Here is a 57671-nt window from a genome sequence, read left to right as displayed (position 1 = left end):
TCAATATCCGTCAGGGTCAGTTCTCCCTTGATAATACCGCAACCTTTGTCTGTCTCACCTGCGATCAGACTGCGTACGGCGAAATCTCCCAGACGACTGGCAAGGTTACGGTCAAACGGAGTTGGTGTACCTCCACGCTGAATGTGACCCAAGACAGTTACACGCGGCTCATACGTTGGGCAGCGTTCCATCAGTTCTTTTGCTACATCCTCACCCTTGCCCACGCCTTCAGCAACGATGATGATACTGTGGCGTTTGCCATGTGCAAAATTGGCTTTCATGCGATCTGCCACTTCGTCCATGTCAAACGGAACTTCCGGTACAAGAATAGTTTCTGCACCCGATGCGAGTCCTGCATGTAAAGCGATATCGCCACAGTGACGACCCATTACTTCCACGATGGAAGAACGTTCGTGTGAAGACATGGTATCGCGCAATTTGTTAACTGCATCTACTACTACGCTTACTGCTGTATCGAATCCGATCGTGTAATCGGTGAAAGAAACGTCATTATCAATCGTTCCCGGAAGACCCATCGTGTTGATGCCCAGCTTGCTCAGTTTGTTGGCACCGTTATATGAACCGTCTCCACCAATAACAACCAGGCCGTCAATGCCGCGTGCACGCAGAATGTCTGCACCTTTTTGCTGACCTTCAGCGGTATAGAATTCCTTACAGCGTGCCGATTGCAGAACCGTTCCCCCACGCTGGATGATATCCCCTACACTCCGCAAATCCATCGGGAAAATATCGTTATTCAAAAGACCCTGGTATCCACGTTGAACCCCGTACACTTCGAGACCGTGAAACAGTCCGCTGCGAACAACCGCACGAACAGCCGCGTTCATCCCTTGTGAATCACCACCGCTCGTTAAAACTGCGATTTTCTTTACTGCTGTCATGATGTTTCTTCCTCCTCTAGTTTCACTTCAGGCTCCCACCAATACGCCTGACTTACATATGCTTACGAATCCAGCGGCTAAAGATAAAGAAAAATACTCTTGTCATCGGACTATTCTTCATCAAACGCTTGGAAACGACGCGAACTTCCTGTTGTTCGCTGACTTTGGGATCAGACAGGTAAATGGCAAGCAGTCCTTCGATAATCATCCGGTGGAACGAACTTCCCGGAATCTTCTGCACATCACTGCGGGCCATCTCCACAATAAAAGCAATTCGGTCCAGCATTGTCTCCACATTCTCATAATAATTGCAGAAGTTGAGATCTCCTCCGATACGATCTTCATCCTGATCGATTAAATAATCGAGCATTATATGCAGTGCGCATACATGAGGAAAATAGGCAGTGTGGATCGAAGCCGCCTGCTCCTCTGTCAGCTGATCATCACTCGCAGCCAGAAACAGCATGAATACGCCCAGCGTAGAGCCGGTAGCGGCGGCAAATTCGTTCCAACGGAACTGAGGTGTACGGTGGCGATGTTCCGACCACCATTCCAGCAATGCCGTTTCTCTCAGTTCCGGCTTGATGTGCTTATATACCTGCAGGTCCGTGTATAGGCCTGCCAGATCCTGAATTTGAGGCTTGGCGGATGCATAGCCTGGCAACTGACGAGTCAGTTCCTGACATGAGGTCACCAGATTCCTTAGGTATCCACCATCATCCTGCTCCTCACGGAGCGCGTAATAATTGACAGGGGTTGCTTCGGGATCTACCGCATCAAGCATAGATTGATGGAGAAGCCGAAAGTCATTCGGGTCCATCGATGTACTGCGATCACACAAATTGTCCAAATAATCACTAATAGTCTGATATGAAACGATCAGTGGAATCAGAATGTGCCTGTTCGGCAAATCAGGTAAAGCATAAACGGTCCCGCCTTCACAGTGGAACTGCTTGTCCCTGAGACTGGCCAGTGCCTGATTGCGCAATTCCTCATTCGGAATTTTCTCAGCTTGGGCACGCCATCCATCCAATTCCTTCCGCGTTTCCGGAATGGTGTATTTGTACACCCCTCTCATCAATGCCAACGGTCCACGCGGATATTGATGACGATTTCGATTTGATTGGCTCAAAATAAATGTGCCTCCACTTGGTTGAATACGTATTAGAGCGATTTTTAACCAATCCTATTATAATATGATCCCCTTAATTGTACAAATGATCTCCCGCATATTCCGCACAAAAAATCGCATCCGCTTTCAAGGCTTTGTGATATACTAGGCATATTTCATCCATCAAAGGAGTCGTTGACATGACGTCAAGTGAACCACTTTCGTGGAGACGGTTATTTGCATTTTTTGTGCCGCTGGGCATATCCGCCTCTCTCGTTACCATCTCGCACGTGATCATTAACAGCACACTCGCACGTTCCGCTCATCCCGAGACGGTCATTGCCAGCTACGCTATCGCCGGTAGCCTGCTGACCCTCACCGAGCGCCCTTCAACCCTGCTGCGTCAAACCTGTTCGGCGCTGGTTCGGGACCGCCTTTCCTTTCAGGCCCTCACGTTTGTGACCAAAATATTTCTCGCTTGTGTGCTTCTGATCGGATTTCTCATCGTATATTCTCCCATTGGTACAGGTGTATTCAAATATCTGTTTGGCGTAAGCCCGGATCTGTTATCCAAAGTGATAGACGTCTACGAGATTCTCATGTATGTCAGCATCTTTTCGGTCATCCGCAACATCTATCAGGGCATCATTATTACGAATAACCGTACGAAATGGCTGACGATCGGCATGTTATTCCGCCTTGCCGGCATGTATGGCCTGTCCTTGTATTTCATATATACAGACAGCATTGACAGTGGACGTGTAGGCGCTATCATTTTTGCCGCAGGTATGATGATTGAGGCTTTGGTCAGTTTTCTTGAAGGTAACAGCATCAAACGCAAGATGCCAGCCAAGCTGGAAGATCATCCTGTTGAAAACAAGGCAGACGTCTTTCGCTTTTACAAACCGCTGTTATTATCCAGTTTTGTGGCCCTGTTTATCGGACCCGTCATTAATATCGTACTTGGCAAAACGACCGGGATTGCTCTGGCCATCTCTTCCTTTGCCGTTGCGAGTAGTCTGATGCAGCTGATGCTAAGCTTTTTTACATACATCCACCAAATCGTGCTGAATTTCTATCTTGTTGATGCCAAACTTGTGAAGAAGTTCGCACTGGTCACCGGATTTGTTCCTTTTGCCATGACCGTAACGATTGCCTACACCCCGCTTGGACCGTGGGTATTGGAAAATGTAATGAGCGTTCAGGGCAATTTGCTACAGCAAAGTTTGTGGACACTGCGTGCGTTTGTACTCTTTCCGCTGATTTCACCTTTTCTCGACTTCAGTAATGGTTTGATTTTGTTGCGCGGACAGACCAAAACGATGTTTCGCTCCCAGACGGCCAATGCCATATGTACGGTGATTGTCCTCCTCATTCTAGTTAGCATATTCCCTGCGTGGAACGGCATGATCGGTGCAGTGGCTCAATCCCTTGGCCTGCTTGCCGAACTTGTCATTGTCTGGCTTGTCATCCGGCGTACGCAGAAGGAACCTAGCATGTCTGTACACTCATCTGGGAAATCATCTTCCCTCAAGGGATAATAAATTTGAACTGTAATCAAGAATGGAGCCTTTCATCATGAAATCAAGTCATACCGCCCGGCCAGATCAAAACTGGCTGCGGGCACTCATGTTCACCATCTTCGGTTCCACCGTTCTGGTGGTATCGTATTTCCAGCTTTATTTCAGTCATCTGGGGTTCAGTCGGGCCGAAATCGGTTACCTGTACGGAATCGGTCCTCTCGTCTCCGTATTCTCCAACATGTTCTGGAGTATGGCCAGTGACCGTTACAATACCGTACGCAAAGTGATGATCATCCTGCTTGCCGGGCAACTGATCACAGGTGTCATGCTTGCCAATGCCACAACCTTTGGTCAGGTGTTTGTACTGGTGACCCTGTTTTACTTTTTCTACTACCCGGTTTATCCTCTTTCGGATACGATGGCGATTACAACCGCAAGCAAGTATGGGCGAAATTTCACTTCCATTCGTGTATTTGGCTCGATCGGATATGCGTTCTTTGCGTTAAGCATTGGATATTTTCTCGGATCTTTCGGACCGAGATGGACGATGTGGGTATGTATCGCGCTGGCCGCGACTACTCTCCTGATCGGTTTTCGATTAAAAGATCAGCCTTCGGGCAGCAGCACTAAAATGGATCTTTCGGGACTGTGGTCCATCTTGAAAAGAAGGGATGTTCTCACCTTTTTCGGCTGCGTTTTTCTGCTCGCTCTGGGTCACCGGATGAATGAAGCTTTTCTCACCATTACACTGAAAGATCTAGGCGCCAGTGAAGGGCTCATCGGCTGGTCCCTGTTGATCTCTTCGGTCAGTGAGATTCCGGTGTTTTTGCTGCTAAGCAGATACGGCAATCGCTACAAAGAACTTCCTTTGCTGACGATCGCTGCGCTGATGTATACAATTCGCTTATTTCTGATGTCCATCTCGGATACACCCGCGGCGGTCGTTGCTATTCAGACGATGCACAGCGTGACCTTTGGCATCTTCTACGTGACGGCAGTCCGTTATATTACCCGCCTTGTCCCGGATGGCTATCGCGCCACTGGTATGGCCCTGTTCACCATTGTGTGGTCCAGCGCTTCCGGTCTGCTCAGCGGAACACTGGGAGGATTGCTGCTGGAGCATACCAACAGAAACACCTTCTATCTCACTGCGATGGCGTTTTCCCTGGCCGCACTTGTTGGATTTTGTATGAAGCTTTGGTCAAGCATGAATAGCCGCACATAAACATCCAAAAAGGATTTCCCATATGGAACTCCACTTCTCAAATATATCAAAAAAAGCACAGTCTCCCATGGGGGGACTGTGCTTGGGTTCGTATATTCAGCTAGAAGCCAATCATTTATAAGAAATCCGTATGACCGGAAATATTCTTACAATTTGTTTACGTTAGCTGCTTGAGGACCACGGTTTCCATCAGTGATTTCGAATTCTACCGCTTGACCTTCTTCCAATGTTTTAAAGCCGTCGCCTTGGATTGCGGAGAAATGTACGAATACGTCCTCGCCGCCTTCAACTGAAATAAAGCCATAGCCTTTTTCTGCGTTAAACCATTTAACTGTACCTTTCAAATGAACAACCTCCTAAAAATATCGCCATCTATGGCGAATACCCTCATTATACTGTATGACCTTCTACATTGCAATTTATCTTTTCCATAAAAGTCGAAAAAATTTGCTTTGAATCCAAGGGTACGGTATCATTTTACCAAAACCGTTAGTTTGGAGACTACCTATGATAAAAAAACATGAAATATACAAAACAGACAAGTGGAATATGATGACCGTAGAAGTTCAAGGCAAATATCTGGTGCTTCGTGAAATCTCGGAAGAATGGGGCGAAGAATGCCATACCTTCCTCAGCCGTCCTGCGTTGATGCACTGGGCTGAACGCCGCTTCCCGAAAGAAGATTTCGAGAACCGCGAGGACGAATGGCGTCAACTGATGGCTGCCTTCAAAGGGGTCTAGCCCATGCAGCTTGACTCAAGCAATGTTGTCATCTTTATTATTCTTGCTTTTTCCTTAGGAATCGTGCTGATTCTGGGACGCAACTCCATCCCAGATCGTCTAAGACGGGGCATGGCTCTGATTGCCACCCTGCTGATCTGTTTCGCATTTTTCCTGATCGTTTACTTTTTGGTCAATATGGGAGCCTAGCTTCTTCAAATATTTCAATGCCCCTCAGGTCATACTATACGGGATTATTCGTATAGTGAGGAGGAAGGCCGTTGAAATACCGCAAATTGCTGTTCATTCTGCTGGTACTTAGTCTGATTCCTTCGTCTCTCTCCGCACAAGCGAGTGGGACGAAGGCAGCTTCGTCTATATATTCATCACTTCATCAAAGGAGGATTCCCATGAGTCAACTATTGAAACGTTCCGAGGTACCTACTGAACAAACCTGGAAACTGGAAGATCTATTCGCCGATCAGAAAGCTTGGGATCAGGAATATGAAGAAGTATCGTCTTTGACTAAGAAAGCCTCCGAATTCCAAGGCAAACTGAACAAACCTGAGACTCTCAAAAGCTGTTTTGAACTCGAAGATGAGATCAGTCTCAAAACCGAACGCCTCTTTGTGTATGCACGGATGCATCAAGATGAAGACACAGCTAACCCTACATATCAAAACCTGTCCCAAAAAGCACAAAAGTTAAGCGTGCAGGTTGGTGAAGCCCTATCTTATGTTACACCCGAAATTTTGTCCCTTCCGGATGATCAGTTGGATGCCCTCATCTCCAACGAGAAACTCTCTGCCTATAAGTTCACATTGGAAGAGATGAAACGTGAAAAGGCTCATGTACTGAGCCAAGCCGAGGAAGCTTTGCTCGCACAGGTGGGTAACCTATCCCAGGCACCACAGACCATCTTTAGCATGTTGAACAACGCCGATCTCAAGTTCCCAAAAATCAAGGATGAGCATGGAAACGAAGTGGAACTGACTCATGGCAGCTATATTCAGTTCTTGGAAAATCCGAATCGGGAAGTTCGCGAACGTGCCTTCAAAGCGGTGTATGAAACCTACGGCAAGCAAAAGAACACCATCGCTGCAGCTCTGAACGCTAACGTAACTAAAAACATGTTTTATGCCGATGTTCGGAAATACCCTTCCGTCATGGATATGTCCCTTTATGGCGACAACATCCCGAAGGATGTCTATACCAATCTTGTGGATACGATTCATGAGAGTCTTCCGCTGTTACACCGTTATATGGACCTGCGCAAAAAATTGCTCGGCGTAGATAAGTTGCATATGTATGACCTTTTCGCCCCACTGGTGGATGAATACAAAATGGACATTACCTACGAGGAAGCAAAACAAACGGTTAAAGACGGCTTGAAGCCGCTTGGCAAGGATTATGCAGACGCATTGCAGGCCGGCTATGATGATCGCTGGATTGATGTATACGAAAATGAGAATAAACGTTCAGGCGCATATAGTTGGGGAGCCTACGGCACCCACCCTTACGTATTGTTGAATCACAAAGATAACCTGAATAGCATGTTTACACTGGCACATGAAATGGGCCACGCACTGCATTCCCACTATTCAGACACTACGCTTCCATATCGTGATGCACAGTACACCATTTTCCTGGCTGAGGTTGCATCTACAACGAATGAAGCTTTGTTGATGGATTATCTGCTCAATAAATCGACAGATCCGAAGGAAAAGCTATACTTGCTGACGTATTATGCAGATCAGTTCCGTACCACGGTATTCCGTCAAACCATGTTTGCAGAATTCGAAAAAATCATTCACGAGCGTGCTGAACAGGGTGAAGCTCTCACACCTCAGCTGCTTTCCGAGATTTATTATGACCTTAATGTCAAATACCATGGAGATAGCATGGTGGTGGACAAAGATATTGAAATGGAATGGGCGCGTATTCCCCACTTCTATAACAGCTTCTACGTGTACAAATATGCGACCGGCTTCTCAGCAGCGACCAGTTTTTCCAAGCAAATTTTGGAAGAAGGGCAACCTGCTGTGGACCGTTATCTTGGATTCCTTAAGAGCGGTGGCAGTGACTATTCCATCAACATCCTGAAAAAAGCAGGAGTGGATATGTCAACGCCAGAGCCGATTCGCGAAGCAATGAGTGTGTTCAAGGAATTGATTGAGCAAATGGAACAACTAACGAAATAAGGTTGCTTTCTCGTCCATGTGACCTGTGTCCCTTGCCCATTCGGGCAAGGGATTTTATAATCAAGCAAGATGCAAGCTCCATGAATTAGGGTAATTGCATACATAGTCCTGAATTGTTCAACAAGGAGGCACCACCATGAAAATGCAATGGGCACTCATCGCAGGTCTCGTTTTTGCATTACTTACCGGAATTTTTGCGGTCATTAATGTGGATTCCGTACAAGTCAACCTGCTATTTAACACGGTTCAAATCCCGCTGATTCTGCTCATTCTTGGCTGCACCCTAATCGGTGGAATCATTGTAGGGTCTTATGGCATCTTCCGCCAATATCGACTGCAACGCGAGAACAAGCAATTGAAGCTGCGTGTATCTGAGTTGGAAAGCTCCGCAGCAAGTAGCTCTACCTCTTCTCTGGATTCGTTTAAATCGATGGATACATTCGGAACGATCGATTCGGACAACGCTTCTGTGGAGTCCGATTCCATTCAGAGTCAACGAAAAGGAAATCCTTCGGGTACGCTGTAACACATTAGAGGCAGCCTGCTGGCTATCAAGAATGGGATTGTACATTCTGCCAGACAGGCTGTATTCTGTTTTAAGAACAACTTTCTGCACAATTATTAACGAGGAGGAAATTTCCATATGAGTTTTACCATTGACGAATCCTATGTCCTATCTTTTCTGAAAAAGTTACTCGATACTCCCAGCCCTAGTGGCTATACCCACGATATTATTGAGATGATCCGCAAGGAAGCTGAATCACTTCATGTTGCTTTTGAATTGAACAACAAAGGCGGAGCTGTGCTCACATTGCCTGGGCAGGATTCTTCCAGAACGATCGGACTGAGTGCACATGTGGATACATTGGGAGCCATGGTGCGTTCCATCACATCTTACGGCACACTTAAGCTTACCTCTGTCGGTGGATTTACCATGAACAGTATCGAGAATGAGTATTGCTCCATCCACACACGCGATGGAAAGACCTACACAGGCACCATCCTTTCCCTGCATCCTTCTGTACACGTCTATCCGGATGCACGTACGTTTGAGCGAAGCGAGAGCCATATGGAAGTACGTATTGATGAAGTGGTCTCTTCCAAGGAAGATGTTCTGGCATTGGGTATCTCTGTAGGGGACTTTATTTCCTTCGATGCCCGTGCGGTCATTACACCCAGCGGATATATCAAATCGCGTCACCTTGATGATAAAGCCAGCGTAGCTGCCTTGTTCGGTATCCTGGAATCTGCACATCGGGAAAACTGGAAACCACTACATAACGTTTCGCTGCTCATCTCGAACTACGAAGAAGTTGGACACGGCGCATCTTATATTCCTGCGGAAATCAGCGAATTGATTGCTGTAGACATGGGCGCAATGGGTGACGACCTTAGCTGCAAGGAGACGGATGTATCCATCTGTGCCAAGGATTCGTCCGGACCATATGACTACGATATGACCTCGCGACTGATCGAACTGGCCAAACAAGCAAGCCTTGATTATGTCGTTGATATTTATCCACAATACGGCTCCGATGGCAGTGCAGCATTACGTGGAGGAAATAACATTCGTGCTGCATTGATCGGTCCGGGCGTTCATGCTTCCCACTCCATGGAACGCACGCATAAAGACGCTGTCCTCAATACAGCGAGACTGCTCGCCGCATATATTACGACCAAGTAAATTGTGATATGGTCATGCACAAGTCGAATGGAAATACAGCATTTGAATAAATGATCAGAGTTGTGATCTCGATCTGATCGGGCATGCCGACTTGGATATCTATCATTCACTTTTATCATGTAAAAAAGGACACTTCAGCTGCGCCGTTTAGGCGCAAGCCGGAAGTGTCCTTCTTCTTTGAAATGTCTCAATTCGCTCGTTCAATATATTCGCAATACCTACGTCCCAGAAGCTCCAGCTTCACTTTGTGATCACGGATCTCATCCTTCAGCACACGTAACGTGCTTCGCACTGCACTCAGTCCATCCTTCACCTGAGTTTCAGCTTTGCGAATTTTGTCTTGTACCATCCAATCCACAAAGAGATTATCGAAGAAATAGTCTGCGAATGAAAGCAGGCCTCCAAGGTGTAATTCCGTGTTTACAGCCATCTTCACATCCTCCAGTTCCTTCTGAAATCGGCGAAGACGTCTTCCGGCATCGACAATAGCAACCTGAGCATCATCCATTCTGCTGCGCTTAATATGGGTCGATATCATACCCCCACCCATCATGTCGTATACTCCCCAATTTCCCGCAGAGGACAAAGCCTTTTCAGCACGTTCAAGTGCATCGAGCAGATACTGACCTTCTCGATCCGCTTCATTTAGCTCCTGAAGCTCTCCCGAGAGATGTTCCCGATCCTCAGCCATCTGCTGCAATTCTGCATCTTTATCGAGCAAATCGTTTTCCTTCTTGCCCAATAACACCTTGTAATCACTTTGCCAGAATTGATATTGCCGCTGTCCGTCCAGTTGCTGTTGGGCTTGCGAGCGCTGCTTCTGGATATCCGTTAACATCTGGCATGCTGTATCGTACTCTGCCTTACTTTCCATCAACTCCAGTTCTTCTTTTTCCAGTCGATCCTCTTTTTTGCCGATTAAATGATAAAAGAATGCTGATAACGTCATGTTGTTGAGGCGATCCACATCGTTTTGTTCCTTCTGTAGATGCTCCAGACGCTGCTGTACTTTCCTTTTCCATTCCGCTTCCTCCTGATTCAGCTTCTCCAGCCGATCATTCCATTTCTCGTACATTCTTCCCTTTTCCTTGATCACTGCCAATTGTTCATTCAGTTCTCTGTACATGGATGTGGAGTTCTCCCCCTTCTATGGAATTCTTTATTTAATAAACGGTTTGAATATGGTTAACGTTTCATATAAATTCATTTTCATCAATGCAAAAAAAATCGCCCTCCCCCAAAAGACGACTACAAGTCGCTTTTGAAGAGAAGACGATTCACTGAAAATATGCTTTAAGACTTGCTGTTTTCAATCTGTTCCGCAAGCTCATTCAGAACGGTCCACCGTTCCATCAGTTCGTCCAGATGACGCTCCGCCTCCGCCTGCTCTGCCATTAACTCCTGTAGACGGGCTGAATCGCTGAACGATTCTTCCATCTCTTTATTAATGCGGGCGATATTGGCTTCAGCTTTCTCGATATTCTCATCAATCTGGTCATATTCACGCTGTTCCTTGAAGCTGAACTTCAACTTAGGTTTAGCGGCCGAGGCAGTAGGTTTACTTTCTTCCGTTGCTGCCGATTTCAATTTAGCAGCTGTTCCCGTCGCACTATCCTGAGAAGATGCAGGGGCATTTTTCAACATCCATTCTGCATATTCACTGTAGTCCCCAACATGCACACGTACAGCACCATCACCTTCAAAAGACAGTACTTTATCCACCGTCCGATCCAGGAAGTACCGGTCATGGGATACGACAAATACAACACCCGGGAAATCATCGAGGTAATCTTCGAGTACTGCAAGTGTCTGAATGTCCAGGTCGTTCGTCGGCTCATCCAGCAGCAGGACATTCGGTGCAGCCATCAGCACACGCAGCAGGTACAGACGACGCTTTTCTCCGCCAGACAGACGGGAGATTGGTGTCCACTGTGACGCAGGTGTGAAGAGGAAACGTTCCAGCATCTGAGCTGCTGTAATAAGAGATCCATCAGCCGTTTTTATATTCTCGGCCACTTCCTTGATGTACTCAATAACCCGCAGAGATTCATTCATCTCCTGATGCTCCTGAGTGAAGTAGCCCAGATTAACCGTCGGGCCCACAACAACCTCACCGGCATCGGGTTCCAGCTTACCAGAAATCATTTGCAGCAAGGTTGATTTACCGCTACCGTTCGGTCCAACAATACCTACCCGGTCACCTGGTACCGCAATGTAACTGAGATCGTCAATCAATTTGCGGCCATCTGCCGATTTGGACAGATGCTCAATCTCCAGTATTTTTTTACCCAAACGTGTGGAACCCACGGATACCTCTAGTGAGCCTGAACGATTGGGCCCCTGTTGATCCTTCAACTGTTCAAAGCGATCAATTCTCGCTTTTTGTTTCGTGGTCCGTGCTTTTGCACCGCGACGAATCCAGGCTAGCTCCGTACGCAGCAGATTTTGCCGCTTTTGTTCGGAAGCAGATTCACGCTCTTCACGCTCAGCCTTCAATTCCAGGAAGCGGGTATAGTTAGCCTCATACCGGAATAAACGCCCATGATCCAGCTCCAGCATCACATTTGCTACTCGATCCAGGAAATAACGATCATGCGTAATCATGAGCAGGGCGCCGCGCCGTTTTTGCAAATACTGTTCCAGCCAAACTACAGAATCATTATCAATATGGTTCGTAGGCTCATCCAGAATGAGCAATTCGCAGGGATGAATCAACGCAGAAGCAAGCGCCACCCGTTTGCGCTGTCCACCAGACAATGTGCCCATCAACGCATCGAACTGACGAATGCCCAGTTTGGACAGAATGCTCTTCGCTTCACTTTCCATCTGCCAAACCTGGAGCTGCTCCATTTGCTGGTTCAAGCGCAACAAACGCTCTTGCAGTGCCTGATCGGAAGGATTAAGCTCCAGTAGCTCCATTGTTTCTGTATACTCACGTACCGTTTTCATCTCCGGGCTGTCGCCCTCGAATACTTGTTGCAAGACTGTATTATCAGGGTTAAACTGCGGATTTTGTGCCAGGAACTGTATACGCACGTCATTCCCAATCGAGATCTGGCCCTCATCCGCTGGCTCCATACCTGCAATGACACGCAAAAACGTGGACTTTCCGGTTCCATTGACACCAACGACACCAATCTTGTCCTGATCGCCCATACCGAATGAGGCGTCTTTAAACAATATTTTCTCACCATAGCTTTTCGCAACTTGCTCTACCGTCATTATGTTCATTGCTCGTAACCTACTTCTCTGTAAAATGTATTCAATATGAGGCTGCACATAAGATGCAACTACGCTCACTCACGCTATACTTGCAGAAAGGAACGACATCCGTCCAGAAACAGAGCTGCTGCAAAGGCAATTCGTTTGTTCAGGTGCTCCTCATTAAATTCCGGATTCAACATGATATCCATCTTTAGCCGATCGAGAATTCCGATATAAGCTTCTGCTAGCAGCACAGGCTCAGGCACACCAGCATTCTCTAACACCTCACGCACCATGCTCATATATTCATTCATGAACGCCTTCATGAATTTCATCAGATCCGGATCATTATTGGGTGCCATAAAAAACAGCTTGGTATGATTTCGACGCTCATAATAATACGTAAGGTGAGTCTTGGCGATCGCACCCAGCTTATCCCCCGTACTCTCATGTGATTTCAATGCATAATCCAGGCGACTGATAAAACTGTCGCAATCCCGCTTGGATACGGCGATAAATAATTGTTCCTTATTTTTGAAATATAAATAAATGGTGCCTTTCGCGATGCCTGCTTCGTCCGCAATATCGGACATTTTCGTCTCATAGAATCCTTTTGAACCGAAAATACCATAAGCTGCATCCAGAATTGCCTCCGATTTGTCTCCTTGCACAGTGCTCAAACGCACTCCCTCCCTACGACGCCAAAATGATACCCAAACCGATCGCTAAACATCCGCCGATCACCGAACTGAGCACGTTCACCAGATCATTACTCATCCAAGACCAGCCACGCGCTCGAACGGTTTTGTGTCCACAATGTTCACTAACCTCGACCTCACGGCCGCACACAGTACAACGATACATATACTGAACCGTTGCGCCCAGATAAGAATCGGCAAAAGCTCCTGCCAATCCGCCTACAAGGCCGACACACGTCCAGCTGAGCAGACTCAATCCTCCGATCCCGGCAATCCAGGAAAAGAAAAACGCACCCACGCCGATCAAAGCTCCACCTATGGCAGCAGCCAGCGTCCCTAGTAATGAAACACCTCCAGAGGTACCTGGAGTCAGCACCTTCCATGTCACGACAGAGCGCGGTGGCTTACGGCTGAGACTTCCCCACTCGGTTGCCCATGTATCTGAAGTAACTGTAGCCATGACACCGATAAAAGCATACATCCAGGCCGGGTGTGGAAGGATCCAGTTCCCCAGAACAAGAAACATGCCGATTCCACCATTAGCCATGACCTGTCCAGCATCACGATTGCCCGTCTTGGCATAGGATTTCTCAAGCTCCTGCTTGCGATCCTTGCGAAATTTGGAGAACAGTGTTGAGGTAATGAAAAACAACAGCAGTGTTCCAAACCAGAACAGGTTGCCCGCTCCGTAATATATCGTACCCATGATCACAGCCGCCAGGCAGCCGGACAGGGTTAGCGACTTCTTCGCGTAGGCAGCACCCGCCACAATAAAAGCGCATACGGCGCCAATAATCCAGTCCATAAGTTCTCCTGCATGTGGCAGCATCTATGGCCCACATGACGTTTTATATTTTTGAAATTTAATTATACCACGGTTTGAACCCAATGCCGAAACTCCCTGGCCCCGCATACAAAAAACCTGATTCGGCAACTTTGAAAGCTGCCAAATCAGGTCTATGATATTGCGATAAAACTGAGACGAATGATCCTGCTTCCGTTTGAGCAAGGATTCGAGGATGCCATCACCTCAAGTGCCAGTTCAGACCCGCTTCGTTCCACCAATTACACCATAACGGTAGAGCACGCTGCGACCAAACCAATTGAATAACCGATCGGTGAGAAAGCCCATAAAGCCCAGAGAAATCAGGCCGACAAAGATCCAATCTGTGCGAAAGAATAATCGAGAATTCCAGATCAGATAACCCACGCCTTCATTCGCAGCAATCATCTCTGCGCCGATAATAGCCATATAGGAAGTGCCCATTGCCAGTCGTACCCCCGTGAAAATATACGGAGTCGTCGCCGGAACAACGACATGTTGCAAAATCTGCCATTCGTTTGCTCCCATGCTGCGGGCTGACCGGATCTTGTCTTCTTCAATGGAAAGTACACCTGTCAGCGTGTTTAACACAACGATGAAGAACGTTGCATACATGATGAGTGCAATCTTCGATTGCTCCCCGATCCCGAACCAGACCAGGAATAGGGTAATGAATGCAATCGGCGGAATAAAGCGGATAAAATTAAGGAAAGGTTCGGCAAACAGCCGGATCATATGAACCTTGCCGATGATAAGCCCTACCGGGATCGCTATCACACTGCCAAGCACCCAACCCGCAAGCACACGTGTAAAACTAATTCCGATATACTGCATCAGTGTACCGTCAGCAAGCAGTTCACGGGCACCGAGAATGGTATCCCACGGACCGGGAATCACTTCAGGACCATAGAGCATGGCCCCTAGCTGCCAAATCAGAATTACCGTCACCCACAATAGAGGGATAGACACCCACTTTTTCTCCAACCATCTCATATTACTATCACCTCAATTATTCTTCAAAATGGCTTTGAATCTGGTCATATAGGGTGTTGAACTCGGACGAGGCAATATTCCTCGGATAAGACAGAGCATTGTCGTATATATCCGTTATCTTGGATGAAGGCCCTACTGACATAATTCCTATGCGCTGACCCAGCAAGAGCGCCTCCTGAATATCATGAGTGACAAAAATAACGGTCTTGTTGGTTTCCTGCCAAATATTGACCAGCTCTTTCTGCATCGTACGCCGAGTCATTGCATCCAACGCCCCAAAGGGTTCATCCATCAACAGGATAGCCGAATCGTTGGCTAACACCCGGGCCAATTGCACGCGCTGTTTCATGCCACCTGACAGTTCCTTTGGAAATTTAGCTTCATGACTACCCAGTCCAACAAGCTCGATGTATCGGTCTGATATTGTACGCCGCTGAGACTTGGGCACCTTGGCCATCCGAAGTCCAAACTCCACATTCTCCCTTACGGTAAGCCAGGGAAAGAGAGAAGAATCCGCCTGCTGGAATACCATGGCCCGATCTTTGCCTGGTCTATCGATCTCCTTATTATCCACCTTGAGCTGACCGCCCGACTTGGAGATAAAGCCTGCAATCATATTTAGAAGCGTGGACTTGCCACATCCGCTGGGACCAAGCAGGACAAAGAATTCCCCTCCCTTGATGACGAGATCGACATCCTTGATAATATAGTGTACATCTCCATGAGTGGGGGCATTGTATGTTTTGCGAAGCTGCTCGATACGAATCGTATGCTGATCTGCAGGTAAGGACATGAGAACACCTCCAATTCAATTTGCGAGTTATTTACTATAAGTCACTTTATCTGGCAGTGTCTGCTTCAGGGGCTCTAGGTTCAGTTTGCTATCGAGATCAAAATCGTGTTCGATGATCCCGTTATCCACCATATACTGCTTCTGCCCTGCCAGACTGTCATAAGCTGCCTGGGTAAATCCAACTTCCCATGGATTGATTGGAAGATCCTTCAAGGTGGCCTCCTTAGGCTGCTTGGTTTCCTTATACATCAGGTCTGCAACCTCTTCAGGATGTGCCTGGGCATATACGGAGGCTTCATTCAGCGCTGCGAGAAAACCACTCACCGTTTCAGGGTTCGCCTGGATAAACTCATTGCTTGCTACGAGTCCCATTCCTAGACGTACAGGAGTTTGGGACATATCGGTGAGCTGATGCACGCCTTCAAGCGCATCGAACTTATCAGTCAAGGCGGAACCAATGACCCAGGTTGCATCTAAATCGCCTTGCTTTAGTGCAATGTACGCTTCGTCAAATGCTCCCTGACCCACCTGAGTTACTGCACCTAACTCCAATCCCTGGTCCTTCAAATATTCATCCCACAGGTAAGGAATAAATGTACCGCGGATGAAACTTACTTTTTTACCCTTCAGATCTGTACCACTCTGTATATCGTTCTTGGCATACAACTTCCATGCAGCTGCTGCTTCATTCGTAGCCTGACCTGCGGAAGCAATGACGGAGTAATCCCCTTTTGCCAAAGCGTTCAATACAGGAAAGTCAGCTCCGTACGCAATATCCACCTGCTTAATAAATAGTGCATTTACACCTTCTGCTGGCGAACCAAACGTAATGCTCTCTGCATCAATACCGTGGCTTGCAAAGAAACCTTTGGCAATAGCTACCCTGAACGTTGGGTTTGTACTTGTATCTGCGATCCGGATTTTCACTTTTTTGGCCTCTGTGCCGGAGGCACCCTTTGCTTCGGATACCGATTCGTTTGCAGAACATCCCGATAATATCAATAACATGGATAAGAGCATTAATAACGCACCAGTTAAGGTGGATGGTTTTCTCACAATATGCACCCCATTCGTTCTAATCATTGTTCGTCGCTCTGCGCCACCTTACTTGCCTTCATCTGACGTTGCCACACAGGCTGCACCTTCAACAAACGGCAGTGTTACTTCAACACTTACAACGGATGAAGAACCTTTGGGCGCTGCTCCCGGCACTCTGTAGGCGGAAACATCAATGGCTTCAATAGCAACCTCTTGGGGCTTCTCCAACTGTGGTACCCAGTGATAAGGCACGCGATACGAACGATAGACCATATTGGTGTTCCGTCCATCCTTATAAGGGGAAATATATTCCCAAACCAGCTCATACTCGGATGTAACCTCGAACAATCTACCATTGGAGCCTTCCGTAATTAGCGTGTTACCATTAGGCAGGCGCTGAGCGGAGCTGATATACGGACTATAAAATTTATAGGAATCTGTCGGAACGGAAAATCCGGCTTCTGCGGATGTATATTGCCAAACGATCTCCAGCGTCACCGGATTGATCTCCAGTATGCGTGAATGATCGCGAACAGCATGTTTCAAGCCGTATGGAGAAGCCGGATTGGGCAGGCCATAACCGGCCCAGCCACCATTGTCGAATACCAGCAGATTCCCCTCTCCAGGCAAACCTTTGGGAATGATATGTGCATGGTGCTGTCCAATAATGGTGCCAATATGCTTTACTTCAGGCAAAGAGTAATCCGGCCCTAGTCTCCATACGATCTTTCCACTCTGTCTGTCGGTTATTGCGATAATATTTGCTTCTCTGGCATCCCAGATAATATTGTCGGGATGGAACCGCTCGTCTCCATTTTCATAGAAATGGTTTGGACCAACATAAGAAGCTGAATTAATATGTAGCCAATCGCCCACACCACCACCGAGATGTCCGAATGAGCGTGTGTTCGGGTCACGGTACAGAACATTACGGGCGGCCTCATCAAATCCAAGTTCCTCAAAGTGCTCGTTCGGCAGCCACTCCCATAATACATTCCCTTCCCAATCGACTTCTATAATCGCATCATCAAGCAGAGGTTTATCCGAAATGGACGGGTTATTCACATTTTTATGAGCAAGAATCAGTGTCTTCCCGCTCTGGGTCTTAGGTGCAAGCCCAGGGGCGTAATAGCCGACCGGATTGCCTTCACGCTGAAAATCATGGTGCTGACGAGCGTACCACAGCGGTTCATATCCCGGATCTTCAATGTGTTCGTAGCTGTTGTACTTCCATACAATATTGCCTTCCCAATCCACCTGAACCAAATCGACGTTGTCCTGGATACCGAACTTCGGATCTCTTCGCCCTGTGCTGCCCAATACGAAGCCACCGGGGAAAACTTTGGCCGGAAAACCCAGCAGCCCTTTCCACAGGTGAACCTCCTTACCATTCATATCAATCAGTACAACCCCTTCCTCACCTGCCTGATAGACGGTATAACCGCCCCAAGCCTTATCAGGGTTATATACGGTTGCCCCGGTTGGATAAATTGTTGAATGCCCCATTGATCATCTCTCCCTTGGATTGTTTGTTTTCACATCAGATCAAACTTTAATAACTGAGATAGTTGCTCTTTCCGGTATTCTCCCTCTGCTTCTGTTCAGGGTCACTTTCGGTGGATGGATCGTGTTCCTGCCTCCCGTTGTTCTCTGCCAATTCCAGCAGCGTATCCGAGAATCCCTCCAGATTCGCTATCACCCGCTCATAAAATTGGCTTTGCTGCTCCAGTTCCTCCGTCGTAAAGCCCTCAAACAGAAGCGTGATACATCGGGCACCGATATTGCTGTTACGTGCAAACATCTCCCGTCCACTGGCAGTAATGTCGAGCAAAACCGTCCGACGGTCATCTTCCTTGCGCCTGCGGATCGTGAGTCCCTTTTTCTCCAACTTGTCTGTTAACGCTGTAATGGCACCTGAAGTGAAGTCCAGTTGTTCAGCCAAATCCCCCAATCGCTGTTCCCCTTCACGAATGATTTTGTGCAGGATGAGCATGCCAGGTAAACTGACCCCCTCTACCGATATACGATCTCGTTCTTTCACGAATCGTCTGACCATTTTACGAAACAACCAATCTGTCTTCTCAAACGCTTCCCAGTCGTTATTGCTCATTTCATCCTCCCTGTCTAACTGAAAACGGCAGTAAATACGAAAAAAGGCTCCCGCGGACATTCCATAGTGGAGTAGTCCCGGGAGCCTTTGGTGGTCCAATCAGCTCGCTTCAGTTCAATTTATTTCACTGTTCATTTAATTAGTGTTAAAATAATTGAGTTTATCATATAACCCACTAACCCAACCTGTCAAGTGTGAATTTAGATTTATTTTTTCGTAGCTCGATTTCACTCAAATTTAGATTACTTATCCGGTTTTAAGTTTCACTTCAGCTTTCCCGGTTACACTATCCTCAGAGCGTTACATCAAACCAGCTACGATTCAGTTCGTACTTAACCATAGAAATGAGGATGACACATATGAATATGAAGCGCGTAATCATTGTCGGAACAATGATTGTCACCATGTCTTTCGCCGGAACAGCCTGGGGCAGATCAGCGATAACCCCTATACCTTTAACGAAATGGTCCATCGTTAACATAGATATCAAAGACAATAGCGAGGATGAGTTGCTGAGTGCTCTGAATCAACATTCTGAAGATGACTTGGTTCAGGATCTGTACGCGGGTAAATCGCTGAGGATGATTGCAGATGAGAACGCTGGTGACTTCAACGAGGTTGTCGCATTGCAAATAAGGCAGCTCAAGGAGCAGTTAGATCAACGACTCGCAAGTGGGAGTATTAGCGCGGAGCAGCACGCAGTGCAAAGCAGTGAACTGGAAGAGTTGGTCACGGAGAGTGCCAATACAGCATACAGCTTCGCGTAAATGAATAGTCTCCCGTGTGCTATGGCAGAGAATGAGGGCACGCCAAAAAGGAGCGTCGAAACGCCCCTTTATCTGTTTCATATTTACTCTAAGTAAACAGACTGATGATGCATGACACTTACTGAACTGCTGCTGAAATCGTGCATTTGCCCAAGCATTCGCCGCCCCAGGACAGTTCAAGCACATCTCCTGCTGCCGTTGGTCCAACCCCTTCTGGTGTACCTGTAAAGATGACATCTCCAGGTCCCAGTCCGTAATGATGACCTACATAATCCACAATATCCTGTAGACTGAAGATCATGTTACGAATATTGCCACGTTGGACCTCGGCACCGTTCTTGGTGAGTGTAAAGTCTTTCTCAAGAAGAGCCTGGGCCCCCGGAAATGGCTGGAATGCAGTAACCGGAGCCGAGTTCTTGAACCCTTTGGCTGCCGTCCACGGATGGCCCTTTTTCTTAATGACCGTCTGTACGTCACGTAATGTAAAATCAATGCCAAACGCATACGCGTCAACCAATACATCCACAGCCATACCCGGCTCATAATCCCGCCCGATTTGAATGACCAGTTCAGCCTCATAATGAACTTCGCCCTTTGTCGCAGGCAATTGCAGCGTTTCACTATTCAAGGCCACAACCGCATGGGAAGGTTTCATAAAGATCATCGGTTCATCCGGAACCGCGTTACCCAGTTCTTCTGCATGAAGTTTATAATTTCGTCCTACACAGTATACATTGCGAATGTTTGTCAGCATGGATTTTACGACCACCTTTATCGGATTCATTAGCGTATATGGAGCATGTTCATCTTTTTATTATATAAGTACATATCATATTTTCGCTATTCAAAAAATTGGAGTTTATGGTCTGAAAAATCGGCTGCTCGTTTCCTGAAAAGCCTGTTCCCACACATCAGGCCGGTTTGTGCATAACATCAGCTCCGGATCAATCGCCGCAAGACGCTTCATGATGATTTTGTCATCCACTGTCCAGGCCATGACCTGAATGCCTTCATTTCGCATCTCGCGCATCAGCGATTTGTCCACATTGGTGTAACCGATGGAAAGAAAACTGCAATTCATCTGCCGCAGCACTGCTGCCAGATCCCCTGGCCGTGCATCAATAATCAAACCTGTTTTGAACTCCGGGGCCAGTTTCTTCACTTCAACCAGCGCCGCAGGTTCAAACGAAGTGATGACCACATCATGCTGCATATGTCTCTTCCTCACCTCATGAATAACCGCTGCCGGCAGACCGGGATACATATTGCCTTGCGTTTTCAGTTCGATATTCAATCTCACTTTGCCACAGGTGCGGTCCAACACTTCACTAAGCGCAGGGACACGTTCCCCTTTATAGGCTTTTCCTTTCCATGATCCCGCATCCAGCTGCTGTATATCTGCCCAGTCCTTTTCTCGAACAAATCCTTTTCCATTCGTAGTCCGATCAAAAGTAAAATCATGAATAACCACCGGAACACCATCACGTGATAACTGTACATCCAGCTCCATCCACTGAACTTCCGGCTGTTCCATGGCAAGCAGAAATGCAGCCATCGTATTTTCTGGTGCAATGGACGAAAATCCACGGTGCGCTACACAAAGGTTGTTCATTTCATCCCCTCCTAAATAAATAAATTGAACCTTAATTTACCGATGCGAATCCGTTCGCATCAAAACGAATACCTGGCGAGAGCTGGGTCATCTGCTCCAGCAGAAGTTTGTTGGCTTGGTCCACCATGGGAATGGCCTGACCCAACCCTGCTTCATAAGGGATAACCTTCATGCTGCATTTGGCATCCTTACTACAACTCGCCTGAAAAACCGCTGTTTTCCACGTTTCCTCTGTTGTTGATTTCGAGAAAATAAAGTTGCCTGTACTATATGCAATCCATTTGCCTTTGTAGTACTCCACCCCTTGCAAGACATGGGGATGCCCACCTATGACCAGGTCGGCTCCTGCATCTACAAATTCATGAGCCAGTCGGGTCTGATCATTATTCGGAGTGCTGACCCGTTCTTCTCCCCAGTGTGCAACAACAATGACCAGATCAGCCTTTTGGCGGGCTTCCTGAATTGCTTTTACCGCTCCAGTAGAATCGTAGGTCTCGGCAACACCTGCCCGATTCCCTTCCGCTTTCCAGCTTGTTTCAGGCACAACCCGACTGAATCCAAGCAGTGCAATCTTCATGCCTTTGCGCTCCAGATAAGCTGGTGCATAAGCCTCATCCCTGTTCATACCCGCTCCTGTGTGCGCTATACCGTATTGCTCAAGGTAAGTTAACGTATCAACCAGACCTTCTACACCTTGATCCAGAATATGATTGTTGGCGAGATTCACGGCGTCAAAACCTGCTGAAGCCATCGCTTCGAGCGCTTTTGGCGAAGACTTGTATACATAGGTTTTGTTTGCTGCACCAGTTCCACCAAGGGTTACGGGGGTTTCGAGGTTTCCAATGGTCAGATCATCTTCCTTGAACAAGTTGCCGAGCTTTGCAAAGGGATAGTCATAACCATTCTTATCCAACAATTCAGCCACTTTGCCCGAAAACTGGATATCCCCAACAAAGTTAATGGTTACATCGTTTGCCGAAGTAGATGGCTGTGTCGTCTCAGTTCCTGTACCTTCACTCCCCTTGGAGCCAGAAGAAGCAGAAGTATCCGTCGTTTTTTTCGTTCCCGTATCTGTCTTTCCATTTGCCTTGGAGTCTGCAGCATCAGGCTTTTTCTCACCAGACTTACCGCCGGAATTTTCAGTTGCCTGTTCAGTAGAACCCTCCGACACATCATCCGAAGTATTACCTGCCTCCGTGTCAGTATCAGGTAAATTTACCTGCTCACCACCTTGAGGGCTCTCTTCATTCACAGATTTCTGATTCACAACCGTTTCTTTTACTTCCGGGTCCGCCTGCTGTTCCTTCATTCCAACTGCATAATAGAGGCAGACAAGTCCGATAGCCACAATCAATACCAAATTAATGATCCAGACCATACGTTTGCGGGCACGTTTTACTTTTTTCTTTTGTACACTTCGTTTTGATCTTGGGGGATACATAGGCAACTCCTCTTCTTGTTCACAGCAATCCTTATCATATTATATCAGGCATATTCTGGATTTCCATCATTCCTTGGAAGTGCGAACATTGAAAGAATTCATCTCTCTCCCCTTTTCGCTTTATGGTGCAAAAAAAAGGCCGTCTCCCCTGTAGAAAAACTCTACGATCGAGACAGCCATGTACGTTAATTATTTTGCAGCAATGAGTTGCGTAGCTTGCACTGACATTTCCTTCGCCTGTCTGATACAGTCAGGCAAGCCTACCCCTTCATAACCAGCACCCGCAATGTATACCCCCGGCAATTTGCTGCCAAGTTCCTCCCGGAGTGCTGCAATCTGTTGCAGGTGACCTACTGGATACTGCGGCATGGATTTGCGAAGCCGAGTAATTTCCGAGAAGATCGGAACGGCCTCTACGCCCATTGTTTCGCGCAAGTCCTTGAGTACTAGATCTGTCAGTGCATCATCCGGAAGTTCCACATTCTGTTCGTCTCCGGAACGGCCAACATAACAACGAAGCAGTACTTTGTCATCCGGGCTGGTGTGCAGCCACTTAGTTGATGTCCAAGTACATGCTGTAATATTGCGGCCTTCCTTACGCGGAACGAGGAAACCAGACCCATCAAATACATGTTCAATATCCTTTTTCTCAAAAGCCAGCACCACATTCGCTACCGATACGTAATTGATTGCATCCAGAGCCGCTGTATCCACATGTGGTTGCAGCAGTTCAGATGCAACATACGTAGGCACGGTAATGACTACATCATCTGCTTCAAGACGCTCTCCGTTATCCAGTTGAATGCTATACCTGGCCGAATCTCCAGTCTGAACCTCCAGAGATTTCACGGAAGTGTTCAGCCGTTGATCCACGTCCTGCAACTCATGTACAAGCGCATGAACCAGGCTCTGCAAGCCCTGACGGAAGTTCAGAAAAGCACTTTTCTTCGTTCCCGTATGGGTCTCTGTCGGTTTGCGGCCAGTCATCATTCCTCGGATCAAACTACCATAATCCCGCTCCACTTCACCGAATTGCGGAAAGGTTGCCTGAAGACTCAATCGCCGCATATCACCTGCATAGATGCCTGCGAGCAACGGTTCAGTCAGGTTTTCCAGCACTTCCGCTCCAAGGCGGCGCTCAATCATATAACCAAGCGATTCATCCTCCGTTGTACGACGGGGAGGGATGACAAAATCCATTAATGCGCGCAGCTTGCCTGCCGGAGATACAAGACCACTTCTCAGAAAAGGTCTCAACTCCGTCGGAATACCGAGAATGAGTCCTGCCGGCATAGGATGCAGCTTGCCACGCTGCATGATGTACGTTTTTTTGGATTCCGGATTTTGGCTGACCAGTTCATGGTCAATTTCCAGCTCTTTAGCCAAATCAATCATCGCCGTTTTGCGCGCAAGGAAAGAATCTGGTCCCTTCTCAATGACGAACCCATCCCGGTGTAGCGTTTCAATCATGCCACCCATGGAAGAACTCTTCTCAACCAAGGTAATGACAGGTTCAACCCCTGCTTCCCGGTAATGCTTCCGAATATAAAATGCCGCGCTTAGGCCGGTCAGACCTCCGCCGACAACAACGACACGACGTTTATGGTCTTCCATTACTCATCCGTTCCTTGCTGCCACTGGTTAATAATGACGTCACTTAACGTTTCCATGTAAAGTGGGTCACTATTGAGAGAATCGATACGCATAAGGCGCATGTCGATCTCTTTGGCAATCGCTTTAGCTTCAATATCAAGATCATAGAGCACTTCCAGATGGTCCGATACGAATCCAATCGGTGCTACAAGCACATCTTCCACCTGTTCACGAGCAAGATCCTGAAGCGTGTCCAGAATATCAGGGCCCAGCCACGGCTCCGCCGTCCGCCCCGCACTTTGCCACGTGAACTGCCAGTTCGTAATTCCTAAACGGGAAGCAATGACTTCCGAAGTCTCCAGCAGTTGCTGCGGATATGGATCACCGATATCTACAATTCGTGCAGGCAGACTGTGTGCACTGAACAGCACTCGCACATCCCCGCGTTTGGCTCCCGCTTCCTCGAAAGCATCCAATTTGGCGCTAACACGTGTGGAGAGAGCCTGAATCAATTTCGGATGCAGGTGATAACTCTCAATGAAGGACATCTGGATACCCAGTTCTTCCGCTTTCTCACGAGCACGCTTAATGTAGCTCCCTACACTCATCGTGGAGAAATGTGGTGCCAGCACGATGCCTATTGCAGTCTGAATTCCATCCTTCGCCATCTGTTCCACGCCATCCTCAATGAACGGATACGCATGCTTCAACCCTTGATAACAACGGAATTCAACCTCATTGGAACGGTCATCGTTGTTTAACGTCTCCTGGAGGGCCTTCACCTGATTATCCGTGTTTTCCCGAAGTGGGAATACACCCCCAACGATCGCTTCATAACGGTCGGTCAATTCTTTCAGTTGTTCCGGTTCAGGCGGACGTCCTCTCCGGATATGTGTGTAATACGCTTCAATACTTTCCATATTCTCAGGTGTGCCATACGACATCACCAGTACACCTACTGTATTAGTCATTAGTAACCGTCACCCCAGTCTTCAGTGCTTCAGCTGAATATTCATGAATATACGCCGTGAGTTCTCTTAATTTATCCAAAGATGCTTCAGGAAATAGTCCGTGCCCCAGATTGAAAATATACCCCGGCTCCTTGATACCTTCGTCAATAATCAATTTGGCATGCTGCTTGATCAGATCCATCGGTGCTGTCAGCACATAAGGGTCCAGGTTACCTTGCACAGCAAATTTTCCGCCTAGTCGTTTACGTCCCTCGGAGATTGATATTCTCCAATCCAGCCCAATCACATCAGCTTGCAGATCATGCAGAGTTGGCAGCAATTCACCAGAAGCCACACCCGGGAAATAAATTTTCGGTACATTCAAATCCGATAATTCGGTAAAGATACGAGTAATCGTCGGCAACACATACGTTCTAAAGTCGTTTGGCGAAAGCGCGCCAACCCAGCTGTCGAACAGTTGGAATGCCTTACCGCCGTTCGCAATGTGTGCACGGACATATGTAATCACCATATCGCCCAGTTTTTGCATTAATTTATGCCACACTTCAGGTTCACTGTACATCATCGTTTTGGTCCGTATGTACCCTTTGGAAGGTCGGCCTTCAATCAAATAGCTGGCAATGGTAAACGGTGCACCGGCAAACGTAATCAGAGGTACATCCAGTTCCTTGTCCAGAATTTGAATCGTCTCCAGAATATGAGACAGATCTCCTTCAACATCAATGGGACGCAAACGATCCACATCAGCCGCCGTGCGGATTGGATTGTCTATGACAGGTCCAATATTTTTAACAATATCAAAATCTATACCGAGGGAAGCAACCGGATTCATAATATCGGAATACAAAATAGCCGCATCCACACCAAGTTTACGTACCGGCATGAGTGTAACTTCAGCTGCTAGCTCAGGTTGACGGCAAATTTCGAGCAAAGAATACTTTTCCTTAATCTTGCGATATTCGGGATCATAACGCCCAGCCTGACGCATGTACCACACGGGAACACGGTCCACCTGCTGTTTGAAGCTGGCCTGAATCAGACGATCATTATAGCTCATGTAAGAAGCCTCCAATAGTTTTTGGACTCATAAATAACATTATGCCCTTTTTAAAGAGCGGTAACAACCACGTGTCGATCTGTTCCGATGACAATACTATGACATTCCTTACATCCCCTCATCCATATGCAAATTATGTTATAATGAAAGAATCGTGTTTTTTTGAAACGTTGCAGAAACGATCGGAAAGGAAGTGAAAGCACTTTGAAAACGTGGAAAGTAAACCTCATTGTGCTTTGGTTTGGACAATTTCTGGTCAACTCGGGAATGACCATGATTACCCCGTTTTTGTCCCTTTATCTCGCCAGGGATCTTGGCGTGGTTGGTGAGCATGAAATTGGCATATGGGCGGGATTTATATTTGCTGCCAACTTCCTCACCTCATTTTTGTTCCAGCCCTTGTGGGGCAAATTGTCTGACAAGTACGGACGGAAAATTATGTTGCTGCGTTCCGGATTCGGGATGGCGATTGTTATTGCCTTGATGGGTTTTGCACAGAACCCATGGCAGCTCCTTTTATTACGACTGCTCAACGGTACGATCTCGGGCTTCAACCCGGCAGCAGTTGCATTGATCTCGGGTACAACGCCGAAAGATCGCATGGGTTTTGCCATGGGCATCAGCCAATCCGGCCAAGTGGCCGGTACGATTCTGGGTCCGCTGATCGGCGGTTTGCTTGCTGATGCAGTGGGCTTCCGCCCTATCTTCTATATTACTGGCGGACTGATCTTTGCGGCTTCAATGCTCGCCATGTTCCTGGTCAGAGAGAAGTTTGACCGCAAGGAAGCGGCCAAACTGCCGGAACAATCCGTATTGTCCGGTCTGAAGGAACTGAACAAGTCTCCCCAGTTACCTGCGCTATTTGCTGTAACATTCCTATTGCAATTTGCCATGATCAGCCCGATGTCACTCTTGCCGCTATATGTACAGAAGTTACACGGTTCGGATGTCAACGTCGCCTTCTGGGCAGGGCTTGTCGGCGCAGTCACGGGACTATCCAACATGGCCATGTCCCCGATTCTCGGGAAGCTCAGTGACAGGGTAGGTTCACATAAGGTACTTACATTCTCTCTTATAGGAACAGGGCTCATGCTTATACCTCAGGCTTTCGTGCAGACGGTATGGCAGCTCATCATCGTCCGTTTCATGATGGGTGTGTTCATGGGTGGCCTGCTTCCAAGTGTCAACGCGCTCATTCGCTCCTATACGCCAGATAGCATGATTAGCCGGGCGTTCAGCTTTAATACGAGCACACTCGCATTGGGTAACATGCTTGGAGCCGTTATTGGCGGCTTTATGGCAGGGTTCATCGGCATCGAAGGACTGTTCATCGTCTCTGGTGGGCTGCTGCTGCTCAACATGGTATGGGTAAGACTCAAGCTGTACAAAAAGCCCCCTCTGATCAGAGAATCGTGACGCTTGGATTCAAAAGTTATTTATTCTTAAGAAAAAGCCGCTTTCAGCGCCTATTAGGCATGAAAGCGGCTTTTGGCATTCATTTGTTCCAACCTCAACATGGATTCATTGTGTCAGATGGCTTGTAAATTGAACTTGTGAATTGAATCGGATATTCTTTAACTCCAAATACAAAAGCACTTTGAATCGGCTGCAAAACCGTTTCCGGCACAAGCTGAATGTCTTCCATTTGGCGAAGCATCGTCTGAAGTACAACCCTCGCCTCAAGTCGTGCAAGCGGCGCACCGAGACAGAAGTGAATACCAAATCCAAAACCCATATGTCTGTTCGGCTTGCGGTCAGGCACGAATTTCTCTGCCTGATCGAATTGAGCGCTGTCCCGGTTGGCCGATCCTACCCAGGATATCACCTGTTCCCCCGCCTGAATCGTTTGCCCGTTCAATTCTACGTTTTCTTTGGCAATACGCCCAATAGCCACAATTGGCGGATAATATCGCAACGTTTCTTCTACCGCAGTCGGGATAAGTTCAGGGTGTTCTCGCAGCTGCTGCTGAAGCTCAGGCTGCTCTGACAGAATACGAACGGCATTGGTAATTAGATTGGTTGTCGTTTCATTACCGGCAGCAAGTAACAAGATGCAAAATCCGACCACTTCCTCTGCCGTTAGCTTCTCCCCTTCAATCTCCGCAGCAAGCAGTAAAGAGATCAGATCCTCCTCTGGTCTCTGACGTCTTTCTTCCATAATGGTCGTGAAGTAGCTCGCCAGTTCCTGCTGGTTCCGTTTCTTTTCTTCCATCAATTCCTGGAAAGCTTCATCACTGTCATCCCGCGCACCCTTCACAAGTGCATCAGACCAGTCTTTAAACTTTTGGCGATCTGAAGCAGGGACGCCAATCAATTCGGCAATCACGATAACCGGAAGTGGAGTAGCAAGATCATCGATAAGACGCATACGGCCTTCTGAAAAGTGCGTAGTCAATAATTCATCAGCGATTTCCTGAATACGCGGAGATAATGCTTCGATCGCTCTAGGTGTGAACGCCTGATTAACCAGATCCCGCAGTTGTTTGTGCTTCGGCGGATCTGTAGTAAGCATGCTGGCGTTGGCACGATCACGTTCAGAAGAGAACAGTTTAGGGTTTTTCAACACATATTGCACATCTTCATATCGGAAAACATCCCAGCATTCTCGATGGTTGTCATAGCGGACTGGAGTATTTTCACGAAGTTCAGCGTACACCTGGAAGGGAAGTAATTGCTGCTCCACCGCCTCCAGCTCCCGGATCGGAATGTAATTGGCATACTTTCTGGGTGCTCGGTTCATCGTTTCTCCTCCAATCATTAATATATATTTATTTACATATTGAAATCACCATATATTATAGACTCAACATTGCGGGCATACAAATATTTGGCAATAATTGTGCCTCTTTTCCTAGATCGTATTACAAAAATCGCCAAGACTTGCTAACTTACACCCCTACTATTCGTTTTGGATAAGATCACTTCTGCTATGGACGATCCTGCAACACTTTCCCCAAAATTTCCTTCTAAATCTATCAGGCCAAAAGACTCATATGTAATAAAATATTACACGAAAATTTATTTATCATGATTTCATATTCCTTTTCTCTTTTTTAATCTTCTCATATTTATCCATAAAACCTTATAAATACGCTATATACTCTATATTTCTATCAATGTAACCGATTACTCTACCTTTATCTTCAATTGTCATATTACATAACATGAAATACAATAAATTTGAATTCATATACATATCATCCTCAACAAACATCACACGAAACTAACCTGAAGGAGAGTGCTATTCATGAAAAAAACTTCAAATCTTCGTCCTTGGGCTGTATGGAGCACAGCCGCTTTGACAGCTCTGACCATTTCCCTGTCCCCCATCGGGACCTATGCGGCTCAGGCGGCTACGGTTGAAGTGAGCGGTACAACCAGTGCGGTTCAGACCGCATCATCCACGCCGGCTCGCAATACGACCATCCCTGCTCTATCAGATTCGTTCAAACAATCCGCACTGCCTAATGTTCTGGTCATTGGAACGGGTGGTACGATTGCAGGTCAATCCGAGGATGCAACCAGCTTCCAGAACTATAAAGCTGGTACACTCCCGATTGGAGAAATGGTCGACGCCTTACCGGACAAACAGAAGATTGCAGATGTTAGCACACTCCAATTCGGAAATTCAGGTTCAGGTTCTTATACCATGTCTGATCTCTATGACTTGTCTCAGACGGTAGATAAGGCTCTGGCTCAGTATGACAGCGTTGTAGTTACCACCGGTACAGATACCATGGAGGAAATAGCCTACTTCCTTGACATGACCGTACAAAGTGACAAACCCGTCGTCATTACAGGGTCCATGCGCCCTTGGACAGTTATCGGCTCAGATGCACAAGCGAATCTGTACAACGCCATCAAACTCGCAGGCAGCGGGCGCACCACTTCATTTGGGACCGTGCTGATGTTGAACGACACGATTCAATTGGCACGTGGCGTGACCAAAACGAATGATTATCGAACAGACACGTTCGAAACCCCGATGCTTGGTGCAGTAGGTTATATTGATGAAGAAAACATCCGAATTTACCGTGCTCCTGCACGTGCCTTGAAGCCTGAAGGTACATTGAAACCGGCTTTCGACCTGAGCAAAATCACGAAGGCAGATCTCGCCAAGGTGGAAATTGCGATTTCCTATCAGGAAGCTGGCGGCGAAGCCATTGAAGGATTTGTGAAGGGGGGCGCCAAGGGAATCGTAACGTCCGGCACAGGAGCAGGCGGTATCTCCAAAGCGATGGGGCAAGCACGTACCAAAGCGGTGGAGGATGGCGTAATCTTCGTAACGACCACTCGGACAGGTTCAGGCAGTGTATATGGCGGAGGGAAAGGCGTTATCGCCGGTGACAACCTCAGTCCTCAGCAAGCACGCATTTTGTTGATGCTTGGGCTGTCCTTCAGCGATGATTTTGACACGATTAAAAAATGGTTCGAGACTAACGGAACGCCGGAAGTTTAATAAGGCTCTCATCACTTTCTTTAAAGAAAACAAGAGACGATTCACTCCCTGTCTCAGGGTTGTGATCGTCTCTTGTTTTTTTGTGTAATTGCCCCTCATCTCCTGCATTTAAGATTTAGGTGCAACACGGATTTCATTTCATTTATATACTCACTTATTTATTTCATTGGATGATCGCAGAAACAGAAATAACCGCTTGAATGTCGATCCATCCGAAGTTTTCTCCTGTAAGCTGATACGCTTACTTCACCCAGGCCAGAGCCAAACCATCATAATCCGGCAGCATCGTCGTTATGAGCCGCGGGTCACTGGCCATCTGCTCGTTGAAGCGCCGAACCGCGAGGACAGCCGGACCCTGCTTGTCCGGATTCAGCGTACGACCGCGCAGGAAACAGTTATCTCCCACAATGACCGCCCCAGGCCGCGCAAGCTTAATGGCGTAATCGAGGTATACGGGATAATTCTCTTTGTCTGCATCAATGAAGAAAAAATCGAAGGTACGTCCTTCCTGTGCCAGCTGCTCCAGACTGTCAGCTGCGGGGCCAATTCGATATTCGACTTTATCCCCAAAGCCTCCTTCCTCCAGATGACCACGAGCCATCGCTGCGTATTCCTCTTTCAGTTCCAGCGAAGTCAGGGTTCCCCCGTCACTTAAACCGCGAGCAAGACAGATACCGCTGTATCCGCCCAGCACGCCGATTTCGAGTACAGCCTCCGCTTTCGATGTCTTCGCGAGAAAAGTGAGCAAACGGCCATAGGCCGCTGCCACCGAAACTTCCGGCATGCCGTTTGATCGGATGGCTTCTTTTACCTTTAACAAGAGATCATCCTCTTGAAATAATTGATTTACATATTCGTCAGGGGTCAGATTCACCGCTAAAATCCTCCTTGGACACTTGGACTGCTTTCCATATGGATGCCAATGTTCTATAATAAATGTTTGTTGTCAAACACAGGCGGTTGAACTGCTGCATCGGCTCGAAAGATGAATGCATTAGCTCACCGCATTTCTCATTGTAAGTTTTTTCACGGAAAGCGGCAAGGTCGCACCGTCACTATACAGCTGAGAGAAGGATATTCCTTCTCCAGCTTGAAATGGAGTTGAAATGAATCACATGGCTCAATTGCAATTGATTGCGACCTCGGCGATGGGACTCGAGGCTGTTGTTGCCCGGGAACTGAAGCAGCTGGGGTATGAGGATGTTACGATCGACAATGGCCGGGTTTTCTTCACTGGAGATTATATTGATATTTGCCGGTGTAATCTGTGGCTGAGAAGTTCCGATCGGGTGTTGGTCAAAATGGGTGAATTCCCGGCGACAACATTTGATGAATTATTTGAAGGTACCAAAGCATTACCTTGGGAGGAATGGATTCCAGCCGATGGCGAATTTCCGGTTGAAGGTCGCTCCCAAAAATCTCAGTTGAGCAGTGTGCCTGCATCACAAGGGATCGTGAAGAAAGCAATCGTAGAGAAACTGAAGCTGACTTATGACACGGAGTGGTTCCCAGAGGATGGGTCTCGTTATGTGATTGAGGTCATTCTGCTGAACGATCGCGCCCTGCTTACTTTAGATACGACGGGACCTGGTCTGCATAAACGGGGTTATCGTAAACTCGTAACCGAAGCACCACTTAAAGAAACGCTTGCTGCGGCACTTATTCAGCTCAGCCGCTGGAATGTATCCCGTCCATTCTATGATCCATGCTGTGGATCAGGCACAATGCTGATTGAAGCCGCCATGATCGGCTGGAACATTGCACCAGGACTTCGTCGGACCTTCAACTCCGAGAACTGGGCTGTCATTCCTGAAGAATTGTGGGAACAGGCTCGCGAAGAAGCATTTGACGCGGTTCGCGACGATATTCCATTGCAAATTTCGGGCAGCGACATCGATCCGGAAGCCATTGAAGTTGCACAGGCAGCAATCAAGAGTGCCGGCTTCGCCAAAGACATTGAAGTCAGCGTACTACCTGCTCATCGTGCAAGACCACAGGGCGAATATGGTGTCATTATTACCAACCCTCCATATGGTGAACGTTTGAGTGAAGAGAAAGAAGTGCAGAAGCTGCTGCGTTCTTTAGGGCGCAGTTACCTCGATTTGCCGACATGGTCCTTTTTTGCCATCACGTCGACCAAATCTTTCGAGGAAGACTTTGGCCACAAGGCAGACAAGCGTCGTAAGTTGTTCAATGGACGCATTGAAACCCAATATTATCAGTATTTGGGCCCACTGCCTCCACGCAATAAAACACCACAACAATAATAATATTGGAATGATCAAGCGCTCCTGCCTTCTACGGCTGGGGCGTTTTTTTGTATGTATTCCGGGAGAAAAATGATTGATCTTAATGACATTGCTTCCGCATAAAGTTTTTCTCCCCTGGGCATAGTTGAAAAGCCATGACACCACGCTATAATGGATAAAGTCCTATTTTACATTCCGTTAACAAATCCATTCATCAGGGGGGAGACATATATGTTTGTCACTAAGCCAACACGCAGCCTTACGCCGCGTGGGCTTCTGAATCATCCACTTACGTTATATCTTATTTTTCTTGTACTCATGCTGCTCAAATTAATGTGGCTCCACCACAATCTGCACGCTTACAACATTACGATGGGGCTTCTGGACAAAGTGATTGCCATCGGTTCGCTGCTGCTTCTGTCCTTCTGGACCTGGTGGCTGCCTCGCCGGGGCATGATTATATCACTCGTTATACTCAATCTGCTGCTCACTGCTCTAATCTATGCCGATATGGTTTATTATCGCTACTTTCAGGATTTTTTAACGATTCCTGTGCTGATGCAAGCCAGACAGGTCGACGCTTTGGGAGACAGCATCGCTACGCTTATCTATGCCAGTGATCTGTGGTTCTTCGTCGATTGGCTGGTGGTTATCCCCTATGCGGCGATCCTGCTGTTCAGCAAACGTAACCGTCGTGGACGTTCCAGCGCATATTCGAACGGGTTGAACTCTTACTCATCAAACTCCCGCAAAACAACCATGCGTCGTCGACTCACCGCAGGCAGCATTGCCCTGGTGTTGGGTCTGGGGCTCGCGGTTGGTCCGATTTATTTTTATAGTAAAACCTGGGCAAAAGGGTTGTTCGATAACAACTGGTGGAACGTGTCCATGTACAACGTTACCGGACTTCTTGCTTTTCATGGCTATGATCTGTACAACTATGCCAAAGACCAGCTGGGCTCCGGACCGGAGGTCGATCCTGCCGATCTTGAACAGGCGGAAGCTTATTTCGCCAGCAGACAACAGGCTGACCCACCGAAGGATGCGATGTTTGGCAAGTACAAAGACAGCAATGTGATCATTGTCCAAGGTGAAGCCTTCATGAATTTCATGATTGGTCAGAGCATTGGCGGACAGGAAATTACGCCTCATTTTAACGAGCTGATGAAGGAAAGCCAGTACTACAGTCATTTTTATCATCAGACAGGTCAGGGGCGGACATCGGATGCTGACTTTGGGGCCAATATTTCATTACATCCACTGTCGGTTGGATCCGCGTTTGTCCGTTACGCAGACCACAGTTATGATTCCCTGCCTTCTATCTTGAAAGATCATGGTTATAGTACGAATGTATTTCATGCCTATGAGAGTGGATTTTGGAATCGCTATACAATGTATCAGAATATGAAGTATGACAAATTTTACAGTAAAAATGATTTTGAACAGGATGACCCGCTTGGCTGGTCACTGTCGGATGAGTCCTTTTTCCGCCAATCGGTTGAAAAAATGAGCAGTGAGGTTACAGAGCCATTCTATTCTTTCCTGATTACTCTCAGCAGTCATCATCCATACGCGTTACCCCAAGATAAACAGCAGCTGGATGTGGGCGAATTCAAAGGAACGATGTTTGGCAACTATCTGCAATCTGTTCATTACGTGGATTCTGCGCTCGGCAACATGGTGGAAGACCTGAAAAATCGGGGATTATGGGACAAAACGATCTTCATGTTTTATGGGGATCACGATAATTCTATCAAGGAACAGCCACAATACGAGAAATTTCTCGGGCGTTCACTAACTGATCTGGATATGGAGCAGATTATGAACGAAGTGCCTTTGCTGGTGCATCTGCCTGACGGAGCCGCAGCGGGAACGATTGACGAGCCTGCCGGACAACTGGATGTTACACCTTCAGTACTGCATCTGCTGGGTATTTCAGATCAATCCTACTACCACATGGGCAACGATGTGTACGACGGTTCCTCCCGCATGGTGGTATTGCGCAGTGGTGCATTTACAGATGGCTCCCTGTTCTATATTCCTTCGGATGATTACATCTATGACAGCGGCTCCTGTTACGATCTGTCTACAGGAAACAAAACGGATATTAATGCTTGCCGAGCTAGTCATGATGAAGCAACAAAGCGACTGCATGTGTCAGATACGGTTAATACGTTTGACTTGATCTCGCGTTTTCGTGAGGAGCAAGCGTCTGATTCCGAATCCTAACAGATATGAAACGGTACGCTGAGGGAACGGTATAAATCAATTATTAAAGCTAACCCGACACTACAATGAAATGGAGCTAGTGCATTACCATGACGTCACATCCAGATCAATTCAATATCGAGCAAAAACTGTTCGATGAAGCTGCAAACTTTGTAAAACATCGCTACCCCCAAGGGTGGGGTGGCGCAGCTGCCGTTTATACTGTAGCTGGCTCGCTGTTAATCAGCGTAGCTCCAGAAGTGATTAATGACGCCACGCACTTATGTATGGAAACAGGAGCCTATCTGGAAGCCCACAAATTAAATGAGCGGGTCACCCACTCGATCTGTGTAGCACGGGACGATGAGCATTCGGAATTCAAGGTCCTCACCCCTTGTGGTGTGTGCCAGGAACGACTGTTTTTCTGGGGAGAAGACGTGAAGGCTGCCGTGTACGATCCAGATGGAGCTTTAATTTACAAGAGGTTGGACGAAATTCAGCCTTACCATTGGACCAAAGCATACCGGGATAAGTAAGAAGTTAAACTATAAGTGTTGAGGCTGCAATCCGTTGCATGCTTCAGCACTTCTTTTTTCGAGTCTGGTAATAACCACAACCTTGCGAATGATGGAAAGTCGCTATATAATTGTAACTGTATTGGTTTCATTTATAGATGATGGAGGTTTTAATGAATGAATATTGAAATATGGTCCGACTTTATGTGTCCTTTCTGTTATATTGGCAAACGTCGTTTGGAGAATGTACTGGCACAATTCCCACACCGCGATGAAGTGCAATTACAGTTCAAAAGTTTTGAGCTCGATCCAAATGCTGAATTGAACAGTGGCAAAACCAACGCAGAATATCTGGCTGCCAAATACAATATGAGTGTAGAGCAGGCACGTGGCATGAATGCACAGATGAACGCCAATGCTCGTACGGCTGGACTGGAATACAACATTGATGAGATGATCCCTACCAACTCCTTCTCTGCTCACCGTCTGACGCATTGGGCAGAAACACAAGGAAAAATGCTTGAGCTGAGCGAACGACTATTTCAAGCAATCTTCATTGAAGGTAAACATGTCGGCAATACCGATGTACTGATCGAGTTGGCTGAAGAAGTAGGTCTGGATCGCAATGCAGCAGCAGAAGCGTTGTCCAGTAATCAATTCGCAGACCAAGTGCGCGCTAACCAGGCCGAAGGCGAACAGTTAGGCATCCGAGGTGTACCGTTCTTCGTATTTGATCGCAAGTTCGCTGTATCTGGCGCTCAACCGGATGAGGTGTTCCTTGACGCTATCCAGAAAGCATGGGATGAGCGCTCCCCTTTCACCATGGTAGAGTCCAGCACTACTGACGCAGATGGCAGTGGAGTATGTACAGAAGACGGCTGCGAAATTCCGCAACCGGATCAATCCAAATAACACAAAGGCAGCAGGATCAAGGGTTATCCCCTGAACCTGCTGCCTTTTTACTTTTCCCTTTTAAATCCATCCACTTAAGATGAACTCATAATTTACACTATAACGGAGAGGGCAGAACAAATCTGGAGAAGCGGCGCTAAAAGCTTTCTGAAAGAAAGCTGCAACGGAAGCATATACTTCGCATTTATCACTGGATTTTACCCTTTGAAGATAGGGAATTCCAAAAATCTGGTGATAACGGCGATCGAAAGATTGTTCTGCACACGTAGTGGCCTAGTGTAAAGGATTATGCTTTCATTTTATATCACGAAGAACGATCCGTAACCGGAACAACTACAAGCAGATCATTAAACACTTATTTGAAATTGAGCTACACACTCAATCCCAAAACAGCTGATCCGGGTGTGGTCCTGTCCGTTTATCCGAATCCAGCGCATCAATTAGTTTCAGCTCGTCTGGAGTCAACTCAAAATCAAAGATATCCGCATTCTCGCGAATCCGCTCCGGGGTAACCGACTTCGGAATCGTCACAATCTGGTTCTGGATATCCCATCGCAGAATAACCTGTGCCGGTGTTTTCCCGTATTTCTGGGCCAGACTTTTCAAAGCCGATTCCTTGTTCAGTTTACCTCTCATAATCGGGCTCCATGCCTCCAGTTGAATGCCCTGCTCCCCGCAGAAATCCTGCAACTCCTGTTGAATCAGACCTGGATGCAGTTCCACCTGATTCACCGCGGGTACTGTTCCACCTTCATCTATGATATCGCGCAAATGGTGTACTTCGAAATTACTTACACCAATGGCACGTACGCTTCCTTCGCTATATAGACGTTCGAAAGCTCTCCACGTCTCCTTATACTGGTCTCTGCCAGGCCAGTGAATTAAGTATAGATCAATGACATTTAACCCAAGCGCCTTCTGACTGGCCTCAAATGCTCTCAAGGTTGAATCAAAGCCTTGATCCTCATTCCACAGCTTGGTTGTCACAAACAGCTCATTACGGGCAATACCACTGCTCGCAATAGCTTGTCCAACTTCTTCTTCATTTCCATAAACGGACGCCGTATCAATGCTCCGATAACCGACTTCCAATGCAGTCTCCACCGCCTGCTGTACTTCCTTGCCCTTTGCTCGATAGGTCCCAAATCCCAGCCATGGCATCGTCACGCCGTTGTTCAGAATCGTACAATCTGTAATATGTTTTGTCATTCTGTACCTCCTGTGTGAAATTTGCCTGCTCTGGTCTATTAACCTTCTCACCAAATTTTAAGCGGCACTTTGCATACAGTTTGGCTGAGATCCATTTTGCGGGTCTTTCAAAAGAAACATAAATAACCCGCAAAGCACTGCTGCTCTGCGGGTTCTGGTGTGACAGGAACGCCTATAGATCCCCTTGCCCATTCTGACTCTGGATCGAGTTCAATCTTCTCTTCTCCTCAATGAACATCTCTTCTGCCAGCTCAACACCCTGACCTCCAAGCGAACGTTCAGCTTGAAGCATAGCCTGCTCGGTATGCGCCAAACGGCGTTCTGCCTGTTCAATGGTCTGTTCTGTTGGATGTGACATTGCCTGTGAAACGGCAAAATGAAGTTTGTTCACTGCATTCTGCGCCTGGGATACAGTCGTATCGGCTTGCAAACTGGAATCATAACGCTTCGGCATGAGTATTCCTCCTTGGGATCATGTTCCTGTTACCCCTTTAGGATGGTTGACATCGGCCTTCCTTATTCTTTTTTGTTGAAACAATAACGAATTGCTTTAATGTTCCCTATGTAAGATTAAAGATGAATATCAATGAAGTGTATAACCTTTTCCGGTCTGACTGCGTTTATTTGATAAGTACCTTTTCACAAGGAGGTGTGTGTTTGAAGAACTTTGGGATAATATTCTTTCTGCTATCTTTATTGCTGCTCATCAGCGGCTGTACACCTTCGAAGTATGAAATAACGGGATATACAGGCTCTTCCATTAATGGCGAGATTCCGGTTCCCGTGAATGCAAAGCAGCTAAGCATAACGACACATTCAGACAATCCAAACATTAAAACAGGCATTACATATGAATTGAAACATATCGGAGGAGAACAGGGGTTATATGTACCATCCGATTATTTTGAGAAGTTATCTGAAGCAGGTTGGGTTGAGCTAGAAGAAGAGCGAATGGGGCATGTTCATTTTTTGAAAAAAAGCGATACGGTCATCGCCATTGAGATTCGGGAGGATACCTTTGATATTTTTGAAATGATGCAGGGCTTTACGTTCTAATTTCGTACAATTCCTCATCAACAACTAAAAAAAGAGAGGCCGCGGCCTCTCTTTCCTTTTGTGGACAAGTTTGCCCACTGCAAATGCACACAATTACTTCACGAATTTCGCTACTTTTGCAAGCACTTCTTCTTCTGACGGAGCACTGATGTACCGACCGTTGATGAAGACAAAAGCACGCTTCGCGCAAGGACCGCAATACGATTTGCAACCAATTTTGATCTCCGTATCCGGAGCCATTTTCTCCAACTTGGCCACAATCGATTTTAGTCTGATATGATTACATTTTTCGCATACGCGGATATCGTTAGCCATGAGTTCCCCTTCTTCGCTCCCTTAGTGGTCGCCGTGGTTGCCTTTGGATGGGTTCGTAATAACGAAGCCTTCTTCAGGGAAGTAAAGGTAATCAATTTTAACGCCATCCAGCAAAGGCTGATCATTCTCAAGAATAACGTCAATCTCTTTATCGGTAGATACAACCGTATCATTTTCTTTTGGCGTATCGATATCGAGTCCGTAGTGGGCATGATCTCCATGTGCATGTGTGATCACAACGCGCAGCAATTTACCTTCGTTCTCAGGCTTGTCCAGTTCAAGTTTCAATACTTTCGCGGCATTACGTGTAATTTTGCAGTTCATTTCATTCATCTCCTATATCGTAATTGCTGGTTCCAACAATTTTTCAGTATTTCTAAACTCCAGCATCTATTGTAAAGAAAATTACTGCGCTTCGCAATAACATTGATGCAAAATCGATGTTAAAACCACCCATTTTGTGTCGGATTAAGACGACGCACCCGCTGTAAGTACCGGATATTTGCGCTCCGCACGACTTACAAACCAGTTCATCAGCAACAACGTAACCCCGATATCATCTATAGGCATAAACGGCATCACGTCAGGAAGCACCCAGTAGAGCAGCGCTGGGATAATAAACAGCAGCTTCTCACCCAAAGGGATCTGCGGAGCCCGCAACAGACGCGGCAGCCGTTTGAATACTTGTGTCCATCGTTTAAATGACAGCAGTCTTCTCCACTTCATATGAACCCCTCCGTATGAGTAATGCACTGAAATAAAACAGCACATGTTATAGTCACACCCATCATTACCCGTTCCAGAGCGATCCGGAACGAATGATGCAATATGCAGATTAAAAAACGAACGCCGATAACAGCGCCCGTTCCTGTTATACGAGTGGACAACCCGTAAGTTTCATGTTCCCCCATCCAGATTATGTGAAGTCAGGTTTCGAGGATTCCCGATCTACCCTGTTAGTGCTCTCGATCTGATAATAATTCAGCCAAAAGCATGCCAACCTCTACGCAGATGTCATCGAACTGATCCAAGGGCAGCGGGTTGACCCCGAGTCCCACTTCTACCGTGAATCCAGGCTTCCGAAACTTCTGAATGAACCAGTCTTTGTACCCTGCATCACTTCCACCCAACTTAACCGCCTTGTACCCTGAAGCCCTTGCCAGTCTGCGTGACAGCGGTGCACTCTCCTTTGGTTCCAAATCTCGGTAGTTCCAATAAATCTCCTGTCCCTGGCTGTGCAACGAAACGACAGCATCAAAAGGATGTTGCTCGGTCCACTGTGCAAGTGCCCATGCCTCCGGTTCCGATAAAGGAGCGGTTCCTGCATAATCTCTTGGCCCTGGGGACGTTATCCCTCTTCTAGCCGCCTCTTCCTCCCAATAAGCCGGGAATTGATCGTTAAGGTCTACTCCCCTGATATTGGATTTCCAATGCGTAAAACGGGAGCGTCCGGCATTCCATTCCAGCAGTTCTTCTGCATGGGGATGATCATTGACCACGCCCTCTTGCACCAATTCAACTCCATCCGGATTGACCATAGGTACAGCCCACAGCGTGGTTTCCTGCATCCAGCGTTCCGTCTGGAATTGATGCCACGGCGTAGATGTACTGTAGGCCTGCGCATATTCTTCAATGAATCGCATCAGAACGGCCGTTGTCAGCCATTCATTCGCATGAACAGATGCGTTGACATGAATATGTCTGGGTCCTTGACCCAAACGAAGATAAGGCAAAGCCTTACCCATGACACTGCTGCCAATCGAGCCAATCTCGATAAATGGATACTTCTTTTCCAGCAAACCGATATCACGGCTCATTTCACGATAACCATACTCTCCCTGCAGCTTGACGATAGTTTTTCCATTTGAATCCGGAATATGAATACATCGCCCGCACCAGTCCGGAATGTTCGCTATTTCTGGATTGGCCTCGCGCAATTCTTCTTCATTCAGTCCAAAACGTAATGCAATCACAGCCACTTTCTCCCCAGGCTGTACTGCATACCTGCGCCCCGTCCCCGGCGTAATGCGCAACATCTGTCCTGTCAGCAAATAGGGCTGGGACGCTGCTTCCGGGTTGAGAGCAGCCAGTAACTCCTTCGTCATATGGTTCGCTGCCGCAATACGCGACAAGGTATCTCCCTGATGAACAATAATCCATTGCAGCTCCATGTCGATCTCCTTCCCCTTAGGAAATTGAGTAATCTCCCGACCTTTTCTCGCTTGTGTCCTTACTGTATGTAATATGTATGCCAATCTGGTTGTCCGTCATGTGACATGAATCGCGTAAATCTCTTTAACATAAGAAAAATGTGATAACATTCCGAAGCTCTTACACATTCTCATATGATCAAAAAAATCCCAGAACACTAAGTGTTCCGGGATTCTTATAAGCCTAGAAATCAAAAAAAGTTATGGTAATTGGGTAACCTGCCACACAACTGGCGTTTTGGAGATCTGCTCTCCCAACCATTGGCGGGTAATATTCTGGAACATGCGGGGGTCCCCTGTGCAAAAAAATTGATGGACTGGCGTCTCATTTCCACTGGCCAGCTTTCGTTTATCATACAAAATCGTACTAATTTCCCTCGCCGTTTCATCTGCCGAACTAATCAGCTTCACTTCCTGCCCCATAACCTCCTGGATGGTATCCATGAGAAAAGGATAGTGCGTACAACCCAGAATAAGACAATCAATTGGCTGCTGCTTAATTTCGCCTAAAGATTGCTCCACCGTACTTGTCGTTTGCTCGGAACGGAATTCGCCTTGCTCCACCAGTGGCACAAGTGCCGGACAAGCCTGACTGACCACATCAATATAGGGAGACAACTGTTTGAGTGCAGATGTATACGCACCACTACCAATAGTTCCCACGGTGCCAATGACACCGATGCGTCCTGTGCGTGTGGCTGTGATGGCTGCTCGTGCTCCCGGATGAATGACACCAATGACAGGCACATTCACCTTGGCTCGAATATAGTCGAGCGCTGCTGCCGTAGCCGTATTACAGGCGATAACGATAACTTTCGGATCGAACTGGATCAAGAAATCAACGATTTGTTCCGTGAATTGTTTAACTTGTTCGGACGAACGGGGTCCGTACGGTGTCCGGGCAGTATCTCCAAAATAGATGATCTTTTCCCGTGGGAGCTGACGCATCACTTCCTTGGCGACGGTCAATCCCCCTACACCGGAGTCTAATATAGCGATTGCTTGCTGCACGAACACACCGCTTCCTTCTTCATTGATTTGGTTCTGTTAACAAATTGGTTCCCAGAGCTTTCTTCCTACCGTATGAATGTTCAGGCAAAAAGGTACCTACATCTTACCCGATTTCATCGCAGGGTTCAAACAAATACCGTTTCGTACAACTCCTGTACGACCACGCACAACAAAGCAGGCTCCCCTCCAGATGGAGGAAAGCCCGCTCGCGTTCAAGCTTAGTTTTAGATGTTATCTTTGGAGTCGTCGGCAGGTAGCTTCGCGATGACTTCAATACCTGACTCATTCGCTGCATCTGCATCGATGGAAGAATCGGAATCAGTAATGACGGCGGATACGCGCACTTCTTTACCTTCAGCGCAATTGCGCCAGGATTGGATATCCTGGATAACGACATCTGCCGTCTCTTTTACTTTGGATACGATCTGTGCGCTTTGTTCGCCCACCTTAGTAGCCAGCTCCTGACCTTTCTCACTCACCTGACGTGCACCTTCCGAAATGTCCTGACGCAGCTCACGTCCAGATTTTGGTGCCAGCAGCAGCGCTGTCACCGAACCTACAACTGAACCGATTAATGCTCCCCACAACAAACTTTTGTTAGAATCCTTCACGTCGCATCTCTCCCTTTACCTTAAATGAAGTACCGAATAACCAAGCAACGGACTGTTGCTCGTCAATCCGGGCGAATGCCTACTCTGTTGATGCAGTATAAGCAGCAAGGGCTTGACCTGACACTCGGATACCAAAAAAAATTCTGGATACCGTCTTTCGCACCTTCTGACGTTATCGAGATATGTCTCAAGTCTGCCGCGCCGGCTCAAGCGGAGTAGCGGCATGTTCATCACCCGGGTCCAGATCAATTACATATCTTCCTGGTGCAATCAATGCCGCCTGATGCTCACAACGCCAGCGTCGTCCGCCGGAAGATCCCAGCGTCTGTCCATCCTGTAGAACATCTCCCTGATCAAATATGTAATAGGCGGCACCCAGTAATGTCTGGGCTACCGTGTCCGGATCGAGTCCAATGAAATGACACTGTACATCAGGCACGCCAAGTGCTGACAAACCTACCGTGTCCATAACCAGCTGACGCTGTTCCTCCGTTCCCCCAGCCTGATACATGCGCACATTCATCGCAGCGTAAAGATGCTCCTCACGTTCCTGTGACAGCACATAGGCTTCCGGTTCAACCAATTTGTCACTGCCGTACCAGTATAACGCCTCACAAGGCAACACTTCCATGACAGCCTGAATCGTCTTTTGGAACAATTCGAGTCGCTGTTTGCGCGGCATGGCAGCAGTGAACATATCATGAAGTCGGATGGAATATTGGATCGTTTCCATAGCTTGTCCTGCTTCTGGCCAATGCCAGGCTTGCTGCAAAGCCCCTCCAAAGCGGGCGCGATCTACAATTTCAGTAATGGGGAGCATGCAAGTCTGAGCCGGAATATTACCTTCCTGAAAAGAAACCTTATGGTCCAGATGGTAGAAAACCAGCATCTCAGGTTTATGCTCCTCATTTCCCTGCTTCACATCAAGCCGGACTTGTCCGGTATGACGGCTCAGTGCATCCTGCAAACGCCCCTGATCTATAACGGGACGTTCCTGAAATAACAGCTCAATCATATATACCGGATGAAATCCGGAGGGTATGTCGTTCGTTTCATTATTTTCTTCTCGATCTTCTTTCCATTCGTTCGTCATGCTGCTTCCCCTCATTCCTTGCTCTGTCCCTCGGCCTGTGCAGTCTGGAAAGGTCCGAGTTCTTTTTCCACATAGGTATTGACCTGATGGGAAAAATGTTCAAGCACGCCCGGCAAGTCACTGCTCAGTGGATGCAGTTCAGACCGCTCCCAGCTGTAATAGTCCTGAACAAGCGGCTTGCGCAACGATACGAGGCGACTCAGCACCTCATAGGTTGCATGATCAAAAACCTTCTCTTCATGGTTAATCTGAATAATATCGTCATAGCTGCTCGCATCACGCATGATGAAGCCGTCTATCAGATAACTCCCCACATCTGTAACGATTTCAATTGCGAGATGAAGACAGCGTTCCTGTACCAAACCCAGCATGAGACTGCCATCCCAAGCTTGTGACGCGCGACGAAGACCTTCGGCCACCTCCGGTACGGCAGCAAGCCTGCGGGCAATCTGTTCTCTGTTTACGTAATACAATGTGTTCACTTCCCGTTCAGTGAATTATCGGTTCCTTTTTCCTCTTCGCTTCAGCCAAAATAACATCACAGGACAAGCGATCAGAAACACGACAAAAATATATAAAAATTCCATAACGTCTCTTAAATCGCTCATGCAGAGTCCCCTTTATCCAAAGTAGAATGAATAACAGATTAGATTTCGTAGTCCACTGCAATCGACTGCTCTCTGACCTCGTTCATATACTTGATGACTTCCTGATGCAGCGGATGCACCTGATATGCCTGAAGATCTTCCAGTGATGCAAATTCTGCCGTAAGTGAGATGTCAAAAGATCTGTCCGAACGAAGCACGTCGATACCCACTTCAAGCGAGACCAGAACATCAATTTTCCCTTGCAGATTGCGAAGAACATTCGCAGCAGCTTCAATACTTTCAGGAGAACGATCTTTCATTTTAAACAGAACAATATGTTTAATCATCAGACAAGCACCTCATTTGAGTATAATAATTGGTATGAATGAATTTTCTTGTATCCAAAATATATCATAACGTCCTCTATTACGAAAGGATACTTGGAAACGTTCTCTTAAAAGACAATCTAATTAGGGCTGCTTTCATTCGCCTTTGATTTCTCTTGAGACATTTTATCCGTCTGATCAGTTTGATTTGTCTGTTTTTCCTGAACTACTTCTGCTGCTTGTTCTTTAGATTCCTTATTCTCCACGTCCGGTTGCGGTTGAGGCCATTCCCTGTCAGACAACTCCTCCTGTTTTTTCAGCACCGCTATAGCCTGTCTTAGCTTGTCAGGCAATGGAAGCCCAATGCGGGCATAATTTTCGGTAATGGATATCAGCTCATTCACCAGATAAAAGTAGATGGCTCCCCCTTTAATGATGTCAGTTCCCATGAGCAGGTCAATTCGATGTGCAAGCAGAATAACCGTTAACATGAGGCCTTTGCGCGCGAGCCCCCAGAATCCAACATTACTATTCAACCCTTTCCCCGTTCTTACTGCCGCAGCGAGACCCGTAATATAATCCACAGCCATTGCAACCGCCAGTAAGCTAAGCAGCTGATCCCATCCACCAAAAGCAAACGTCATGAACGCCCCTGAAATGGCAGCAAAGGTACTTACGGATGGACTCACGTTTCTCACCTCTCCCTCTCACTCGATCTCCATACAAGATATGTAAGAATAAGAGATTTTGACAGTCCACATGCCTGGCTTAACACGCGGATTTCTAATTTCAGATTTGTGCACATTGGAAATGGGTTCCTTTAACGGACGTCGAATATTTATGGGTAAATCAGGGAAATAAACCGCATCATATCAACAAAAAATAGATAAAAGTACTAAAGTCTCACTAATAGGTAATTAGACTCATTTTATTTTTATTCATTATCTATTTGATCCCTTAAATTTAGTGAAACATTGTAATCTAGGAATATACTAGGATGTGAATTGCGTCTGGTCTAGTTCATAATTCCTCCTTTGTAGCGGATTCACGCATCCACTCATTTGAAACAGGTGCACCCGGCACTTGAAAGTACCCCCGTACTTATTGTAGTATTTGGTTAAAAAAATCGGAGGAAATATGCCTAATCAACCAGAACAACATTCCATCCAGGCGTGGTCTCTGATCAACCGTAAATATTTGGGAAAAGGCGTCCGTGTTAAACGATTCCGAAAACCGACACGCTGTCAAATCCGCAACCGTGTTCTTCTTGCCGTGCTGATGGCCAATGATATCAAGTTGTCTCAGCTCGCCGAAGATCTATCCATCTCTTCACGCAGCGTCAGCGCGTGGGTGTATGAAGGACGGATACCCGGCAGTACCAATTTGGACAAGGCATGCCAATTGCTAGGCTACCCGCGCCACATTCTTTTTAATGAAGAAGTGGTACGCAAAAGCCCTGTCATTTGTCAGCCCGAGCCTTCCCGCTTCATGAAGCGTACGGTGACCCGTTCTCCGGTTAGCAACCGTATTCTGACAGGCTTGTGTATGGTCCATGATTTGTCGGTGACAGATGTCAGCCACTGGATCGGGGTTCACCCCGGCACTTTCCGCAAATGGCTGCATCAGGGAACGCTGCCTTCTGCTGCGTTTCAGGAACAAGCGGAACAATTTTTCCGCATCCCGAAAACTATTTTGTTCGCAGATGTCATCTTGAAAGATCGCCACAATAACTAAATTAGCGAACAACCAAAAGGCTCTGTCCTCCCCCAATGGGAAAGACAGAGCCTTTTTAAAATGCCATTTTCATCGTACAGGTTATATTAAGTTACCATTTCTCCAGTCGGTTGCACTCCTTATCGTCTCTCAAGGACGGTAAGCCGCCCTCTTGCCCTCCAAACAGCTTTGGATGCACCTTTCCCTTCATTCCCAGTCACCCCTTAACCTGGGCCGATACAGCGTGCTCTCTGGACGAGGGAAAATCCATTGTCGAAAGGCGCGGCCACTTATACCCATATGCCCATATATACCTCATCCATGCTAACCAACCATTCCATTAAATCATTGATCATTTAAAGAAATAGAACTTCATCGTTAGCTCCATTCCCCGATCTATTTGTACGAACAATTTAATCCAACGCTTTATATGAAATATAAAAAAGCCTTTCCTTTTAGGGAATAGGCTTTAATTCATCCTCTAATTCAGTTTGAATAACGTTTGACCCGATCCATTCTAAACCCTTGTATGACCTTGTTCTTCAGAAATTTATCTGGCTATATTACTTTCCAATCAAGCACCAATACCTCTATTGTATACAACGACACTATCTTGTCTCATACATTACATTCAGTACTCTTAATTTGTACGTACAACTAAATGCATAAGATAGCACTTGTTCATATTATTTTTTCACTCTTATTTCGAACCGACATTTAGAATCTCATTGATATATTTCAATCCCGTATAACGATCCCGTAGCAAATGAGCTGTGGTGAAAGCATGTTCCACCATCTCCATGGATACACCCAGTTGTTCAGTCGTCGTAGGTCCCCCAACTTGCTCAAGCCAAGCTATAAGCTGAGAAGCATCCGGCAGATTATTATAAATACGGAAAATCGGCTCTTCGGATTTTTGTGCAAGATCTTTGTATTTTACGGTAAGCAATGCACAGGCTACTCCCACCTTGGCTCCATGAAAAACAGGCTTGTGCCCTGCCTCCATCAGGTCCATCTCCCACCGATGAGACAGATGATGTTCTCCACCAGATGCCGGACGGGAATGATCAATGATTAGCATAGAAATGCCGGAAGCGATCAGCGCATCCATCAATACAGTCACACCATCGGCCCGTCCTTCAGCGATACCTTTGATATTCCCCACACAGGTCGTTAGTGCTTCTTCCGTCATGCGATAAGCTACGGGGCAGAACGGTTCCCCACCCAGATCCCCGGAAACCACCCAGTCCGCCAGTGATGTATATTTACCAAGCATATCTCCGAATCCGGCGGCATTCATCTCTTGGGGAGCCTGCTCCAAAATATCGATATCCGCAAAAATAGCTTCAGGCGGCACCGCCTGGAACGTCTGTTTGACGCCGCTTACAATAAGAGGAGCACCTGCCGAGGTAAATCCGTCAACCGAAGCTGCTGTAGGTACTGAAAGAAAGGGCTTGTTCATTTTGGAGCAAACGAATCGCACCAGGTCATGGATGGTCCCTGAACCAGCAGCAATAATCGCCTGACTTTCCTTTTTCACACCCAGCAGTACCTGTACAATCCCGCCCTCATCGGCGATCACGTCGCCTGCTTTGTTCTCTGGCATGCATATCTCATCCACATGAATGCCCGCTTCTCGGATGTTCTTTACCACCTCATGGCCTGCTGCCGGACCCGTAAATCGATCATATACAACCGTTACATGTTTGTATCCTTGCTCGGACAAATAACCAGGTAACTGCTGAATAGCTCCATGCTCCAGATAGACCTGCATTTCCACCAACCGATGATCATGCCCACAAGTGCAATTCTGTGCTTCTTCGTTCCATGCGGCAATCCGCTCGTTCATATTCATTTCGCCTTAACCTCCCTTAAGAAATATCATGCATAATTACATGGAGAAAACCACAAAATGAAAAAAGGAAATAAAATGTGAGTATTTTCCTGATCACACTTTACTTCCTGTATTAAAAATTTGCAAATCCCAAACTCACATTCCCAAGCAGGTGAACCTATGAAATTAACCAAAGAAATAGGAATTTCTCTCGGATTTCTCGCAGGAACGACATTTGGCAGCGGCATCGCCTTTTTGTTTCGCTTTCAGGCATATGAGGTGATGGCCAGTGTTGCACTCTTTGGTATTGTTGGAGCGATTGCAGGCCTATGTGTGCAACAATTCATATTCAATAAATAAAAAACAAAAAAAGCTCGCGAATTGCCTTTAGAGCAATTTCGCGAGCTTTTTTTCTTCGATGCGGTCGAGAGGACTCGAACCTCCACGGGGGTTAGCCCACACGGACCTGAACCGTGCGCGTCTGCCAATTCCGCCACGACCGCATAATATGTATCTTCTCATCATGAATGAAAAGCATTCCGGTCAAGCAATTGCTTGTTTTACCGTAATTAAGAGTATACATGCTCTCTAATAAGTTTGCAACACCTTTTTCTAAGCTGCAATGAAAAGGACATATGTCCTTTTTTAACCCCATCAAACTCCCTATCGTAGACATTAAGCAGATCATGTGTCCTGCTGGACACGCTATACCTTGCATAGAAAAGGGGAGTTTTGCATGACGATCAAGAACACAACACATGAACGTATTGAAGAAGGAAAACGTAGCATTCACTGGACGGAAATGCATATGCCCCTACTCGGCGAATTGAAAACTCAGTTTGCCAAAGAGCGGCCTTTTGCTGGCTTAACCATCGGTATATGTATTCATGTGGAGCCCAAAACAGCTGTGTTATGCCGCACACTCCAGGCAGGTGGAGCCAACGTTGTATTGACTGGCAGCCCGGGCACAACCAAAGACGTAGTCGCAGCAGCTCTGCAGGAAGAAGGCATCACGGTATATGGTCAACGTGTGGACAGACGCAATGAGCATCTGCAAAATATCCACAGTGTACTTCGTCACCAACCCCATCTCCTTATGGATAATGGAGCTGATCTGGCGCGCACGCTCATTCAACAGTATGATACTAACTCTCTTATTGGTGGTACGGAGGAGACAACGACCGGTGCCAATCTGCTGCGTGAAGAGACGGGTGAGAACATTCCTTTCCCGATCATTGTTATTAATGACAGCCCACTCAAACGAATTATGGAAAATGAACACGGTGTTGGACAGACCATTATTGAAGGTTTTATGCGTACTACAAACCTAATTCTGCCCACACGTCGTTTCGTCATCGTAGGTTATGGAACCTGTGGACGAGGCATTGCCAGGTATTTGCGGAATCTGGGCAGCCAGGTCGTCGTTGTTGAAACCGATCCGATTGCTGGCCTGGAAGCGGCGTTGGATGGATTCAGAGTGGCACGATTGGAGGATACATTTGCGTTTGCTCAAGTGTACATTACTGTCACTGGCCGTCCTAACGCCATTCTGAAGGAACATTTTAATCAAATGAATGATGGAACGATCCTCGCCAATGCCGGACATTTTTCTTGGGAGATGGATCTGGAAAGTCTCCGTCAGGATGCGAAGCATACGGAACAACTGACCGCGAATATTGAACAATTTACATTAACCAACGGACGTCGACTCATGCTGCTTACTCAAGGCGAGATGCTGAACTTAGCTGGTGGCAGCGGCAATCCTGCCGAAACGATGGATCTGGGCTTGTCCCTGCAAGCCGCCTCCCTCCTATATCTTGTACAGCAACGCCAACATCTCACCCTCGGACCACAGCCGGTTCCTCATAGCGTTAACAACACCATTGCCGGACAGATGCTGAAGCATTTAAGCTACAAAATCTAATCAGTGTGATTGGTGATCTGCATTTAAAGGAGAGGCTCACATGAAAAAAGCGAAACTTTGTTTTATCGGCGCAGGATTCCATGCATCCACGAATATATATCCATCTGCTGTTGAAGCAGGAGCAGACATTCAGGCCATCGCCACCCGCAGTATTGAACGGTCAGGGGCGGCTCTCCTCCGTTTTGGGAGCAGCGGGAAAGCGTATGATAATACTCAGCTGATGCTGCAGAATGAAGACTGTGACGGCGTCGTTGTTGTGGCGCAACCAGAGGATCAGACAGCACTTGCCCTTGAATGCATCCGGGCTGGCAAAAATGTATACGTGGATAAACCCCTCGGATGGAATGCTGCCGAAGCTGCTGCTGTGGCTGAAGCTGCCCAAAAGGCGGGTGTGGTTGTCATGGTCGGATTTATGAAACGATATGCTCCAGTCTACATGAAACTCAAGGAACTGATTGATGGTGGATCATTGGGCAGAGCACGTTCTTTCCAAATGAAATTCGCTGTAGACAGCACACCATTCTGCAAGGATGAGGAACAATTCATAAAGCTCGCTGCCATTCATATGGTCGATCTGATGCGTTTTCTGTTCGGGGAAGCCATACAGGTCACAGGCACAACGGTTAAGGACGGAGAACATATTAACCAGAGCATTTCCCTGAAATTTGATCATGGTGTGGTGGGCAGTGCCTACTTTGTTGGCATGAGTGCATGGTCACGCGAGAGCGAAAGTGTACTAGTCACTTTTGACGAAGGATTTGCGTTAGCAGATGAAATTAACACACTTACGGTTCATCAATCTCGTACAGGGGATAACCTTCCCTGGAAATCCCTTGAGGAGCAGGATACTGTTTTCACTCCCTCCGGCTCTCCCATGTCAGGCGCTTATCGCGACCTCTACTTACGGGGATTTGTAGGAGAGATGGCTCATTTTATGGAATGCTGCCAGAATAACTCTGTTCCACATTCTAGTGGCAAGGATAATATTGAAACCATGGCGCTATGTGATACCATTCTGGCGTCGCTGATCTGACGTTCATACGATATATAAGACCAATCATTTTATACAACCAGAGAAGAGGAAAGAAGCACATGTTAGACGCCGGATTACTTATCATTCGACTTGTTATTGGTTTCATTATGATGGGTCATGCATGCAAGAAGTTGTTTGGCTGGTTTGGTGGAGAAGGCATATCAGGAACAGCCGAATTTTTCGGCGCAATTGGTCTGAGGCCTGCAAGAATTATGGCTGTCTGTGGAGGCCTTATTGAATTGTTCGGCGGATTTCTGTTTGGGGCGGGTCTCTGGACTGGTTTTGCTGCCATTTTGCTCATCATCCCGATGGTTGTTGCCATAGCAAAAGTCCATGCAAGTAAAGGACTTTGGAATCTGAACGGAGGATTCGAGTACAATCTGGTTATGCTCGGATCGCTGATCGGTGTTGCACTTGCGGGTGCAGGAGCTTATTCTCTGGACGCTTTAATTTAATCTAGCTTTCCATTCCTGAGAACCTCGATGTTTCGTGATACGAAACCGGGGTTCTTTGTTGATTTAAACTCATACCGAGGCACGGGGTTTATAATCCAAGGGAGAAGTGATATGCTCATAGATGAGTGATATGTACATTTATGTGCTGTAGTACTAAAATTGATACTATAAATAACCACCACGAACTGGAGGTGCAATTATAATGAGAAAGAACCCGGCCGATGGGTGCCCCTCGCCTTATGGCTGTTCCGTCGAAGTCACGCTGAGCGTCATCGGAGGCAAATGGAAAGGTGCGATTCTATACCACCTATTCTCCGGCTCGTTAAGATTCAATGAGATCAGAAAGTTATTCCCTGATATTACTCAACGGATGTTAACTCTCCAGTTAAGAGAATTGGAAAGCAGCGGAATTGTTCACAGGGAAATCTATCCTCAGGTTCCACCCAAAGTGGAATATTCGCTTACACCGTTTGGAGAAACGCTCCAGCCGATTATTTACAGCATGCGAGACTGGGGAGAACAGTATACAAATGAAGTTCTGGCCAGATCACAAGAGGTCTAAACAAAAGCCAAAAGAAGCTATCCCTCTCTTAGATGGGATAGCTTCTTTTGGCTTAGAAATAAAAGAGAGTAAACCTTATTTTATGACCGTTTGAATGGTAATGGTCCGATTACGTCCCTCTTCCTTGGCTTGATATAACGCATTGTCCGCCAAATGGAACAACTCTGTCGCCGTTGTGGAATGCAGCGGATATTCGGCAATGCCTGCCGAAATCGTCACAGAACGATCAATGGGTAATATACTCTGTTCCACCGATACACGGATATGCTCGGCAACCTGATACGCTGTTTTGGAATCCGTATGTCGCAATAACACAACAAACTCCTCCCCGCCAAACCGGGAACATATATCCTGCGTCCGAACCGACAGTTTAATGATATTCGCGATATGCTTCAGAACCTGATCCCCCGCATGATGCCCATACGTATCGTTTATGGATTTAAAGCGATCAATATCCAGTACCACAATGGAGAACGGAACTTCTTCATCAATCCACTGCTGAATGACTTCTTCAAATGTCCTGCGATTGGTCATTCCGGTTAATACATCCGTTCTGGCATCATAAGTAAGCTGATCCTTTTGCTTTCGAAAATTCGCCAATGCACTTAGCACGGTTCGTGTTAACAAGTCCGCTTCCCTGTTCCAATGCGGCTTCATTACAGGCAGATCTACTTTACCCTGATCCACCTGGTTAACCAAATCTGCAAGGTAAACAAACGGACTAGCCAGCTTGCGCGCTACACGAATAACGATAAGCGTCAGAATGATAAACGGGATAGAAGTGTACAGCAGCAACATGCGAATATGTTGATTCAGCTGATCGTATACCATCTGGGTTGGAGATACAACGACAACTCCCCAATCTGTTGTCGGGACCTTATAATAACCTGCGAGTGAATCCACACCCGCCAGATTCTTGTATTGTTCTTTGCCTGTTTGGTCGTTAAGCAATTTCTGCACAACTTGATTTTTGCTTAGATTTTCACCGATTCTTTCCGTATCCGGGTGAAATAACAACGTCCCTTTGGCATCAACAATATAAAAATAAGAGCCATTACTCGTCTTTAGTTGACTGCCAAATGACAGGTTCAAAATGTTGTTTTCCTGCAGATAGATACTCCCACTAATCAAACCTTTGAATTCACCTGATGGACTGAAGATCGGTTCACTCACAAAAACGACTCTGCGTTCCGAATAAGGTGCACGATACGCTTCGGATATAAAGGAAGCCCTCGATTTAAACGCATATTTCGCTGCATTAGAAGTTATAGGCTGTCCCAGGCTTTTTTCCAAATAAGGAGATGAACCTCGAATAATTCCCGATGCATCTATAAGAGAAACCGAATTGAAGTAGTTACTGCTGTTTCGAATCAAATCCAGTGTGGAATCCAGTTTTTTGGCGTCTGCATAGTCTATATCCGGAAAATAGTTGGCTGAATACTTCAAACTGCCCTGCATGGATTGAAACAACGAGTCCAGAGTTTGGCTCATTTGCACGGCACTTGAATAATTAAGTGAGAGTGTATTATCAATCAGCGATTGCTTCTGGGATGTATAAGATGAAATAAACATAATGGTCAATGTCATCAAAACGGCAATGGTGACCAATCCACTCAACAGAGCGGTAAGGCTGATTTTTTTGATCTCCCTTACTTTTCTTCTTAATCTGGATGTTTTATTCTTTGCGATCATTATTGCGTCCCCCGGTTTTTCATAAAAAGGCATATTCCTTCTATCTTATACGAAAGTTGTTAAGAAGAAATAAATAGTTTGTGAAGTTCGAATAATTACATAGGAACATTGACGAATTAATGACAATTGATTACATGATATGACACTTTCTTCGAAATCTTCTGGATCTGTATTCGAGATTAAAATTCATTTGAATCCACAATAACATATCCCTCGCCAGGCTGCTGTTCTACAAACCCAGCCATATGACGTGATTGAAACGAAATGGGTCCGTCACAACCCACCAAAATACGATTTTGGATTTCATCTGTTGTTTCAGCCGGTAATGCAAACGAGCGTGTATAAGCGAAGTGTTCCTGTAACGTGGCATGAATCGCATTCACCAGTCTGTCATTGCCCGCACGACCAAATACATTCAACAATACGATACCACCAGAATGCAATTTGTCTTTTAGCATCGTGAAAAATGAGCTTGAAGTAAACTGTGCAGGTGTTCCCGCAGCCGTAAAAGCATCTACAATAATATAATTGTATGAGCCTGAGGTTTCCTGCTCCAATAGTTCACGACCGTCACCAACCAGCACATGATCTCCACTATATCCAAAGAAAGTTCTGCTGAGCTCAACGACCTCCGCATCAAGTTCGGCGACTTTTACTTGACGGTTAGACAAGTAGCTTGTTAAGGTTCCAATACCGTGGCCAATTACAAAAACCGATTCATATTCGGGATTATTTCGTTCCATCAGGTGAACCATCGCTCTTGGATACTCAAGCACTATTCGGGATGGCTCGTCCAGATCCATTGCCCCCTGTACTGCTGCATTGGAGAATTCCAGCACACGAAATCGGCCCTTTTCCCCATAAAGCTTGGATGTATCATATATCGTCAACTCATGCTGTTCACTCTTATTTCGGTATAAAACTCGCACTGACCGTTCTCCCTTCGTACTTTTACGCAAATGATTATACATGTGTTTCTAAAAAAAAAACCGACTCCGCTGGAACGGAAACGGTTTTTCCATGACCAATTAGGATTGAATCGCCTCATGCAGAGCCTGGACATACTCCACGCCCAGATTGGAAAGCGAAGCATTCTTATGGCTGATCCAGCCAACATTAATGGTCTCTTCACACTCCAGCGGGACAGGGATGATCTCATTCCCATTCAGGTCGGCACTAAGCACACCTGTCGAGATAGTGTATCCGTTCAAACCGATCAGCAGATTAAACAGCGTAGCTCGGTCGTTAACCTGTATGCTTTTGGGATGAGAAAGCGTGCTTAGGATCTCCTCTGAAAAATGGAAGGAGTTATATTCCCCCTGGTCAAAGGACAGGTATGGATAATCCTGAAGCTGTTCAATCGCAACCGATTCCTGCTTCGCCAGCGGATTTTGCACACTGATAAAAATATGCGGCTTGGCAACAAACAGACTGTTGAACACCAGCCCCGCATCCTTAAGCAGCTTGTTAATAACCTTGGAATTGAACTCATTCAGATATAGTATGCCAATTTCGCTGCGCAGGCTTTTTACATCCTGGATAATCTCATACGTTTTCGTCTCCCGCAGAGCCAGTTCATATTCATCCTGTCCGTACTGCTGCACCAGCTTGACGAAGGCATTTACTGCAAACGCATAGTGCTGTGTAGAAACGGAAAAATGTTGCGGAGACGGCTTCGCGTTCAAATAACGATTCTCCAGCAATTCCGCCTGCTCCACCACCTGGCGCGCATAACTTAGAAATTCCACGCCTTCTTTGGACAAGGTAATCCCTTTATTTGTGCGTTCAAAAATGGTAATCCGCAGCTCCTGCTCCAGATCCCGGATGGCATTCGACAGGCTGGGCTGGGAAATAAACAGCCGCTTGGCGGCTTCATTCATCGAGCCACGCGTGGCGACTTCAATCACATATTTTAGCTGTTGCAGCGTCAATGCATTATTCCCCTCTCTCTGGTGCGTTACTTAAACATACTATACCATATTGTAAAACCTAGACGATCTCTCTTTCAGAGGACAAAAAGACGCCCCCAACCCGTACATATGGTTGTGGACATCATTGGAGTCTTATAACGAGGTTTAAGCCATGCTTGCTGTGGGTCTCACCACGATTTCATTCACATCTACCTCAGCCGGCTGGTTGATCGCGTACAGAATGCTCTGAGCAATAGCCGTGGCCGGCAGGGATATGCGCCGATAATCTTTCATAAGCTCGCGTGCTTCATCATCAGAGATCGATTCGGCAAGTTCGGATTCAGTTACACCTGGCGATACGAGGGTCACCCGGATATCTGCGCCTACCTCCTGGCGCAACCCCTCCGAGATCGCACGGACCGCGTATTTGGTTGCACAATATACCGCGGCTGTTGGTGTCACAGCGTAGGCTCCGATGGAGGCGATATTAATAAACTGGCCGTAGCCCTGTTCTTTCATAACGGGCAGTCCAACTGCAATGCCGTGTAGAACACCGCGAATGTTAACATCAATCATACGATTCCACTCGTCTACTTTTAGTGCTTCAAGGGGCGATAGTGGCATGACTCCGGCATTATTAACGATTACATCCAAACGTCCATAACGACTGAGCGCAAGCTCTACGATCGTTTGCATTTCTTCCAGCTGTGTAACATCAAGAGTATGATATTCTACTGAACCACCTTCCGAGCGAATGGAGGAAGCCAGCGTCTCCAGACGATCCACTCGTCTTGCACCCATGACAACATGTGCCCCCTGCTCTGCTAACAGACGCGCCGCTGCCTCCCCAATCCCGCTGCTTGCTCCAGTAATCACAACAACTTTCCCTTTTACATTAGACATTTTGATTCCTCTCCCTATTAGATATTTTATTGTGCATTTTCTCTGTACAAAACCATGCCTGCATGATAAAGCACGCCGTCCTTAAAGTCTCCATCTGCGGTAAAGCCAGTATCATCCACATATTCAATATGGTCTCCATCGACTACATACCGACCTTGATATGCACTTTGCCTATTTCCCCGCGCTTCATCATAGCGACCGTCAGGGAGAAGTTCGTGCCTGATGTACCCGTCCTTCGTCACCCACATCCCAACATACGGGTGTTCCCCTTCTTGTCTGTCTCCTGATCTATTACCTTTCATATTCCCATGACACTCCTTTCTGTTGCCAACAGATTCAATTGCTTACCTTCATTATGTAAGAAATCGGTCTCTGTACGATAGAAGAATCCCACAGTATTCTTGCCTATTCGTCCAGT

Annotated in this window: 59 protein-coding genes, 1 tRNA gene and 1 pseudogene (1 of these 61 only partly in view); 22 read left to right on the top strand and 39 right to left on the bottom strand. The window is 46.8% G+C overall.

Annotated elements, in window-relative coordinates:
• Nucleotides 1-902, bottom strand: the 5' portion of a protein-coding gene (gene pfkA, locus G3352_RS02525; RefSeq protein WP_076292040.1) for a 6-phosphofructokinase. 70 nt of this gene lie to the left of the window's left edge; only the first 902 of its 972 coding nucleotides appear in the window; its start codon is at nt 900-902; the stop codon falls past the left edge of the window.
• A gap of 52 nt (nt 903-954) precedes the next feature.
• Nucleotides 955-2034: a tetraprenyl-beta-curcumene synthase family protein gene (locus G3352_RS02520; RefSeq protein WP_175381611.1), complete on the bottom strand. Its 1080-nt coding sequence runs from the start codon at nt 2032-2034 to the stop codon at nt 955-957.
• A gap of 179 nt (nt 2035-2213) precedes the next feature.
• Between G3352_RS02520 and G3352_RS02515 the strand changes: the two genes are divergently transcribed.
• Both G3352_RS02515 and G3352_RS02510 read left to right on the top strand, forming a co-directional pair.
• Complete coding sequence (locus G3352_RS02515; RefSeq protein WP_163753527.1) at nt 2214-3554, top strand: multi antimicrobial extrusion protein MatE; 1341 nt, start codon at nt 2214-2216, stop codon at nt 3552-3554.
• A 37-nt stretch (nt 3555-3591) separates the two neighbouring features.
• Nucleotides 3592-4761, top strand: a complete 1170-nt coding sequence (locus tag G3352_RS02510) for an MFS transporter (RefSeq protein WP_163753525.1) — start codon at nt 3592-3594, stop codon at nt 4759-4761.
• Between the two features lie 146 nt (nt 4762-4907).
• Here the strand turns inward: G3352_RS02510 and G3352_RS02505 are convergent, their stop codons facing one another.
• Nucleotides 4908-5105: a cold shock domain-containing protein gene (locus G3352_RS02505; protein WP_017689394.1), complete on the bottom strand. Its 198-nt coding sequence runs from the start codon at nt 5103-5105 to the stop codon at nt 4908-4910.
• Nucleotides 5106-5268: 163 nt separating this feature from the next.
• Here G3352_RS02505 and G3352_RS02500 point away from each other — a divergent pair, with 163 nt between their 5' ends.
• The 5 genes from G3352_RS02500 to G3352_RS02480 all read left to right on the top strand — a co-directional run bounded on the left by G3352_RS02500 (nt 5269) and on the right by G3352_RS02480 (nt 9366).
• Nucleotides 5269-5502 carry a hypothetical protein gene (locus tag G3352_RS02500; protein ID WP_024629225.1) on the top strand — a complete coding sequence of 78 codons (234 nt, stop codon included), beginning with the start codon at nt 5269-5271 and terminating at the stop codon, nt 5500-5502.
• A gap of 3 nt (nt 5503-5505) precedes the next feature.
• The gene (locus tag G3352_RS02495; RefSeq protein ID WP_024629224.1) at nt 5506-5691 is read left to right on the top strand and encodes a hypothetical protein; all 186 of its coding nucleotides are present in this window, start codon (nt 5506-5508) and stop codon (nt 5689-5691) included.
• Between the two features lie 200 nt (nt 5692-5891).
• Nucleotides 5892-7682: an oligoendopeptidase F gene (gene pepF, locus G3352_RS02490; RefSeq protein ID WP_163753561.1), complete on the top strand. Its 1791-nt coding sequence runs from the start codon at nt 5892-5894 to the stop codon at nt 7680-7682.
• 136 nt (nt 7683-7818) lie between these two features.
• Nucleotides 7819-8208, top strand: a complete 390-nt coding sequence (locus G3352_RS02485) for a LapA family protein (RefSeq protein ID WP_163753523.1) — start codon at nt 7819-7821, stop codon at nt 8206-8208.
• Between the two features lie 117 nt (nt 8209-8325).
• Nucleotides 8326-9366: a M42 family metallopeptidase gene (locus G3352_RS02480; RefSeq protein ID WP_163753521.1), complete on the top strand. Its 1041-nt coding sequence runs from the start codon at nt 8326-8328 to the stop codon at nt 9364-9366.
• Nucleotides 9367-9553: 187 nt separating this feature from the next.
• Here the strand turns inward: G3352_RS02480 and G3352_RS02475 are convergent, their stop codons facing one another.
• The 9 genes from G3352_RS02475 to G3352_RS02435 all read right to left on the bottom strand — a co-directional run bounded on the left by G3352_RS02475 (nt 9554) and on the right by G3352_RS02435 (nt 19025).
• A complete protein-coding gene (locus G3352_RS02475) occupies nt 9554-10492 on the bottom strand; it encodes a hypothetical protein (RefSeq protein WP_163753519.1) in 939 nt (312 codons plus the stop codon).
• Between the two features lie 167 nt (nt 10493-10659).
• Complete coding sequence (locus tag G3352_RS02470) at nt 10660-12597, bottom strand: ABC-F family ATP-binding cassette domain-containing protein (protein ID WP_163753516.1); 1938 nt, start codon at nt 12595-12597, stop codon at nt 10660-10662.
• A 74-nt stretch (nt 12598-12671) separates the two neighbouring features.
• On the bottom strand, nt 12672-13250 hold the full coding sequence (locus G3352_RS02465; protein ID WP_076292048.1) for a TetR/AcrR family transcriptional regulator: 579 nt from the start codon (nt 13248-13250) through the stop codon (nt 12672-12674).
• A 13-nt stretch (nt 13251-13263) separates the two neighbouring features.
• Nucleotides 13264-14073 (bottom strand): DUF92 domain-containing protein, encoded by an 810-nt coding sequence (locus G3352_RS02460; protein WP_163753514.1) that lies wholly within the window; start codon nt 14071-14073, stop codon nt 13264-13266.
• 237 nt (nt 14074-14310) lie between these two features.
• Nucleotides 14311-15084: an ABC transporter permease gene (locus G3352_RS02455; protein ID WP_163753512.1), complete on the bottom strand. Its 774-nt coding sequence runs from the start codon at nt 15082-15084 to the stop codon at nt 14311-14313.
• Between the two features lie 16 nt (nt 15085-15100).
• Nucleotides 15101-15877, bottom strand: coding sequence for an ABC transporter ATP-binding protein (locus G3352_RS02450; protein ID WP_163753510.1), 777 nt, complete (start codon nt 15875-15877; stop codon nt 15101-15103).
• A 27-nt stretch (nt 15878-15904) separates the two neighbouring features.
• Nucleotides 15905-16960 carry an ABC transporter substrate-binding protein gene (locus tag G3352_RS02445; RefSeq protein WP_163753508.1) on the bottom strand — a complete coding sequence of 352 codons (1056 nt, stop codon included), beginning with the start codon at nt 16958-16960 and terminating at the stop codon, nt 15905-15907.
• A gap of 21 nt (nt 16961-16981) precedes the next feature.
• Nucleotides 16982-18421 (bottom strand): aryl-sulfate sulfotransferase, encoded by a 1440-nt coding sequence (locus tag G3352_RS02440; RefSeq protein ID WP_163753506.1) that lies wholly within the window; start codon nt 18419-18421, stop codon nt 16982-16984.
• Nucleotides 18422-18467: 46 nt separating this feature from the next.
• Nucleotides 18468-19025: a MarR family winged helix-turn-helix transcriptional regulator gene (locus tag G3352_RS02435; RefSeq protein ID WP_163753504.1), complete on the bottom strand. Its 558-nt coding sequence runs from the start codon at nt 19023-19025 to the stop codon at nt 18468-18470.
• A gap of 359 nt (nt 19026-19384) precedes the next feature.
• Here G3352_RS02435 and G3352_RS02430 point away from each other — a divergent pair, with 359 nt between their 5' ends.
• Entirely contained in the window at nt 19385-19792 is a 408-nt protein-coding gene (locus G3352_RS02430; protein WP_163753502.1) for a hypothetical protein, read from the top strand.
• Between the two features lie 118 nt (nt 19793-19910).
• Here G3352_RS02430 and G3352_RS02425 read toward each other — a convergent pair whose 3' ends face one another.
• The 6 genes from G3352_RS02425 to hemE form a co-directional block, all read right to left on the bottom strand.
• Nucleotides 19911-20546: a fumarylacetoacetate hydrolase family protein gene (locus tag G3352_RS02425; protein ID WP_163753559.1), complete on the bottom strand. Its 636-nt coding sequence runs from the start codon at nt 20544-20546 to the stop codon at nt 19911-19913.
• 105 nt (nt 20547-20651) lie between these two features.
• Nucleotides 20652-21404, bottom strand: a complete 753-nt coding sequence (locus G3352_RS02420) for a glycerophosphodiester phosphodiesterase (RefSeq protein WP_163753501.1) — start codon at nt 21402-21404, stop codon at nt 20652-20654.
• 31 nt (nt 21405-21435) lie between these two features.
• Nucleotides 21436-22845 (bottom strand): CapA family protein, encoded by a 1410-nt coding sequence (locus G3352_RS02415; RefSeq protein ID WP_163753499.1) that lies wholly within the window; start codon nt 22843-22845, stop codon nt 21436-21438.
• A 189-nt stretch (nt 22846-23034) separates the two neighbouring features.
• Nucleotides 23035-24459 carry a protoporphyrinogen oxidase gene (gene hemY, locus G3352_RS02410; RefSeq protein ID WP_076292058.1) on the bottom strand — a complete coding sequence of 475 codons (1425 nt, stop codon included), beginning with the start codon at nt 24457-24459 and terminating at the stop codon, nt 23035-23037.
• Entirely contained in the window at nt 24459-25409 is a 951-nt protein-coding gene (hemH, locus tag G3352_RS02405) for a ferrochelatase (protein ID WP_163753497.1), read from the bottom strand. Before hemH ends, hemY begins: the two co-directional genes overlap by 1 nt.
• Nucleotides 25402-26466, bottom strand: a complete 1065-nt coding sequence (hemE, locus tag G3352_RS02400) for a uroporphyrinogen decarboxylase (protein ID WP_163753495.1) — start codon at nt 26464-26466, stop codon at nt 25402-25404. The genes hemH and hemE overlap by 8 nt, the downstream gene beginning before the upstream one ends.
• 204 nt (nt 26467-26670) lie before the next feature.
• Here hemE and G3352_RS02395 point away from each other — a divergent pair, with 204 nt between their 5' ends.
• Nucleotides 26671-27882 (top strand): MFS transporter, encoded by a 1212-nt coding sequence (locus G3352_RS02395; protein WP_063564892.1) that lies wholly within the window; start codon nt 26671-26673, stop codon nt 27880-27882.
• 94 nt (nt 27883-27976) lie between these two features.
• On the opposite strand, the gene G3352_RS02390 is transcribed toward G3352_RS02395, so the two are convergent.
• Complete coding sequence (locus tag G3352_RS02390) at nt 27977-29206, bottom strand: cytochrome P450 (protein WP_163753493.1); 1230 nt, start codon at nt 29204-29206, stop codon at nt 27977-27979.
• A 507-nt stretch (nt 29207-29713) separates the two neighbouring features.
• Between G3352_RS02390 and G3352_RS02385 the strand changes: the two genes are divergently transcribed.
• Nucleotides 29714-30925 (top strand): asparaginase, encoded by a 1212-nt coding sequence (locus G3352_RS02385; RefSeq protein WP_163753491.1) that lies wholly within the window; start codon nt 29714-29716, stop codon nt 30923-30925.
• 241 nt (nt 30926-31166) lie between these two features.
• On the opposite strand, the gene G3352_RS02380 is transcribed toward G3352_RS02385, so the two are convergent.
• Complete coding sequence (locus tag G3352_RS02380) at nt 31167-31799, bottom strand: class I SAM-dependent methyltransferase (protein ID WP_163753489.1); 633 nt, start codon at nt 31797-31799, stop codon at nt 31167-31169.
• 241 nt (nt 31800-32040) lie between these two features.
• On the opposite strand from G3352_RS02380, the gene G3352_RS02375 reads away from it, so the two are divergent.
• From G3352_RS02375 to G3352_RS02360, 4 genes are all read left to right on the top strand, one after another.
• Entirely contained in the window at nt 32041-33192 is a 1152-nt protein-coding gene (locus tag G3352_RS02375; RefSeq protein WP_063564896.1) for a THUMP domain-containing class I SAM-dependent RNA methyltransferase, read from the top strand.
• 213 nt (nt 33193-33405) lie between these two features.
• A complete protein-coding gene (locus G3352_RS02370) occupies nt 33406-35403 on the top strand; it encodes an LTA synthase family protein (protein ID WP_163753487.1) in 1998 nt (665 codons plus the stop codon).
• A gap of 89 nt (nt 35404-35492) precedes the next feature.
• The gene (locus tag G3352_RS02365) at nt 35493-35918 is read left to right on the top strand and encodes a cytidine deaminase (protein ID WP_076292066.1); all 426 of its coding nucleotides are present in this window, start codon (nt 35493-35495) and stop codon (nt 35916-35918) included.
• Between the two features lie 156 nt (nt 35919-36074).
• Nucleotides 36075-36809, top strand: coding sequence for a DsbA family oxidoreductase (locus tag G3352_RS02360; protein ID WP_163753485.1), 735 nt, complete (start codon nt 36075-36077; stop codon nt 36807-36809).
• Nucleotides 36810-37187: 378 nt separating this feature from the next.
• Here G3352_RS02360 and G3352_RS02355 read toward each other — a convergent pair whose 3' ends face one another.
• A complete protein-coding gene (locus G3352_RS02355; RefSeq protein WP_024629201.1) occupies nt 37188-38018 on the bottom strand; it encodes an aldo/keto reductase in 831 nt (276 codons plus the stop codon).
• Nucleotides 38019-38190: 172 nt separating this feature from the next.
• Nucleotides 38191-38472 carry a hypothetical protein gene (locus tag G3352_RS02350; RefSeq protein ID WP_076292069.1) on the bottom strand — a complete coding sequence of 94 codons (282 nt, stop codon included), beginning with the start codon at nt 38470-38472 and terminating at the stop codon, nt 38191-38193.
• A gap of 203 nt (nt 38473-38675) precedes the next feature.
• Between G3352_RS02350 and G3352_RS02345 the strand changes: the two genes are divergently transcribed.
• Entirely contained in the window at nt 38676-39074 is a 399-nt protein-coding gene (locus tag G3352_RS02345) for a hypothetical protein (protein WP_163753483.1), read from the top strand.
• 93 nt (nt 39075-39167) lie between these two features.
• On the opposite strand, the gene G3352_RS02340 is transcribed toward G3352_RS02345, so the two are convergent.
• The 6 genes from G3352_RS02340 to G3352_RS02315 all read right to left on the bottom strand — a co-directional run bounded on the left by G3352_RS02340 (nt 39168) and on the right by G3352_RS02315 (nt 43221).
• Nucleotides 39168-39389 carry a YuzB family protein gene (locus tag G3352_RS02340; RefSeq protein WP_024629198.1) on the bottom strand — a complete coding sequence of 74 codons (222 nt, stop codon included), beginning with the start codon at nt 39387-39389 and terminating at the stop codon, nt 39168-39170.
• Nucleotides 39390-39410: 21 nt separating this feature from the next.
• The gene (locus G3352_RS02335; RefSeq protein WP_053783595.1) at nt 39411-39713 is read right to left on the bottom strand and encodes a heme biosynthesis protein HemY; all 303 of its coding nucleotides are present in this window, start codon (nt 39711-39713) and stop codon (nt 39411-39413) included.
• 144 nt (nt 39714-39857) lie between these two features.
• The gene (locus tag G3352_RS02330; RefSeq protein WP_062322197.1) at nt 39858-40115 is read right to left on the bottom strand and encodes a hypothetical protein; all 258 of its coding nucleotides are present in this window, start codon (nt 40113-40115) and stop codon (nt 39858-39860) included.
• Between the two features lie 230 nt (nt 40116-40345).
• Nucleotides 40346-41560 carry a M14 family metallopeptidase gene (locus G3352_RS02325; RefSeq protein WP_481856267.1) on the bottom strand — a complete coding sequence of 405 codons (1215 nt, stop codon included), beginning with the start codon at nt 41558-41560 and terminating at the stop codon, nt 40346-40348.
• A gap of 240 nt (nt 41561-41800) precedes the next feature.
• Nucleotides 41801-42610, bottom strand: coding sequence for a glutamate racemase (gene racE, locus G3352_RS02320; protein ID WP_163753481.1), 810 nt, complete (start codon nt 42608-42610; stop codon nt 41801-41803).
• 224 nt (nt 42611-42834) lie between these two features.
• Entirely contained in the window at nt 42835-43221 is a 387-nt protein-coding gene (locus G3352_RS02315) for a YtxH domain-containing protein (RefSeq protein WP_076292071.1), read from the bottom strand.
• A gap of 24 nt (nt 43222-43245) precedes the next feature.
• On the opposite strand from G3352_RS02315, the gene G3352_RS02310 reads away from it, so the two are divergent.
• Nucleotides 43246-43440 (top strand): hypothetical protein, encoded by a 195-nt coding sequence (locus tag G3352_RS02310; protein ID WP_163753479.1) that lies wholly within the window; start codon nt 43246-43248, stop codon nt 43438-43440.
• Here the strand turns inward: G3352_RS02310 and G3352_RS02305 are convergent.
• From G3352_RS02305 to G3352_RS02290, 4 genes and pseudogenes are all read right to left on the bottom strand, one after another.
• On the bottom strand, nt 43409-44314 hold the full coding sequence (locus G3352_RS02305; protein ID WP_163753477.1) for a DUF4261 domain-containing protein: 906 nt from the start codon (nt 44312-44314) through the stop codon (nt 43409-43411). The two genes, G3352_RS02310 and G3352_RS02305, sit on opposite strands and share 32 nt — an antisense overlap.
• 11 nt (nt 44315-44325) lie before the next feature.
• Nucleotides 44326-44787: a DUF86 domain-containing protein gene (locus G3352_RS02300; protein WP_090895506.1), complete on the bottom strand. Its 462-nt coding sequence runs from the start codon at nt 44785-44787 to the stop codon at nt 44326-44328.
• Between the two features lie 173 nt (nt 44788-44960).
• Nucleotides 44961-45248 carry a Dabb family protein gene (locus tag G3352_RS02295; protein ID WP_063564906.1) on the bottom strand — a complete coding sequence of 96 codons (288 nt, stop codon included), beginning with the start codon at nt 45246-45248 and terminating at the stop codon, nt 44961-44963.
• A gap of 284 nt (nt 45249-45532) precedes the next feature.
• Nucleotides 45533-45925, bottom strand: a pseudogene (locus G3352_RS02290) (phage holin family protein); the annotation flags it as partial.
• Between the two features lie 439 nt (nt 45926-46364).
• Here G3352_RS02290 and G3352_RS02285 point away from each other — a divergent pair.
• Nucleotides 46365-46961: a helix-turn-helix domain-containing protein gene (locus G3352_RS02285; protein ID WP_024629188.1), complete on the top strand. Its 597-nt coding sequence runs from the start codon at nt 46365-46367 to the stop codon at nt 46959-46961.
• A 679-nt stretch (nt 46962-47640) separates the two neighbouring features.
• Here the strand turns inward: G3352_RS02285 and G3352_RS02280 are convergent.
• Nucleotides 47641-48795: a sn-glycerol-1-phosphate dehydrogenase gene (locus G3352_RS02280; protein WP_163753475.1), complete on the bottom strand. Its 1155-nt coding sequence runs from the start codon at nt 48793-48795 to the stop codon at nt 47641-47643.
• 159 nt (nt 48796-48954) lie between these two features.
• On the opposite strand from G3352_RS02280, the gene G3352_RS02275 reads away from it, so the two are divergent.
• Nucleotides 48955-49134, top strand: coding sequence for a hypothetical protein (locus G3352_RS02275; RefSeq protein ID WP_163753473.1), 180 nt, complete (start codon nt 48955-48957; stop codon nt 49132-49134).
• A gap of 59 nt (nt 49135-49193) precedes the next feature.
• Here G3352_RS02275 and G3352_RS02270 read toward each other — a convergent pair.
• A tRNA-Leu gene (locus G3352_RS02270) sits at nt 49194-49277 on the bottom strand.
• Nucleotides 49278-49510: 233 nt separating this feature from the next.
• On the opposite strand from G3352_RS02270, the gene G3352_RS02265 reads away from it, so the two are divergent.
• The 4 genes from G3352_RS02265 (at nt 49511) to G3352_RS02250 (ending at nt 52748) form a co-directional block, all read left to right on the top strand.
• Nucleotides 49511-50698 carry an adenosylhomocysteinase gene (locus tag G3352_RS02265; protein WP_163753471.1) on the top strand — a complete coding sequence of 396 codons (1188 nt, stop codon included), beginning with the start codon at nt 49511-49513 and terminating at the stop codon, nt 50696-50698.
• A 40-nt stretch (nt 50699-50738) separates the two neighbouring features.
• A complete protein-coding gene (locus G3352_RS02260) occupies nt 50739-51731 on the top strand; it encodes a Gfo/Idh/MocA family protein (RefSeq protein ID WP_163753470.1) in 993 nt (330 codons plus the stop codon).
• A 59-nt stretch (nt 51732-51790) separates the two neighbouring features.
• Nucleotides 51791-52186, top strand: coding sequence for a DoxX family protein (locus tag G3352_RS02255; protein WP_163753468.1), 396 nt, complete (start codon nt 51791-51793; stop codon nt 52184-52186).
• Between the two features lie 202 nt (nt 52187-52388).
• The gene (locus tag G3352_RS02250; RefSeq protein WP_163753466.1) at nt 52389-52748 is read left to right on the top strand and encodes a winged helix-turn-helix transcriptional regulator; all 360 of its coding nucleotides are present in this window, start codon (nt 52389-52391) and stop codon (nt 52746-52748) included.
• Between the two features lie 75 nt (nt 52749-52823).
• Here G3352_RS02250 and G3352_RS02245 read toward each other — a convergent pair whose 3' ends face one another.
• The 5 genes from G3352_RS02245 to G3352_RS02225 form a co-directional block, all read right to left on the bottom strand.
• The gene (locus G3352_RS02245; protein WP_163753464.1) at nt 52824-54440 is read right to left on the bottom strand and encodes a sensor domain-containing diguanylate cyclase; all 1617 of its coding nucleotides are present in this window, start codon (nt 54438-54440) and stop codon (nt 52824-52826) included.
• 179 nt (nt 54441-54619) lie between these two features.
• Nucleotides 54620-55369, bottom strand: a complete 750-nt coding sequence (locus tag G3352_RS02240) for a spermidine synthase (RefSeq protein WP_345940709.1) — start codon at nt 55367-55369, stop codon at nt 54620-54622.
• Nucleotides 55370-55468: 99 nt separating this feature from the next.
• Complete coding sequence (locus G3352_RS02235; protein WP_053783582.1) at nt 55469-56371, bottom strand: LysR family transcriptional regulator; 903 nt, start codon at nt 56369-56371, stop codon at nt 55469-55471.
• 144 nt (nt 56372-56515) lie between these two features.
• A complete protein-coding gene (locus tag G3352_RS02230; protein WP_163753461.1) occupies nt 56516-57253 on the bottom strand; it encodes an SDR family oxidoreductase in 738 nt (245 codons plus the stop codon).
• Between the two features lie 26 nt (nt 57254-57279).
• On the bottom strand, nt 57280-57555 hold the full coding sequence (locus G3352_RS02225) for an Atu4866 domain-containing protein (protein ID WP_163753459.1): 276 nt from the start codon (nt 57553-57555) through the stop codon (nt 57280-57282).
• Nucleotides 57556-57671 lie beyond the last annotated feature (116 nt).

The organism is Paenibacillus sp. ALJ109b (assembly GCF_010747435.1).
Classification (GTDB): Bacteria; Bacillota; Bacilli; order Paenibacillales; family Paenibacillaceae; genus Paenibacillus; species Paenibacillus taichungensis.
The sequence above is the reverse complement of the archived record's forward strand: the minus strand, read 5'-3'. Positions and strand labels throughout refer to the sequence as shown.

What these genes read in the sequence shown, in the direction of transcription:
- G3352_RS02515 (WP_163753527.1), top strand. Translation starts at nt 2,214, where the DNA reads ATGACGTCAAGTGAACCACTTTCGTGGAGACGGTTATTTGCATTTTTT.
- G3352_RS02510 (WP_163753525.1), top strand. Translation starts at nt 3,592, where the DNA reads ATGAAATCAAGTCATACCGCCCGGCCAGATCAAAACTGGCTGCGGGCA.
- G3352_RS02500 (WP_024629225.1), top strand. Translation starts at nt 5,269, where the DNA reads ATGATAAAAAAACATGAAATATACAAAACAGACAAGTGGAATATGATG.
- G3352_RS02495 (WP_024629224.1), top strand. Translation starts at nt 5,506, where the DNA reads ATGCAGCTTGACTCAAGCAATGTTGTCATCTTTATTATTCTTGCTTTT.
- pepF (WP_163753561.1), top strand. Translation starts at nt 5,892, where the DNA reads ATGAGTCAACTATTGAAACGTTCCGAGGTACCTACTGAACAAACCTGG.
- G3352_RS02485 (WP_163753523.1), top strand. Translation starts at nt 7,819, where the DNA reads ATGAAAATGCAATGGGCACTCATCGCAGGTCTCGTTTTTGCATTACTT.
- G3352_RS02480 (WP_163753521.1), top strand. Translation starts at nt 8,326, where the DNA reads ATGAGTTTTACCATTGACGAATCCTATGTCCTATCTTTTCTGAAAAAG.
- G3352_RS02475 (WP_163753519.1), bottom strand. Translation starts at nt 10,492, where the DNA reads ATGTACAGAGAACTGAATGAACAATTGGCAGTGATCAAGGAAAAGGGA.
- G3352_RS02470 (WP_163753516.1), bottom strand. Translation starts at nt 12,597, where the DNA reads ATGAACATAATGACGGTAGAGCAAGTTGCGAAAAGCTATGGTGAGAAA.
- G3352_RS02460 (WP_163753514.1), bottom strand. Translation starts at nt 14,073, where the DNA reads ATGGACTGGATTATTGGCGCCGTATGCGCTTTTATTGTGGCGGGTGCT.
- G3352_RS02455 (WP_163753512.1), bottom strand. Translation starts at nt 15,084, where the DNA reads ATGAGATGGTTGGAGAAAAAGTGGGTGTCTATCCCTCTATTGTGGGTG.
- G3352_RS02450 (WP_163753510.1), bottom strand. Translation starts at nt 15,877, where the DNA reads ATGTCCTTACCTGCAGATCAGCATACGATTCGTATCGAGCAGCTTCGC.
- G3352_RS02445 (WP_163753508.1), bottom strand. Translation starts at nt 16,960, where the DNA reads ATGATTAGAACGAATGGGGTGCATATTGTGAGAAAACCATCCACCTTA.
- G3352_RS02440 (WP_163753506.1), bottom strand. Translation starts at nt 18,421, where the DNA reads ATGGGGCATTCAACAATTTATCCAACCGGGGCAACCGTATATAACCCT.
- G3352_RS02435 (WP_163753504.1), bottom strand. Translation starts at nt 19,025, where the DNA reads ATGAGCAATAACGACTGGGAAGCGTTTGAGAAGACAGATTGGTTGTTT.
- G3352_RS02430 (WP_163753502.1), top strand. Translation starts at nt 19,385, where the DNA reads ATGAATATGAAGCGCGTAATCATTGTCGGAACAATGATTGTCACCATG.
- G3352_RS02425 (WP_163753559.1), bottom strand. Translation starts at nt 20,546, where the DNA reads ATGCTGACAAACATTCGCAATGTATACTGTGTAGGACGAAATTATAAA.
- G3352_RS02420 (WP_163753501.1), bottom strand. Translation starts at nt 21,404, where the DNA reads ATGAACAACCTTTGTGTAGCGCACCGTGGATTTTCGTCCATTGCACCA.
- G3352_RS02415 (WP_163753499.1), bottom strand. Translation starts at nt 22,845, where the DNA reads ATGTATCCCCCAAGATCAAAACGAAGTGTACAAAAGAAAAAAGTAAAA.
- hemY (WP_076292058.1), bottom strand. Translation starts at nt 24,459, where the DNA reads ATGGAAGACCATAAACGTCGTGTCGTTGTTGTCGGCGGAGGTCTGACC.
- hemH (WP_163753497.1), bottom strand. Translation starts at nt 25,409, where the DNA reads ATGACTAATACAGTAGGTGTACTGGTGATGTCGTATGGCACACCTGAG.
- hemE (WP_163753495.1), bottom strand. Translation starts at nt 26,466, where the DNA reads ATGAGCTATAATGATCGTCTGATTCAGGCCAGCTTCAAACAGCAGGTG.
- G3352_RS02390 (WP_163753493.1), bottom strand. Translation starts at nt 29,206, where the DNA reads ATGAACCGAGCACCCAGAAAGTATGCCAATTACATTCCGATCCGGGAG.
- G3352_RS02385 (WP_163753491.1), top strand. Translation starts at nt 29,714, where the DNA reads ATGAAAAAAACTTCAAATCTTCGTCCTTGGGCTGTATGGAGCACAGCC.
- G3352_RS02375 (WP_063564896.1), top strand. Translation starts at nt 32,041, where the DNA reads ATGGCTCAATTGCAATTGATTGCGACCTCGGCGATGGGACTCGAGGCT.
- G3352_RS02370 (WP_163753487.1), top strand. Translation starts at nt 33,406, where the DNA reads ATGTTTGTCACTAAGCCAACACGCAGCCTTACGCCGCGTGGGCTTCTG.
- G3352_RS02365 (WP_076292066.1), top strand. Translation starts at nt 35,493, where the DNA reads ATGACGTCACATCCAGATCAATTCAATATCGAGCAAAAACTGTTCGAT.
- G3352_RS02360 (WP_163753485.1), top strand. Translation starts at nt 36,075, where the DNA reads ATGAATATTGAAATATGGTCCGACTTTATGTGTCCTTTCTGTTATATT.
- G3352_RS02355 (WP_024629201.1), bottom strand. Translation starts at nt 38,018, where the DNA reads ATGACAAAACATATTACAGATTGTACGATTCTGAACAACGGCGTGACG.
- G3352_RS02350 (WP_076292069.1), bottom strand. Translation starts at nt 38,472, where the DNA reads ATGCCGAAGCGTTATGATTCCAGTTTGCAAGCCGATACGACTGTATCC.
- G3352_RS02340 (WP_024629198.1), bottom strand. Translation starts at nt 39,389, where the DNA reads ATGGCTAACGATATCCGCGTATGCGAAAAATGTAATCATATCAGACTA.
- G3352_RS02335 (WP_053783595.1), bottom strand. Translation starts at nt 39,713, where the DNA reads ATGAACTGCAAAATTACACGTAATGCCGCGAAAGTATTGAAACTTGAA.
- G3352_RS02330 (WP_062322197.1), bottom strand. Translation starts at nt 40,115, where the DNA reads ATGAAGTGGAGAAGACTGCTGTCATTTAAACGATGGACACAAGTATTC.
- G3352_RS02325 (WP_481856267.1), bottom strand. Translation starts at nt 41,560, where the DNA reads ATGGAGCTGCAATGGATTATTGTTCATCAGGGAGATACCTTGTCGCGT.
- G3352_RS02310 (WP_163753479.1), top strand. Translation starts at nt 43,246, where the DNA reads ATGAAGTACCGAATAACCAAGCAACGGACTGTTGCTCGTCAATCCGGG.
- G3352_RS02305 (WP_163753477.1), bottom strand. Translation starts at nt 44,314, where the DNA reads ATGACGAACGAATGGAAAGAAGATCGAGAAGAAAATAATGAAACGAAC.
- G3352_RS02295 (WP_063564906.1), bottom strand. Translation starts at nt 45,248, where the DNA reads ATGATTAAACATATTGTTCTGTTTAAAATGAAAGATCGTTCTCCTGAA.
- G3352_RS02285 (WP_024629188.1), top strand. Translation starts at nt 46,365, where the DNA reads ATGCCTAATCAACCAGAACAACATTCCATCCAGGCGTGGTCTCTGATC.
- G3352_RS02280 (WP_163753475.1), bottom strand. Translation starts at nt 48,795, where the DNA reads ATGAATATGAACGAGCGGATTGCCGCATGGAACGAAGAAGCACAGAAT.
- G3352_RS02275 (WP_163753473.1), top strand. Translation starts at nt 48,955, where the DNA reads ATGAAATTAACCAAAGAAATAGGAATTTCTCTCGGATTTCTCGCAGGA.
- G3352_RS02265 (WP_163753471.1), top strand. Translation starts at nt 49,511, where the DNA reads ATGACGATCAAGAACACAACACATGAACGTATTGAAGAAGGAAAACGT.
- G3352_RS02260 (WP_163753470.1), top strand. Translation starts at nt 50,739, where the DNA reads ATGAAAAAAGCGAAACTTTGTTTTATCGGCGCAGGATTCCATGCATCC.
- G3352_RS02255 (WP_163753468.1), top strand. Translation starts at nt 51,791, where the DNA reads ATGTTAGACGCCGGATTACTTATCATTCGACTTGTTATTGGTTTCATT.
- G3352_RS02250 (WP_163753466.1), top strand. Translation starts at nt 52,389, where the DNA reads ATGAGAAAGAACCCGGCCGATGGGTGCCCCTCGCCTTATGGCTGTTCC.
- G3352_RS02245 (WP_163753464.1), bottom strand. Translation starts at nt 54,440, where the DNA reads ATGATCGCAAAGAATAAAACATCCAGATTAAGAAGAAAAGTAAGGGAG.
- G3352_RS02230 (WP_163753461.1), bottom strand. Translation starts at nt 57,253, where the DNA reads ATGTCTAATGTAAAAGGGAAAGTTGTTGTGATTACTGGAGCAAGCAGC.
- G3352_RS02225 (WP_163753459.1), bottom strand. Translation starts at nt 57,555, where the DNA reads ATGAAAGGTAATAGATCAGGAGACAGACAAGAAGGGGAACACCCGTAT.